37 protein-coding genes (2 of these 37 only partly in view) are annotated in these 57,671 nt (G+C 65.4%); 21 read left to right on the top strand and 16 right to left on the bottom strand.

Annotation, left to right across the window (positions count from 1 at the left end; translation table 11 throughout):
• The 3 genes from AC07M1_RS12060 to AC07M1_RS12050 form a co-directional block, all read right to left on the bottom strand.
• Positions 1-41, bottom strand: partial view of a FecR family protein gene (locus AC07M1_RS12060; protein ID WP_495162778.1) — the start only. Its footprint begins 928 nt before the window's first position; only the first 41 of its 969 coding nucleotides appear in the window; the start codon lies at positions 39-41; its stop codon lies off the left edge, out of view.
• A gap of 27 nt (positions 42-68) precedes the next feature.
• Positions 69-584, bottom strand: coding sequence for a sigma-70 family RNA polymerase sigma factor (locus tag AC07M1_RS12055; RefSeq protein ID WP_495162777.1), 516 nt, complete (start codon positions 582-584; stop codon positions 69-71).
• Positions 585-687: 103 nt separating this feature from the next.
• The gene (locus AC07M1_RS12050; protein WP_495162776.1) at positions 688-1,155 is read right to left on the bottom strand and encodes a M23 family metallopeptidase; all 468 of its coding nucleotides are present in this window, start codon (positions 1,153-1,155) and stop codon (positions 688-690) included.
• 336 nt (positions 1,156-1,491) lie between these two features.
• Here AC07M1_RS12050 and AC07M1_RS12045 point away from each other — a divergent pair, with 336 nt between their 5' ends.
• The 10 genes from AC07M1_RS12045 (at position 1,492) to AC07M1_RS12000 (ending at position 13,297) form a co-directional block, all read left to right on the top strand.
• A complete protein-coding gene (locus AC07M1_RS12045; protein ID WP_495162775.1) occupies positions 1,492-2,298 on the top strand; it encodes an aldolase/citrate lyase family protein in 807 nt (268 codons plus the stop codon).
• A 4-nt stretch (positions 2,299-2,302) separates the two neighbouring features.
• Positions 2,303-3,133, top strand: a complete 831-nt coding sequence (locus AC07M1_RS12040) for an inositol monophosphatase family protein (RefSeq protein WP_495162774.1) — start codon at positions 2,303-2,305, stop codon at positions 3,131-3,133.
• Positions 3,130-4,989, top strand: coding sequence for a polysaccharide biosynthesis/export family protein (locus AC07M1_RS12035; protein ID WP_495162773.1), 1,860 nt, complete (start codon positions 3,130-3,132; stop codon positions 4,987-4,989). Before AC07M1_RS12040 ends, AC07M1_RS12035 begins: the two co-directional genes overlap by 4 nt.
• The gene (locus tag AC07M1_RS12030; protein WP_495162772.1) at positions 4,989-6,092 is read left to right on the top strand and encodes a capsule biosynthesis protein; all 1,104 of its coding nucleotides are present in this window, start codon (positions 4,989-4,991) and stop codon (positions 6,090-6,092) included. The genes AC07M1_RS12035 and AC07M1_RS12030 overlap by 1 nt, the downstream gene beginning before the upstream one ends.
• Entirely contained in the window at positions 6,089-7,381 is a 1,293-nt protein-coding gene (locus tag AC07M1_RS12025) for a hypothetical protein (protein ID WP_495162771.1), read from the top strand. Before AC07M1_RS12030 ends, AC07M1_RS12025 begins: the two co-directional genes overlap by 4 nt.
• The gene (locus AC07M1_RS12020; RefSeq protein ID WP_495162770.1) at positions 7,378-8,391 is read left to right on the top strand and encodes an NAD-dependent epimerase/dehydratase family protein; all 1,014 of its coding nucleotides are present in this window, start codon (positions 7,378-7,380) and stop codon (positions 8,389-8,391) included. Before AC07M1_RS12025 ends, AC07M1_RS12020 begins: the two co-directional genes overlap by 4 nt.
• Entirely contained in the window at positions 8,388-10,211 is a 1,824-nt protein-coding gene (locus AC07M1_RS12015; RefSeq protein WP_495162769.1) for a thiamine pyrophosphate-binding protein, read from the top strand. Before AC07M1_RS12020 ends, AC07M1_RS12015 begins: the two co-directional genes overlap by 4 nt.
• Positions 10,208-10,612 (top strand): GtrA family protein, encoded by a 405-nt coding sequence (locus AC07M1_RS12010; protein WP_495162768.1) that lies wholly within the window; start codon positions 10,208-10,210, stop codon positions 10,610-10,612. Before AC07M1_RS12015 ends, AC07M1_RS12010 begins: the two co-directional genes overlap by 4 nt.
• Positions 10,612-11,559 (top strand): class I SAM-dependent methyltransferase, encoded by a 948-nt coding sequence (locus AC07M1_RS12005; RefSeq protein ID WP_495162767.1) that lies wholly within the window; start codon positions 10,612-10,614, stop codon positions 11,557-11,559. Before AC07M1_RS12010 ends, AC07M1_RS12005 begins: the two co-directional genes overlap by 1 nt.
• 61 nt (positions 11,560-11,620) lie before the next feature.
• Complete coding sequence (locus AC07M1_RS12000) at positions 11,621-13,297, top strand: ArnT family glycosyltransferase (protein WP_495162766.1); 1,677 nt, start codon at positions 11,621-11,623, stop codon at positions 13,295-13,297.
• Here the strand turns inward: AC07M1_RS12000 and AC07M1_RS11995 are convergent.
• The 6 genes from AC07M1_RS11995 to AC07M1_RS11970 all read right to left on the bottom strand — a co-directional run bounded on the left by AC07M1_RS11995 (position 13,287) and on the right by AC07M1_RS11970 (position 20,116).
• Complete coding sequence (locus AC07M1_RS11995; protein WP_495162765.1) at positions 13,287-13,409, bottom strand: DUF2474 domain-containing protein; 123 nt, start codon at positions 13,407-13,409, stop codon at positions 13,287-13,289. The two genes, AC07M1_RS12000 and AC07M1_RS11995, sit on opposite strands and share 11 nt — an antisense overlap.
• Positions 13,410-13,411: 2 nt before the next feature.
• The gene (cydB, locus tag AC07M1_RS11990; protein ID WP_495162764.1) at positions 13,412-14,422 is read right to left on the bottom strand and encodes a cytochrome d ubiquinol oxidase subunit II; all 1,011 of its coding nucleotides are present in this window, start codon (positions 14,420-14,422) and stop codon (positions 13,412-13,414) included.
• Positions 14,419-15,828 carry a cytochrome ubiquinol oxidase subunit I gene (locus AC07M1_RS11985; protein WP_495162860.1) on the bottom strand — a complete coding sequence of 470 codons (1,410 nt, stop codon included), beginning with the start codon at positions 15,826-15,828 and terminating at the stop codon, positions 14,419-14,421. The genes cydB and AC07M1_RS11985 overlap by 4 nt, the downstream gene beginning before the upstream one ends.
• A gap of 131 nt (positions 15,829-15,959) precedes the next feature.
• Complete coding sequence (gene treA, locus AC07M1_RS11980; protein WP_495162763.1) at positions 15,960-17,447, bottom strand: alpha,alpha-trehalase TreA; 1,488 nt, start codon at positions 17,445-17,447, stop codon at positions 15,960-15,962.
• Positions 17,444-18,709 (bottom strand): MFS transporter, encoded by a 1,266-nt coding sequence (locus tag AC07M1_RS11975; RefSeq protein ID WP_495162762.1) that lies wholly within the window; start codon positions 18,707-18,709, stop codon positions 17,444-17,446. Before AC07M1_RS11975 ends, treA begins: the two co-directional genes overlap by 4 nt.
• 375 nt (positions 18,710-19,084) lie before the next feature.
• Positions 19,085-20,116 (bottom strand): LacI family DNA-binding transcriptional regulator, encoded by a 1,032-nt coding sequence (locus tag AC07M1_RS11970; protein WP_495162761.1) that lies wholly within the window; start codon positions 20,114-20,116, stop codon positions 19,085-19,087.
• Positions 20,117-20,259: 143 nt separating this feature from the next.
• Between AC07M1_RS11970 and AC07M1_RS11965 the strand changes: the two genes are divergently transcribed.
• From AC07M1_RS11965 to AC07M1_RS11950, 4 genes are all read left to right on the top strand, one after another.
• Entirely contained in the window at positions 20,260-22,653 is a 2,394-nt protein-coding gene (locus AC07M1_RS11965) for a TonB-dependent receptor (RefSeq protein ID WP_495162760.1), read from the top strand.
• Between the two features lie 98 nt (positions 22,654-22,751).
• Positions 22,752-24,164 carry a sulfatase family protein gene (locus tag AC07M1_RS11960; protein ID WP_495162759.1) on the top strand — a complete coding sequence of 471 codons (1,413 nt, stop codon included), beginning with the start codon at positions 22,752-22,754 and terminating at the stop codon, positions 24,162-24,164.
• A gap of 10 nt (positions 24,165-24,174) precedes the next feature.
• Entirely contained in the window at positions 24,175-25,218 is a 1,044-nt protein-coding gene (locus tag AC07M1_RS11955) for an alpha/beta hydrolase (protein ID WP_495162758.1), read from the top strand.
• Entirely contained in the window at positions 25,215-26,753 is a 1,539-nt protein-coding gene (locus tag AC07M1_RS11950) for a sulfatase family protein (protein ID WP_495162757.1), read from the top strand. Before AC07M1_RS11955 ends, AC07M1_RS11950 begins: the two co-directional genes overlap by 4 nt.
• Before the next feature lie 3 nt (positions 26,754-26,756).
• Here the strand turns inward: AC07M1_RS11950 and AC07M1_RS11945 are convergent, their stop codons facing one another.
• On the bottom strand, positions 26,757-27,641 hold the full coding sequence (locus tag AC07M1_RS11945) for a helix-turn-helix transcriptional regulator (RefSeq protein ID WP_495162756.1): 885 nt from the start codon (positions 27,639-27,641) through the stop codon (positions 26,757-26,759).
• Positions 27,642-27,749: 108 nt separating this feature from the next.
• On the opposite strand from AC07M1_RS11945, the gene AC07M1_RS11940 reads away from it, so the two are divergent.
• A complete protein-coding gene (locus AC07M1_RS11940; RefSeq protein ID WP_495162755.1) occupies positions 27,750-28,496 on the top strand; it encodes a phytanoyl-CoA dioxygenase family protein in 747 nt (248 codons plus the stop codon).
• Here AC07M1_RS11940 and AC07M1_RS11935 read toward each other — a convergent pair whose 3' ends face one another.
• From AC07M1_RS11935 to AC07M1_RS11925, 3 genes are read right to left on the bottom strand one after another with little or no spacing between them, the layout of a single operon-like run.
• Positions 28,497-29,342 carry a LysR family transcriptional regulator gene (locus AC07M1_RS11935; RefSeq protein ID WP_495162859.1) on the bottom strand — a complete coding sequence of 282 codons (846 nt, stop codon included), beginning with the start codon at positions 29,340-29,342 and terminating at the stop codon, positions 28,497-28,499.
• Positions 29,343-29,372: 30 nt separating this feature from the next.
• A complete protein-coding gene (locus AC07M1_RS11930) occupies positions 29,373-31,751 on the bottom strand; it encodes a sodium:solute symporter (protein WP_495162754.1) in 2,379 nt (792 codons plus the stop codon).
• Complete coding sequence (locus tag AC07M1_RS11925) at positions 31,748-32,587, bottom strand: HpcH/HpaI aldolase/citrate lyase family protein (protein ID WP_495162753.1); 840 nt, start codon at positions 32,585-32,587, stop codon at positions 31,748-31,750. The genes AC07M1_RS11930 and AC07M1_RS11925 overlap by 4 nt, the downstream gene beginning before the upstream one ends.
• Before the next feature lie 228 nt (positions 32,588-32,815).
• On the opposite strand from AC07M1_RS11925, the gene AC07M1_RS11920 reads away from it, so the two are divergent.
• Genes AC07M1_RS11920 through AC07M1_RS11895 form a run of 6 tightly spaced genes read left to right on the top strand, consistent with a single transcriptional unit; the run spans position 32,816 to position 42,650 of the window.
• Positions 32,816-34,981, top strand: coding sequence for a TonB-dependent receptor (locus AC07M1_RS11920; protein ID WP_495162752.1), 2,166 nt, complete (start codon positions 32,816-32,818; stop codon positions 34,979-34,981).
• Positions 34,982-35,011: 30 nt separating this feature from the next.
• Entirely contained in the window at positions 35,012-35,959 is a 948-nt protein-coding gene (locus AC07M1_RS11915) for a ribokinase (protein ID WP_495162751.1), read from the top strand.
• A gap of 12 nt (positions 35,960-35,971) precedes the next feature.
• Positions 35,972-38,113 (top strand): formylglycine-generating enzyme family protein, encoded by a 2,142-nt coding sequence (locus AC07M1_RS11910; protein WP_495162750.1) that lies wholly within the window; start codon positions 35,972-35,974, stop codon positions 38,111-38,113.
• Entirely contained in the window at positions 38,097-39,935 is a 1,839-nt protein-coding gene (locus AC07M1_RS11905) for a glycoside hydrolase family 127 protein (RefSeq protein ID WP_495162749.1), read from the top strand. The genes AC07M1_RS11910 and AC07M1_RS11905 overlap by 17 nt, the downstream gene beginning before the upstream one ends.
• Positions 39,935-41,473, top strand: coding sequence for a carboxylesterase/lipase family protein (locus AC07M1_RS11900; RefSeq protein WP_495162748.1), 1,539 nt, complete (start codon positions 39,935-39,937; stop codon positions 41,471-41,473). The genes AC07M1_RS11905 and AC07M1_RS11900 overlap by 1 nt, the downstream gene beginning before the upstream one ends.
• A gap of 4 nt (positions 41,474-41,477) precedes the next feature.
• On the top strand, positions 41,478-42,650 hold the full coding sequence (locus AC07M1_RS11895; protein WP_495162747.1) for a CaiB/BaiF CoA transferase family protein: 1,173 nt from the start codon (positions 41,478-41,480) through the stop codon (positions 42,648-42,650).
• A 417-nt stretch (positions 42,651-43,067) separates the two neighbouring features.
• Here AC07M1_RS11895 and AC07M1_RS11890 read toward each other — a convergent pair whose 3' ends face one another.
• The 3 genes from AC07M1_RS11890 to AC07M1_RS11880 form a co-directional block, all read right to left on the bottom strand.
• Entirely contained in the window at positions 43,068-43,463 is a 396-nt protein-coding gene (locus AC07M1_RS11890; RefSeq protein ID WP_495162746.1) for a hypothetical protein, read from the bottom strand.
• Position 43,464: 1 nt separating this feature from the next.
• Positions 43,465-54,231 (bottom strand): LysM peptidoglycan-binding domain-containing protein, encoded by a 10,767-nt coding sequence (locus AC07M1_RS11885; RefSeq protein ID WP_495162745.1) that lies wholly within the window; start codon positions 54,229-54,231, stop codon positions 43,465-43,467.
• Positions 54,232-54,394: 163 nt separating this feature from the next.
• A protein-coding gene (locus AC07M1_RS11880; RefSeq protein ID WP_495162744.1) for a hydantoinase B/oxoprolinase family protein crosses the window boundary here: on the bottom strand, positions 54,395-57,671 show its 3' portion. The gene runs 332 nt beyond the window's last position; only the last 3,277 of its 3,609 coding nucleotides appear in the window; its start codon lies beyond the right edge, outside the window — the gene reads right to left on this strand; it ends in the stop codon at positions 54,395-54,397.

Raw genomic sequence — 57,671 nt, 5'->3', positions numbered from 1 at the left:
ACGATCTCCGGCGTCGGCAGGGCGTTCGATTCCATCGTCATATCGCCCTCATGACGGACTCGTGCCGCTCAGTCCGCATCGAACGTCGCCTTCAATTGCGCCAGCGCGCGATACGCCTTCTGCAGATCCTTCTCCACCGAACTCAGGCTGACCCCCAGTTCGCGCGCGATCACCGCCTGGCCGACCCCATCGAGCCGGTAGCGGCGAAACACCTGGTCGGCACGCGGACCCAGTTCGGCCAGCGCGGCTTCGACCCGGCGCAGCTGTTCGCGCGCGATCAGCGACCGCTCGCCCTTCGGCGCCTCGGTCTCGGGCACGCTCACCTCATGCCATTCCTGCTGGCGTCGCGCGCGGCTCACGCTTGATCGGCGGCGGTCGCGCATCAGATTTTCGGCGGCACGGAACAGATAGGACACCGAATCGGCGATCGGCTCGCTCGGCGCGGCGGCGACGCGCTGCCACAGGTCGTGCAGCACGTCCTCGGCCTCATCCCCAGCACCGCGCGCGGAAAGGAAGCGCAGCAGGCGACCGCGCTCGTTCAGGATCACCTGCTGGAGTCCGCTGACCGCTTCGTCCGGAATCATGGCCGTCCGGTAGCTCCGTTGCGCATGGAATGCGACCCCGTCCGCGCAGTCGCGGGCGGATTGTGGTTCGAGTAATGGGTCTTCGATGGACGCACGGGTGTCGTCAAGGCTCAGATCCGTGATCCTCTGGCTGGCGTGTCGCGCGGGCGAAGGCGGACCGGTGGGTCTGCTCCGGCGCGATGACGGGTGAAGGCGCGAATGCCACGGCCTCACCCAGATGCGGCAACGGATCGACCGCGCGGCCATCGGCGCGCAGCTCGAAATGAAGGTGGCTTCCCGTCGAGCGCCCGGTCGATCCCATCAGCGCGATCGTCTCGCCGCGCCCAACCGGCGTGCCCGCCGGGACCAGGATGCGTTCCAGATGGCCGTAGCGTGTGGTGAGGCCGTCGGCATGGACGATCTCGACCAGATTGCCATAACCGCCCGCGCGTCCGGCGAAGCGGACCACGCCCGTCTCCGCCGCCTGCACCGGGGTTCCCGCCCGGCCGGGAATATCGATGCCATAATGCATCCGCGCGGCGCGGTGGAACGGGTCGGCGCGGCGGCCGAACCGCGAGGAGATACGCGGCATCACCGCCGGCGCGCCTTTTTTGGGGGCCGACGCGCCGGCGGCTGGACCGGGGGCTAACCACGGCCGCGTTGCCACCCACGCGCGAAAGATTGGGCCGTTCGCGCGGGGCAGCTCAAGGATGTCCGGCCCGATGGCATCGGTGCTCGCTAGCAATGAGAGCGCCAAGGGCATCGCGGGGGTTAGAAAGCCGGGCATCGCCCGAAAGACGGAGCGGTTCGGCCAAACCCGCACGTCCTTTCGCGATCTTTTTTGTCCGCCGCGAAAATTGCGGAATGCGGACCCGCGTTCCGTCTCGGCAAGCATCAGTAATCGCTTCGCAGTTGAGGAGACTCGCCCATGAATTCCGCCGAACGCCGCATGCTCGACATGCTGAAAAAGGGCCGGGACGACTATGGCGTCGTCGCCGTCAAGGCCGAGTTCGAGGCCGAGGGTACGCGCCCCGACGAACTGCTTCGCCTGCTCGAACTCGCGCGCCGCGCCGACCTCAAGGTCGCGCTCAAGATCGGTGGGTGCGAGGCCGTGTCGGACCTGCTCGCCTCCAAACTCTATGGTGTCGATCACGTCATCGCCCCGATGATCGAGACCCGCTACGCGCTGTCCAAATATATCGACGCCAAGAGCAAGACCTATGGCGAGGACGCGGGCGGCACCCGCTTCCTGTTCAACCTCGAAACCGAAGCGACGCTCGGCAATCTCGAATTGATGCTCCCGCTTGCCGCGGACGGCGTCGACGGCATCGTCTTCGGCCGCGTCGACTTCACCCTCTCGCGCGGCCTTCCGCGCAAGGCGGTCAACACGCGTGAGATCACCGATGCCGTCCTGATCGTCGCCCAGGCGTGCGCCGACAATGATCTGGAGCTGGTCGTCGGCGGTTCGGTCTCGCCCGAGGCGGTTTCGGCGCTACGCGAGTTCCGTCGCATCCGTCTCGACCGGTTCGAAACGCGCAAGGTGGTGTTCGACGGCGCGGCTGCCGACGCCGCCGATATCGATGCCGGCATCGCCAATGCCGTCGCGTTCGAACTCGCCTGGCTTGAGAACAAGCGCGACTATTATCGCGCCGCCGCCGAGGAGGATTCGGCGCGCATCCGCATGATGCAGGAGCGGGCGGGCACCCCCGCCAAGCTGGCCAGCGTGGCGGCCTGAACCGATGCCGTTGAAGGACGAAGTCGCAACCCTGATGCGCCGCGTCGCCTCGATCGAGGTGATGCCGCGCTTCCGCGCGCTCGCGGCGGATGAGATTGTCGAGAAGAGCCCGGGCGAGGTGGTCACGACCGCGGACCGCGAATCCGAGCTGCGGTTGAGCGACGGCCTCGCCGCGCTCGGCCTCGGCGCACGCATCGTGGGGGAGGAGGCCGCGTCGCGCGACCCCTCGCTGCTCGACAAGGTTGGCGAGGGGCTGGTGTGGCTGGTCGACCCGCTCGACGGCACCGCCAATTTCGCCGCCGGGCACGGCCCGTTCGGGATGATGGTCGCGCTGGTTGAGGATGGCATTCCGGTCGCGGGCTGGATGCTCGATCCGCAGAGTGGGCGGCTATGCCATGCCGAACGCGGCAAGGGCGCGACCTGCGACGGCGTTCGCGTCCTTGCCCGCGCCAGCGGGAGCGGCCGCCCGGTCGCGGCGCTCGCGACCCAGTTCATGAGCGCTGCCCGCCGTGAGCGCGTCCACGCCTCCGCGCGTCGCCGCTTCGCGCAGGTGCCGATCCCGCGCTGTGCGGCTGAAAGCTATCCGCGCCTCGTTCTGGGCAGCAACGATGTGGCGCTGTTCCAGCGCATCCTGCCCTGGGATCACGCCGCGGGCGTGCTGTTCCTGACCGAGGCGGGCGGGCAGGCGACCCATTGGGATCGCGGCCCCTATCGCGTGGGCGGGCCGGGCACCGGCCTGCTCGCCGCCGCCGATGCATTTCACTGGCGGGCCGCGGCTGATCTGCTGCTCGTCCCGGGTGGCGCGCTCATCGACATGGAAACCCGTGCGGCATGAAGCTTCCCCCTAGATTGTTCGCCACGGCTTCGGTCGTGGGCCTGCTGCTGCCCGTGTCCGCGCTTGCCCAGCTTGCCTCACCGGTCGCCGGTGGCGGGCAGGGTGCGAGCTCCCAGTCCAGTGGGGTTCCGCAGATCGCGGTGCCTCCGGCGGAGATCGCGCCCTATCGCCCGCAGACGATCGACGCCGCACCGTCTGTCGACACCGCCGGTCCGTCCGAGCCGGACGCCAACTCACCGCGCCCCGCGCTGCGGCCGGCCAGCGAATATGAGCGCTTCGTTTCCGAGGTCGCGGGCAAGCCGCTGCGCCGCTTCGGCACCGAATTGCTGCTGCCCGAGGCAAAGGGCTTCGCGGTCCCGCCGGTCGCGGCGGTCCCGGCCGACTATCGCCTCAATCCCGGCGACGAGCTGCTGCTTGGCCTGACCGGTTCGGTTCAGGCTTCGGGCCTGCGCCTCACCATCGATCCCGAAGGCCGCATCTTCATCCCCCGCGTGGGCGCGATCCGCGTCGGCGGGGTGCGCTATGGCGACGTTCATGGCGTGATCGAGCGTCAGGTCGCGCGCCAGTATCGTGGCTTCACGCTCGAAATCGCGGTGGGCAAGCTGCGCGGCGTGACGGTCTATGTCACCGGCTTCGCGGCCAAGCCCGGCGCCTACAGCGTCGGCAGTCTCTCGACCCTGGTCAATGCAGTCCTCGCCGCGGGCGGTCCGTCGGAAGGCGGCAGCTTCCGCTCGGTCCAGCTGCGCCGCAACGGCAAGCTGGTCTCCGATTTCGACCTCTACGATCTGCTGCTGCGCGGCGACCGTACCGGCGACGCCGTGCTGCAGAATGGCGACGTCCTGTTCGTCGCGCCGGCGGGCGATCAGGTCGCGGTGATCGGCAGCGTCAATCGCGAGGCGATCTTCGAGATCGCACCCGGCGAAACCCTGTCGGACACGTTGCTCTATGCCGGCGGGATCAGCACGATCGCCGACGGCACGCGCCTGATGATGCTCGACTCGCTCGCCCGGTCGGCCACTGGCTGGACCGAGGTGAGCGCCGCCGACGCGCGGACCCGCAAGGCGCAGCGCGGCGACGTGCTGCGCGTCCTTTCCAACGTTGATCTCGCCCGCCCAATGGGACAGCAATCCGTGCTGGTGACGATCAGCGGCGAGGTCGGGAAGCCCGGCCGTTATTACTTCAAGCCGGGCACCAGCCTGAATGAAGTGGTCGCGGCGGCGGGTGGCCTGACTTCGCACGCCTTTCCCTATGCCAGCGTCATCACGCGGGAGAGCGTGAAGCAGCAGCAGCGCAAGAGCTTCGATCGCGCGATCGAGGATGTCGAACTGTTGCTCACCGCTCAACCGGTGACCTCGGTCAACCGTGCGGCGCTGGTTCAGCCGGCCAACCTCTCGCTGGTGAAGTCGGTGGTCGAACAGCTGCGCAAGCGCGAGCCGACCGGGCGGCTGGTGTTCAACCTGCCGGTCGATGCCCCGACATTGCCCGACGACCTGATCCTCGAGAACAACGATACGATCTTCGTGCCGCAACGGCCGGTGACGGTCGGCGTGTTCGGTGCGGTACCCAGCCCGGCGTCCTTCGCGTGGCGCTCCGGCGGGACGATCGGCGACTATGTGACCTCGGCGGGCGGCGTGCAGAAGCTCGGCGACAAGGGCGGCGTCTTCGTCGTCCGCGCCAACGGCACCGTGGTTGCCGACGGCAAGCGCGTGCTGCGTGCGCCGGCATTGCCCGGCGACCTGATCTACGTACCGATCGAGGCCAATCGCGGCGAGTTCTGGGCACGGCTGCGTGACATCACCGGCACGCTGTTCAGCGGGTTCGTCGGCGCCGCTTCGGCCAAGTCGATCTTCGACTGATGCGGATCCAGCAACTCTCGGCGTGGATCGGAAATCCACGCAATCGCCGCATCGCCTATGTCGTGCTCGCGCTCATCCTCGCCGTGCTGTGCGTCGTCCCGCGCCCTTATGTCGCGCGCGCGAAAGTCGTGCCGCAGGACAGCAGCACGATCGGTCTCGGCTCGATGACCAACGCCGTGGGCGGCCAGGCGCAGGGTTTCGCGGCCCTGCTCGGCGGGGCCAAGACGCCGGTCGATCTCTACCTCGCCATCGGGCGCGGCACCGAGGTGACCGACGGCGTGATCCAGCGCCTCGACCTCGTCGGGTCGGGCCAATACCCCTCGATCAAGAAGGCCCGGCTCGCGCTTGCCAAGCGGGTGGATATTCACTCGCTCACCGGCGGCATCGTCGAGGTCGAGGTACGCACCCACGACCCGGCCTTCGCCCAGCAGCTCACCCAGACCTATGTCCGCGCGATCAGCGACCGGCTGACCAGCCTCGGCGAGGATCGGGTGAAGCGCAAGCAGGCGGTGGTCCAGCGGCGCTTCAAGGAGGCGTCCGAGCGGGTCATCAAGGCGGAAGCCGCGCTCGGCGAGTTCCGCCGACGCAACAACCTCGCCGCGCCCGAAGCGCAGCTCGGCTCGGCATTGTCGTTGCGCGCGGGACTTGAGGCGCAGCTTCAGGCCAAGCTGGTCGAGCTCAGCACGCTCGAACAGTTCCAGGGACCCGAGAACCCACAGCTGATGGCGGTCCGTGCCGAGGTCGCGCAGCTGCGCACCCAGATCGCGCAGAGCGGTCGCCCCGGTACCGGCCCCGGCGGGCCGAATGTCGCGGGCCTCACCGAAGTCTCGGGCGAGTATCTCAACCTCTACCGCGACTATCGCTTCGCCCAGGCGCTGTACGAGGTCTACGCACGCTCGTCCGAAGAAGTGGCGGTGGAAACGCTTGCGGCTGAAACCGCGACCGACGTCCAGATCGTCGAAGCTCCGCGCCTGGACGACGACCGCAAGTTCAACGTCCCCGCCGTGGCGCTGCTCGTGCTGGTGATTGTGCTCGCGCTGTTCACCGAGGTCTATGCCCCCGCGACCGGCATTCGCCTGTGGTCGCGCCGGACGGCGCCGTGACCTCGCGGCTGCGCCTGCTCCCGGAAGTGCTGCTCGCGGCCGCGGTGGTGGCGAGCCTGCTGGCGACGGTGCTGTTCTTCCAGCGCACCGGATATCTACCCCAGCCCTTCGTGTTCGATACCAACGACACCTTCATGGATTGGTTCAACACCGCCTATTGGGCGAACAATCCCGGCGCGTACGACGTCTGGCGGTCGATCTATCCGCCCTTGTCCTTCGTCTTTCTCGACGCGTTCAGCCTGCCGGGCTGCTACCTTCAGTCGCCCTTCCATGCGCGCGACTGCGACTGGCTCGGCCGCACGACGATCTACGGCTTCTATTTCATCAACGTCGTGCTCGTCTGGCTCAGTTTGCGCAAAATCGACCGCGCCACCGCACCGATGCGCACCATCGCCCTCTCGCTTGGCTTACCCCTCCTCTTCACGATCGAACGCGGCAACCTCATCCTCCCGGGTTTTGCCTGCTTCGTCCTCGCATATGGCCCGCTGCTGAAGCAGGGGTGGGGCACGGCGCTGGCCGCTGCCGCGACGATCAACTTCAAGCCCTATCTCCTACTCCCTGTCCTCGCCCATGCAGTGAAGCGCGAATGGCGAATGCTGGAGATCGCGGGAATCGTCGCGGTCCTGCTCTACCTCGTCACCCTCGCGCTGGTCGGCAGCGGCACACCGGGCGAAATCGTCTCCAACACCGCTAATTGGGTCATTTTCCAGAGCGGGCAGGTGTGGAACGAGATCAACTATTCGACCAGCTACGCCCCGCTGATGCTGGTGCAGAAGGCGCCGATCCCGTTGCTACAGTTCGTCCCGTCCGACACCGTAGACACGATCATCCTCGTCGCCTCGACCGTGATCCGCTCCACCCAGGCCATCACGCTCGTTGCCCTGCTCGCTGCCTGGGTTCAGCCCGGCGTGGTCGTGCGTGAGCGGATCGCCGCGCTCCTCCTCGGCGCCTATCTCGTCACCCAGTCGCCCGGCGGGTACACTCAAGTGTTCCTGATCTTCCTCGTCTTCCTCGAGCCGTGGCACCGTCCGGGGCCGATTGTCGCGCTCGTCTGCGCCTATCTGCTCAGCCTTGTCGGCGACGTTCCGCTCTCGACCATCCTTGAGCTGTCGACGCCCAGCTGGCTCAGCGGCCGCCCGGTCGCACCGGAATTCGGCCTCACCATGGGTCATTTCGTCCGCCCCGGCGTGATCGCGCTGCTCGTCTGGGCGCTCGCGCTCGACACGATCGCGCAGAGCGTCCGTGCCCATCGCGTCCACCGCCCTGTTCTCGGACTCGCTCCCGCATGATCCTTGACCAAGACCTTGAAGCGGTAAACGCCGCGCTTGCCCCACTCTGGCCGCGCCTGTCGGGCGCGCGCATCTTCATGACCGGCGGGACCGGCTTCATCGGCCGTTGGATGCTCGAAGCGCTTGCCCGCGCGGATATCGATGCGGAGGTCGTGGTGCTGACCCGCGACCCCGCCACCTTTGCCGAGCGCGCGCCGCGCCTCGCCGCACGCCTCACCTTGCTGCCCGGCGACGTGATGAATTTCGAGCCGCCCAAGGGCGCGTTCACCCACATCATTCACGCCGCCACCGACGCTAGCGCCGCGCTCAACGCGCGCGATCCGCTGCGCATGTTCGACACCATCGTCACCGGCACGCGCCGTACACTCGACTTCGCGCGCACCAGCGGGGCGGGGCGGGTGCTCTATTTGAGTTCCGGCGCAGTCTATGGCGCCCAGCCGCCAGCGGTAACCCATGTCGCGGAGGACTGGCATGGCGGCCCCGATCCTAGCGATCCTCGCTCGGCCTATGGCGAGGGCAAGCGGGCCGCCGAAATGCTCTGCGCGATCTACGCCCGCCAGTTTGGGGTTCAGGTGGTGAACGCCCGCATCTTTGCGCTGCTCGGTCCCTTGCTCTCGCTAGACATCCATTTCGCCGCCGGCAATTTCATCCGCGATGCGATGGCCGGTGCGATGATCCGGGTCGAGGGATCGGGCCAGGCGGTGCGCTCCTACCTCTACACCACCGACCTAACCGCATGGCTCTGGACCCTGCTACTCAACGGCAAGTCGGGCGAAACCTATAATCTCGGTTCGGAAGAGGCCGTCTCGATCGCCGATCTCGCGCGCCGCACCGCCGCGATCCTGCGTGGTCCCGGTGTCGAGATCCTCGGTCGCCCCGATCCCGGCTGGAACCCGGGCCGCTACGTTCCCTCGACCGCAAAGGTCCGCCGCGACCTCGGCCTCGCCCCCACCGTCGATCTCGACGAAGCGATCCGCCGCACCGCGCTTCACAACGGATGGACTCCATGACTCTCGTAAAGCTTTCCGACTGGGTCGCCGCCACGCTCGTTCAGCACGGTATACGCGACGTCTTCATGCTGACCGGGGGCGGGGCGATGCACCTCAACCACTCGCTCGGCACGCATCCGTCATTGAAGACGACCTTCACCCATCACGAGCAGGCGCTGGCCATGGCGGCGGAAGCCTATTACCGCCTCACCAACCGGCTCGCGGTGGTCAACGTCACCTCCGGCCCCGGCGGCACCAATGCGATCACCGGCGTCTATGGCGCCTATGTCGACTCGATCGGCATGCTGGTCATCTCGGGCCAGGTGAAGACCGAGACCACCGTGCGCCACACCGGCCTGAAGCTGCGCCAGTTCGGTGACCAGGAGCTGGACATCGAGGAGCTGGTCCGCCCGGTCACCAAATACGCGGCGATGGTCACCGACCCGCGCTCGATCCGCTACCACCTGGAGAAGGCGATCCACCTCGCCACCACCGGCCGTCCCGGTCCGGTGTGGCTCGACATCCCGCTCGATGTTCAGGCGATGAAGATCGATCCCGACGACCTGCTTCCGGGCTTCGACCAGGCCGAGCTCGATCAACCTTGGCAGGCCGCCGATCTCGGCGCGACGGCGGACGCGATCCTGGCGAAGCTCGCCGCCGCGCAGCGCCCGGTGGTGTTCGCGGGCGGCGGTGTGCGGCTTTCAGGCGCCTATGCCGATTTCCTGAAGTTGATCGAAAAGCTCGGCATTCCTGTCGTCACTGGCTGGAACGCGCATGACGTGCTGTGGAATGATCACCCGCTCTATTGCGGACGCCCCGGTACCGTCGGCGATCGCGGCGGCAATATGGTGACGCAAAGCGCCGACATGCTGCTGATCCTCGGCAGCCGCCTCAACATCCGTCAGGTCAGCTACAACTGGAAGAGTTTCGCGCGCGAAGCGTACAAGATCTGGGTCGAGATCGATCCGGTCGAGCTGGCCAAGCCAACCGTCACGCCTGATATGCCGGTGGTTGCCGACCTCGGCGATCTCATTCCCGCGATGCTGACTCGTCCCTATGCCGGACCGACAGCGGCGCATGACGAATGGCTGGAATGGTCGCGGGAGCGCGTGTTCAACTTCCCGGCGGTGCTTCCCGAATATCGCCACCATGGCCCAAGCATCCATCCCTATGTCGCGATGGATGAGCTGTTCGCGCAGCTCAACGAAGAGGATGTGGTGGTCACCGGAAATGGCAGCGCCTGCGTCGTCAGTTTCCAGACAGCGAAGTTGAAGCAGGGCCAGCGGCTTTGGACCAATTCGGGCTGCGCGACGATGGGCTATGATCTTCCCGCCGCGATCGGCGTGTGGGCTGCGACCAATGGCGAAAAGCGCATCATCGCCGTTGCCGGCGACGGCAGCATCATGATGAACATCCAGGAGCTGCAGACCATCGCGGGCTACAACATGCCGGTGAAGGTCTTCCTGGTGAACAACAGCGGTTACGTCTCGATCTTCCAGACGCATCGCAACTTCTTCAACGGGGTCGAGGTCGGCGGCGGACCTAAGAGCAACGTCACCTTTCCCGACTTCGGAAAGGTCGCAACAGCGTTCGGCTTCCAATATTTCCGTGCTGAATCGCACAACGATCTGCCCGGCACGATCGCGGCGGCGCTCACCGCCGACGGCCCGGTGCTGTGCGAGCTGATCATCGACGAGCATGTCGGCTTCGCGCCCAAACTCGGCGCCAAGGCGCATCCGGATGGCCGGATCACCTCGCCCGCACTGGAAGACCTGTCGCCCTTCCTCCCGCGCGACGTGCTCGCGGCTAACATGCGGATTCCGCTGATGGAGGAGTCGTGATCGGGGCAAGGGCGGAACGCCCGTTGCGCTTCGCCGCGGCGGGGGCGGCGAACACCGTGTTCGGGCTCGGCATCTACCCGCTACTGCTGTGGGCGGTGCCGGTGTTCCAGACGCATTATCTGCTCGCGCTCGGCATGGCGCAGGCGGTCAGCCTGTGCTTCGCCTTCGCCACCTACAAGCTTGGCGTGTTCCGCACGCGCGGCAATCTTGCCCGCGAGTTCGGCGCTTTCGCCAGCTTCTACCTCGTCAACTATGCGGCCAACTGGATCATCCTGCCGATCCTGGTCGAGATTGGCGGTGTGCCGCCGGTGATCGCCCAGCTCGGTTTCGCGTTACTCATCATCGTGACGAGCTGGTTCTGGCACAGCCGCGTCACCTTCCGCACCGCGGAGAGACCCTGATGCCCCAATATCTGCACCGCGATTGCCCTGCCTGCGGTTCCTCCGACGCGCGCCGCGAGGTGCGCGCGGGCAAGGCGGCCGAAGCGATGACGCTCGACGCGCTGCGCCCGTTCTGGGCCGGGCTGTTCAAGGAGAAATGCTTCTTCTCCTATTACCGCTGCCGCGACTGCGGGCAGCTCTACAACCCGGTGTTCTTCACCGGCGAGCAGCTTGGCGAACTCTACGCCCGCATGGCGCCCAACATGGATGCTGTCGGCGACGCCGCGATCGTCGCGACGCAGCAGGGCTATTTCGCGCGCGCCGTCGAGCAGGGCGGAGTAGGCGGCGGTTATATCGAGATCGGTCCCGATGTCGGCCATATCGTCCGAGCTGCAGCGCTGCACGGCGGGTTCAACCGCTTCTGGTTATTCGAGCCCAATGAGGCGATCCACAGCACGCTGCGCGCCGCCGCCGGCGGTCTTCCCGCTACGCTCTCGACCGGGATGGAGGACCTCTCGCCCGTCCCCGACGGATCGATCGGCCTCGCGGTGATGGTGCATGTGCTCGACCATCTGCTCGATCCGCTGGCGATGCTGACCCAGATCCGCGCCAAGCTGCGCCCGGGCGGCACGTTGATGATCGTCACTCATGACGAAAGCTCGTTGCTGCGGCATGTCATGGGCAAGCGCTGGCCCCCCTTCTGCCTCCAGCACCCGGAGCTTTACCGCCCCGCGACGATGACGGCGCTGCTTGGCCGCGCCGGCTTCGACAATGTCGTGGTCGAGGGCAGCCGCAACGTCTTCCCGCTCGACTTTCTCGTGCGGCAGGCGGCATGGGCGGCCGGGATCCGGGTCAGGCGCGTGCCGCTGCCCCCGGTTCCGGTCGGATTGAAGCTCGGCAATATCTTGACGCTGGCGACCGCGCCTGCGCAGGCGGTACGCTCGCCGATGCTCGAAGCCGCGGAATAACCAGCGATCCGGGCCTGGATTACGGTTCGTACCGTCACTCCACGTCATTGCATTCGACACCATGACGGATACGAACCTCCCGCCTCATAATCGCGATCGCTGGACGGAACGCGCCGCGCTTCTGCTGATCCTCGTCGTTGCCGCCGCGATCCGCGTTCACGGCGTCGCGTTCGGGCTGCCCGCGCTTAATGATCCCGACGAGCCGCTGTTCATGATGACCGCGCTCGACATGCTGCGCAGCGGCAACCTAAATCCGGGCTGGTTCGGGCATCCGGCGACACTGACCTTCTATGCCATTGCGCTGGTGATGGTCGCTGTCTCGGGGATCGGCATCCTCACCGGCCGCTTTGCCGATGGCGACGCATTCGTCGCCGCGGCCTATGCCGATCCGTCGATTCTGTTCCTGCCCGCGCGGCTGTTCTTCGTGGCGTGCGGGGTGCTCTGCGTCTGGCTGACCTTCCGGCTGGGCAAGCGGCTGGGCGGAGCAGGACTGGGGCTGGTTGCGGCAGCTTTGCTTGCGGTCAATTCGGTGCACGTCGCCTATTCGCAGCTGATCCGCACCGATGTGCAGATGACTGTCCTTGTCCTGCTTGCGACACTGGCAGCGTTGAACATCCTCGAACGCGGGCGGTGGCGCGATCACGCCCTGGCGGGCCTTTTTCTAGGTCTTGGCGTGGCTACCAAATGGCCAGCGGCGCTGTTCGCGATGAGTCCGGTCGCTGCGGCTCTTGCTTGCGGAAAGGGCTGGGGCAGATGGCGGAATGTCGCGATCGTCGGCGCCATGGCTGCGGCAACACTGTTCGTCGCCTCGCCCTTTCTTCTGCTCGACTATGCGACGGTGGTGCAGAACCTCACCGGAGAGGCGCGACCGGCGCATCCCGGAGCGACGGGTGGCGGCCTTCTCGCCAATATCGGCTGGTATGTGCGCGGCCCGCTGCTCGGCGGGTTCGGGGCAGCAGGGCTCGCGGCGGTCGCGATCGGCAGCGTCCTGGCGTTGCGCGACCGGCGTGTCCGTATTGCGGTGTTGCCCGGCGTTGCGGCGCTCGCCCTCATCATCTGTGCGCAGGCGCTGGTCTGGGAGCGCTGGATGGTACCGCTGCTGCCCTTCCTTGCGCTCGCGGCTGCAGCTGCAGTCTGTTCGGTTGCACGCCTTCTGAGGGCAAGGCTCGAGCGTCGGCTGGTCGGGTTCGAGGTTGCCGCCACTGTGCTGCTGATCGCGCCGATGGTCGCGACGACCATCGCGGCACAGACCGAGCGCGCGAACGATACGCGCCAGGCTGCCACCGCCTGGATCATGGCCAACGCATCACCCGGGAGCACGATCCTGGTCGAGCACGCGGCGTTCGATCTGTTGCAGAAGGGATGGCCGATCCGCTTCCCGTTGGGGTCGGCTGGATGCGTCGATGCCGCCGCTCTGCTTGCCGGGCGCATCCCCTATTCCCGCGTCGAAACGCTGCGTGCAGGAAGCGCGGTGGTCGATATCGGGCACCTCGATCCCAGTCAGGTGGCCGGTTGTGTGGCAGGATTTGCGGTCTTCACCCACGACGAGGTCTATCGCGAAGACCCGGCGCGATATCGAGCTCAGCTGGACATGTATCGAGCGATTTCCGCGGGCGGTCGCCTGCGCGCAGTGATCAAGCCCGAGCGGGGCGTACGCGGTGGGCCGGTCGTTCATATCTTCGAGCTCGCCGCGAAACCCGAGATACAGCAACCCATGGGACGCGCGCTCAGGCCTTGAGCCAGAAGCGGATGATGAAGGCGACGGCGCCCAGCACCGCGAGGCTCATCGCCCAGATCGCCACCAGCCAGGCGATCCGTTTCCACCACGGCCCCGCATTCTCGCCGTCCATGGTCAATGATACCCCTCTGCGGTCACCTTCCCGCGGAACACCCAGTAGGAAAAGGCGGTGTAGCCCAGGATAATCGGGATCAGCACGACCGCACCGACGAGCATGAACCATTGGCTGGATGCCGGGGCTGCGGCCTCCCAGATCGTGAGGTGATCGGGCACGATATAGGGGTACATGCTGATGCCGAGGCCGATGAAGCTCATCAGGAACAGCGCCAGCGCGAGGAAGAAGGGGCGTGTCTCGCGTCGTTTGCGGATCGAGCGATAGAAGGCGAAGGCGATGATCGCGGTCAGCAGCGGGACCTGTGCGGTCAGCAGCACGGCCGGATAGCCGAGCCATTTTTCGCGATAGGCATAGTCGAGGTTGAGCGTCGCCAGGCTGACCAGGCCGATCACCAACAGCGTGGCGATGCCGGCGGGCTTGGCGAGCTGGAACGCGCGATCCTGGATGCTGCCTTCGGTCTTCCAGATCAACCAGGTCGCGCCGAGCAGCGCATAGCCGCACACCACGCCGACGCCGGTCAACAGGCTGAATGGGGTGAGCCAGTCTAGCCAGCCGCCCGCATAGATGCGGTTCTCGATCGCTATCCCCTGAAGCATCGCGCCGAGCGTGACGCCCTGACAGAAGGACGCGACGATCGAGCCGCCGGCAAAGGCGATATCCCACCAGCGCCGGTGATCGGGATCACGCCAGCGCGCCTCGAACGCGACGCCGCGGAACACCAGTCCCAGCACCATCGCGATAATCGGCGGGTAGAGCGCAGTCATCACTACGCCATAGGCCAGCGGGAACGCCGCCATCAGCCCGCCGCCGCCCAGCACCAGCCAGGTTTCGTTGCCGTCCCAGACCGGCGCGATCGAATTCATCGCGGTGTCGCGCTCCTCCCCGACCTTGAAGGTCGGGAAGAGGATGCCGATCCCGAGATCGAACCCGTCCATGACGATATAGGCGAAGACCGCAAAGGCGATGATGAAGGCCCACACCGTCGCGAGGTCGAAATCGACGGCGCTCATTTCTTGCCCTCCGGATGCTGTGCGGGTCCGGGCATGATGCCGGCGGTACGGATCGGCGCGTCGATATCGATATGGTCCTCGCCGCGATGCGCGCCCTTAGCCATCAGCTGCACTATGTACCAGGTGCCGAAGCCGAACACCGCGAAATAAACCACGACAAAGGCGATCAGCGATGCCCCGACTGCAGGCGCCTCCAATGGCGACGCGCTATGCGCGGTACGCAGGAAGCCGTAGACGGTGAAGGGCTGTCGTCCGACCTCGGTCGTCACCCATCCCGCCAGCACCGCGACGAAGCCCGACGGACCCATCACCAGCGCAGCCCTGTGCAACAACGGCCAGTCGTAGAGCCGCTTGCGGAAACGCGCGAACAGGCTCCACAGCCCGATGCCGAGCATTGCCATGCCCATGCCGACCATGATGCGGAACGACCAGAAGACGATGCCGACCGGCGGCTGATCCTTCGGGTCGATCGTGTCGAGTCCGGCGAGCGGGGCGTCCGTGTCATGCTTCAGGATCAGCGACGAAGCCTTGGGGATCTCGATCGCGTAGTCCACGCGCTTTTCGGCGGAGTTGGGGATACCGAACAGGATCAGCGGCGCACCGTCCGGGTGGCTCTGATAATGCCCCTCCATCGCCATCACCTTGGCTGGCTGATGCTCCAGCGTGTTGAGGCCGTGCATGTCACCCGCGACGATCTGAATCGGTGCGACGATCGCCGCCATCCACATCGCCATCGAGAACATCTTCCGCGCGTGCGGATCGGTGCGGTCCTTGAGCAGATGCCATGCGCCGACTGCACCCACCACGAACGCGGTGGTGAGATAGGCGGCGATCACCGTGTGGGTGAGGCGGTAAGGGAAGCTGGGGTTGAACACGATCGTCCACCAGCTACCCGACGGGACGAACTGGCCCGCAGCATTGATCTCAAACCCCACCGGCGTGTGCATCCAACTGTTCGCCGACAGGATCCAGGTGGCGGAGATCAGCGTGCCGACCGCGACCGCCAGGGTCGATGCGAAGTGCAGCCCCTTGCCGACCTTGTTCATCCCGAACAGCATCACGCCGAGGAAGCCCGCTTCGAGGAAGAAGGCGGTGAGCACTTCATAGGCCATCAGTGGCCCGATGATCGGTCCGGCCTTGTCGGAGAAGACCGCCCAGTTGGTCCCGAACTGGTAGGACATCACGATCCCGGAGACGACGCCCATCGCGAACGCCACCGCGAAGATCTTCACCCAGAACTTAAACAGGTCGAGATAGAGTTGCTTGCCGGTCTTGAGCCACAACCCCTCAAGCACGGCGAGATAGCTCGCCAGCCCGATCGAGAAGGCGGGAAAGACGAAATGGAAGCTGACGGTGAACGCAAACTGGATCCGCGCCAGCAGGATCGGGTCAAAGCCCTCGAACATGAAATCCAACCTCATGCCCTTGCTCGGCATAGAATGCGCCGAGCTTCGGGTGTCGGTCAATCACTGGCTCGAGTTGGGCCACGATCCCATTGGGCAAATTGTCTTGGACAAATTGTCCATGCCGGCGAGGTTCAGGCTGGATCGGGCAGCAGCGCCAACGTGACGCCGTTGGTCCAGCCAAAGCCGATCTCGGTGCCATATTCGCCGCCGCCGCCCGCGCTGCATTGCTCGACATCGTATTTTTCGAGCAGCTGGCCGGTGGTGGCATAATGACCCTCGACCATCGCCAGCCAGCGCTGGGCGATGGTTTTGGCGAGGTCGTCCTGGCCATGCGCACGCAGCCCCTCGATCGCAACCCAGTGCAGCGGCGCCCAGCCATTCGGTGAGTCCCATTGCTGATCGGTGCGATTGCCCGTGGTGAGCAGGCCGCCCGCACGCAGCAGGCCGCGAAGCGACTCCGCGACCAGCGGAGCGCGTTCGGCAAGGGCCGCGCCGGTGAACAATGCGAAGCCCTGTGCCGTCGTTGCCTGATCGCGCACGCCGCCAAGATCGAGATCATGGTCGGCGAAGCAACCGGCCCGTTCGTTCCACAGGTGCCGGTCGATCGCATCGCGTCGGGCGGTGGCGCGTCGGGCGAAGGCGGCGGCGGTCGCGGGATCGCCGAGCACGCCGGCTTCCCTCGATATGGTGATTTCAAGCCCGTAGAGCAGGGCGTTGAGATCGATCGGGAGCAGACGGGTCGTACGGATCGTCTCGAGAGACTTACCGTCGCCCAGCCAGCGCGAGCTGAAGTCCCAGCCGCTTTCGGCTGCGGCACGTATATCGCGCCATAATTCGCCCGCGTCCCGATCCGGCGCACGCTGCGCCAGCTCGACATCCTCGCGCCAGCTTTCGTCGCGCGGGGCTGCGCGGTCGTCCCAATAGCGGTTGAGCAATGCCCCGTCCGTGAGCCGCACGACACGGCGATGTTCTTGCCCCGGGTCGAGGCTTTCCTCTCCTGCCATCCAGAAGTCGTGCTCGGCACGCATCCAGCGCAGCCGCTGTTCACGCGCACCGGCAGACGCGTCCTGCGAAAGCGTGGCCATCAGGTAGAAGACCGGCGGATGCGAGCGGCTGAGATAATAGCTGCGCGTACCGTTGGGGATGTGGCCATAGCGGTCGATCAGGCTGCCGAAGACGGCGATCATGTCCTCGACCAGATCCTGCCGGTCCGAGCGGACCAGCCCCAGCATCGTGAAATAGCTGTCCCAATAATAGAGCTCGCGGAAGCGCCCGCCGGGCACGACATGGCGGCGCGGCAGCGCAAGGAGCGAGGAACCGGGGGGCGGGGTTTCAGGTTCGCGGGTCAAGACCGGCCACAGGCTCGTGATATGCTCGCGCAGGGGTCGCGCATCGGGGGCATCGCAATCCGCCTCCTGCGGGAGGATGAAGTTCGCCTCGACGAATGCCAGCAGCGCGGCGTCATCGGTTTGCGTCTGCGCGGACCAGTCGTGCAGGATCGCTGCGGGCGTACGGCGCGGGATCGCATCGGCGAAGGTCTTGGAATCGGCGAACAAGCCGCGTTCCTGTACCGCCACGAACAGATCGCCGAAAATGTCGGAGGGTTGGGGCATGTTCATGCCGAAGCCGCCTGGCGCTTTCGGATCACAGGCAGGGCGATGGCGATCAGCGCGATCGGCGCCAGCGTGAAGTAGAAGGCGAGCGCGCCGGGAAGACGCTGGAACAGCAAGCCGGTGATGAACGAACCCAAGGTACCTCCAAGTGCCGAGAAGATGACGATCAGCCCCATCATCGCCGCGTGGCGGTGGCGGGGGAGAGCGCTTAGGGCGACCGAGCAGAGCGTAGGGTAGATTGGCGCCAGGAAGACACCGAGCAGCGGGAATAGATAGGCGGCAATCGGCGCATCGAACCAGCCGGTGTCGGGTCGAGGAGTGATGCCGCTGGCCAGCGGGAGTGATACGACGATCAATACCGCGATACAGCCAAGGCAACCGAGCAAGGCGGGCAGCCACGCCACCCGGCGCAGCACCACGCCCGAGGCAAGGCGACCGACCGCGAGCGCGCCGACGAAGATGCTGGTCATCTGCACGCTCATCGCCGCGGGCAGATGCAGCACTTCATTGTTGAAGGTGGGCAGCCAGGTGCCGACGCTCTGCTCGACCAGCACATAGAGGAACAGCCCAGCAAGCACCGCGACACTGGCGGGCAATGCGGCGAGGCGGAGCATTTCGCCCCAATGCGCGGTCTTGGCTTCGTCGGGCGCGACCGCACCGCGCTCGTCGAGCGGCGTGGCGAACCACAGCAATGCCAAGGCGAGGCAGGCACCGCCGAGTACCCAATAGACATGGAGCCAGGCGCTGCCGGTGGTATCCGCGCCGACGAACCAGCCGAACAGCCAGACGCCGACCAGCAGCCCGACCATGAATACCCCCTCGACCAGACCCGTGATGCTGGCATGATCGGCAGGGTCGCGCGCGAGCAGGCCGATCGAGGAATAGGTCGCGACCTTGGCGATGCCGAAGCTGAGGCCCGTGGCCACGAACAGCGCCTGCATCGCGACAAAGCCGTTGGCCAAGGAGGCGAGCAGGCAGGCGATGCCGATCAGCGTCATTACCCCGATCAGCGCGCGACGATAGCCGAAGGCGGGGACGCGGGTCGCGAGCAGGAACGAGGCGGCGACCACCGAGAGATCCTTGCACGCCTCCAGCGTTGAACCCATCGGCTTGGTCGCGTCGAAATGGCGGATCGACTGAAGGATCACCACGCCGACACTGTTCATCAGAATGCCGAGCACGGCGTAGGTGAGCGCGAGCGCGATGATGACGCGGATGCGGTTCAGCGCGGCGTCCCTTGGAAGGTCGCTCCTCAAGCCTTCGGTCATCACGCACCTCCCCGTGGAGCAGGCCCGGCGGCCCGTCGTTTCGATGCACAGGCCTATAAAGTTATGAAATGCATTTCAAGGGTGTTGCTGAGCGTTGGCTGTGTTTGTCTTCAGTCGCGGTTGTGAAAGTTCGCCGTCACCCGGCCCCGTGCCGGGATCCACGGTGCCGCGCGCGGTGGGCTGGAGCGGGCAGGGGATTGTTCGCCGCCCGGTGGACCCCGGCAGAAGGCCGGGGTGACGGCGAGGGTGTGGTTACGGTGAAGGTTAGGGTGCGGCCACGATGACGGTTTGGGGTATGGCGGCCAACTTAATGGGATCGATCGCCGGTGTGGCCGGCAGGCGCGCGCTTATGCCGCACGGGCGGCGCAATCGCGCTCAGGTTTCGCGGATCACCATCTGGGTCGGCAGCAGGGTCGATCGGGCGCGCGCGCCGTCGATCTGCTGCATCAGCTTCTCCACCAGCAGCGCACCCGCGACATCGGTCTTCTGATCGATCGTGGTGATGCTGGGGTTGAAATGCCCGGCGGGCGGGATGTTGTTGTAGCCGACCAGCGAATAATCCTGTGGCGCGGTCAGGCCGCGATCGCGGAAGGCGCCGATCGCCGCCATCGCCGCGGTGTCGGAAAAGGCGAAGACCGCATCGGGGCGCGCGCCGCCGGCAAGATAGGAGGCGACCGTTTCCGCCGTGGTGGTGAAGGCCATCGAGACGATGGGGAGATAGTCGACCGTCACCTCGGGGTGGCGCGCCGCTTCCTGGCACAGCCCCTCATAGCGCAGCCGCAATTCCTCATGCCGGATATCGCCGACAAACAGCCATTTGGTGCGTCCGCGAGCATGGAAATACTCGCCCGCCAGTCGCCCGCCGAGCAGATTGTCGCTGCCCACCGCGCAATAGCCCGCGTCCTTGGATACCGCGCCCCACACCGCCATCGGCACGCCCCGTCTGGCAAGACCGCGCAGCATCGCGTCGCGCGTGCCCTGGCCCAGGATGATGAAGCCGTCGGCGGCGCGGGCGCGGTGGAAATCCTCGAACGCGCGTGCGTCGTCGAGGCCTGGTGGGGAGAGCAGCAGCTCCTGGTTGCGGATCGACAATGCCTCCGAGACGCCGGCGAGCAGTTCGAAGATGAAGGGGTCGCCGATCGCGCCATGACGGTGTGACGCGAAATCGAGCATCACCGCGATCGTTCCGGTGCGTGCCTGGCGCAACTTCTTGGCGTTGCGGTTGACGGCATAGCCGTTCGCTTGCGCCACTTCGAGCACGCGGGCCCGCGTCTCGCCGGTCACCAAGGGACTGTCGTTGAGCACGCGCGATACGGTGGGCATCGACACGTTCGCGAGCCGCGCAATGTCTCGCATCGTCGGGCGGCCGCCGCGCGGCTTCTCTGATTCTGGTGGCTTCTCGCTCATCGACACAAACCGTAGGCGGGCAAAGGGTGTGCATCAAGCGTTGCGCAGCCGCTTTGCAAACTATCTTGAAAAGCATTTCATAATTGCATAGCATCCCTTCCCGAAGGGCAAATGTGCCCGGTCATATTCGAAGGGGAGGAAACATGCTTCGAAGTGCAATTCTTTTGCTGGGCACCGCGCCGCTGGCGCTGATCGCCAGCACCGCGCATGCGCAGACCACCGATTCGCAGGCCGCGCCTGAGCCCGCCGCCGAGGAAGAGATTGTCGTCGTCGGCACCGCAGGCGGCGGTACGCGCCGCCAGGATGCGGCCTTCGCCGTAACCACGTTGAGCGAGGACGCGATCGACCGCGCCGCTCCCACCAGCACCGCCGACATCCTGCGCACCGTGCCGGGCGTGATGGCCGAAAGCTCGGGCGGCCAGAATGGCGCCAACATTTTCGTGCGCGGCTATCCTTCGGGTGGCGACGCGCAGTTTGTGACCTTCCAGATGGGCGGCGTGCCGATCTATCCGCCCGCGACGCTGTCCTTCCTCGAAAACTCGCAGCTCATCCGCCTCGACGAGACGGTGAAGCGCATCGAGGCGGTTCGCGGCGGCACCGGTTCGCTCTTTTCGAGCGGCCAGCCGGGCCTGACCGTCAACGTCGTGCCGCGCACCGGCGGGAGCCGGTTCGAGGCGTTCGGCAAGGTTAGCTACACGGACTATGGTGAGGTTCGCGGCGACGCCTGGGTTTCCGGCCCGCTCGGCGAGAATACCGGCTTTATGATCGGCGGCTATTATGCCCAGGGCAATGGCGTTCGCGATCCGCAATTCCGTGCCGAGAAGGGCGGCCAGATCACAGCCAACATTCGCCACGAGTTCGACAATCGCGGCTCGGTCGAGATCTATGCCCGCTATCTGAATGACCGGGGCCAGTGGTTGCTGCCGATCCCGATCGTTTCGAACAATGGCGAGATCAGCGCCTATCCCGGCTTCGATGCGGGCACCGGCACGTTGCCCGGCCGCGAGACGCGGGTGACGACCAATATCGTCGGCCGCACGCTGGACCTCGCGCAGGGCCGCGGCGCTGACGTGATCAACACGGGTCTCTCCTTCGAATATGAGGTTGCCGACGGGCTGCGGCTGCGCGAGCGGTTGAGCTACCTTGGCGGCAATGCCGATACCGTCGGCATGGTTCCCGCCGGTGCGCCGGTCGCGGCGTCGGCGATGGCGATGGCGACCACGCTGGGCGGCGCGGGATCGACCGTGTCGAGCCTGACCTATGCCAATGGCGGCCAGGCCGTTACCGGCGGCGCCAATGCGCAAGTGATGCGCGCCGGCCTGTGGGAAGTGCGCAAGAAGATCTCGTCCTTCGTGTCGGATACGGCGTTCGAATGGACGGCGGGCAGCAACAAGCTGACCGGTGGCTTCTACTTCGCGGACTACACCTCGCGCGACAAATGGGTGCTGGGCAACCAGGTGCTGCTGACCGCCGAGCCCAATGCGCGACTGCTCAACATGACGCTGAACGGCGGCCGCACCGCGACGCTTAATGGCTTCACCAGCGGTCCCGGTTTTCAGGTCGACGCCTTCTACAAGGGCACCGATTACTCCTTCTACGCGGTCGACGAATTCCAGATCACGCCCGAGCTGCGGATCGACGGCGGGATCCGCTGGCAGCGCCATGTCGTCGACGCGACGCTGCGCACGCCGCAGGCGGCGACGGTCAACCTGGATGGTAACCCGAACACGCTGTACGACAATGCCGTCAACGTGCTGGGTGGGCCACGCCAGCTTCGCTATGCCGACTCGGCATGGTCGTGGACGGCGGGCATCAACTACGACATCACCAGTCAGATCGGCGTGTTCGCCCGCTACAGCCGCGGCAACAGCTTCCCGATGTTCGACAATCTGCGCGAGGGCCTCACGCAGATAGCGGAAGTCGACACCTATGAGGGTGGCCTCAAGATCTCGACCCCGATGGTCAGCCTCTATGCCACCCTGTTCCACAATAAGTTCGACGGGCTGGCGACAACGGCGCTCATCAACAATGTGCCGCTCAGCGCGGTCGGCGGCGCCAAGGCGACCGGCGTCGAGCTGGAAGGCGCGATCCGGCCATTCCAGGGGTTCAGCATCACCGCGTCGGGCACCTGGCTCGACGCGAGCTATGTCGACTTCTTCTCGGGTGGCGGCACGATCAACAACACCGGCAACCAGGTGCAGCGCCAGCCGAAATGGGCGTGGCGCGTAACCCCGGCCTATGAGGTCGATCTGGGCGGCGTGAAGCCGTCGCTGTTCGCGACGCTGCAATATACCGGCGACCGCTTCTCCGACCCTGAGAATCTACAGGTCCTGCCCAGTTTCTACCAGCTCGATGCCGGCATCTCGGTCGAGGTGGCGGAGCGGGTGACGCTGGCGGTGACAGGCAACAATTTGACCAACGAGATCGGCCTGACCGAGGGCAACCCGCGCATCATCGGCGGGCAGGGCTCGGGTACGATCCTGGCACGACCCATCCTCGGCCGTTCGTTCCGCTTCAGCGCCGCGCTGAAGTTCTGACGGCCACCTTCCTCCCCGGGCCAAACCCTCTCCCTCCTTTTTGGCCCGGGGATTTTCTATCCTGAGCCGTTGTCCGTAGCGTAACCGGAGACCTGCCCATGCGCCGCCGCAATTTGCTCAAGGGAATGGCGGGGGCGGTGGCGGTTTCCGCGACAGCCTCGACTGCTGCGCGCGTGGTGGGACGTCAGCGCAATGTGTTGTTGCTGATCTCCGACGACCAGGGGCTGGACCTTGGCTGCTACGGCACGCCGATCGCGACCCCTAGGCTCGACCGGCTGGCGGGAGCGGGGACGCGGTTCAGTCATGCCTTTGCGGCAGTATCCTCATGCAGTCCGAGCCGGGCGGTGATCCATACCGGACTCTATGGGCACCAGAACGGCATGTACGGGCTGCAGCACGATGTTCACCACCAGTCACTGCTCGACGGGATCGAGACCTTGCCGTCGATGCTGCGCCGGGCGGGCTATGCGACGGCGCTGGTGGGAAAGAAGCATATCGGGCCGGACAAGGCATTTCCGTTCGAGGCCGAGCTGGTGCCCGAGCGGTCGGGCATCCGCGACGTGCGCGAGATGGCGGTCGCGGCGGCGAGCTTTATCCGGTCGACCAATGACCGTCCGTTCTTCGTCACCGTCGCCTATAGCGATCCACATCGCGCTGCGACCGACTATGGCAACGACCGCACCTGGCCGGGGGTGGCACCGATCAGCTATGATCCGGCCAAGGTGCGCATCCCAACGCATCTGCCCGACCTGCCCGAGGTGCGGCGCGACCTTGCCGAATATTATGAGTCGCTGAGCCGGCTCGATAGCGGCGTCGGGATGCTGCTCGATCTGCTCGCCGAGAGCGGGCGGGCGGAGGATACGCTGGTCGTGTTCCTCAGCGACAATGGCCGGCCGTTTCCGGGGGCGAAGACCAACCTCTACGCGCCGGGACTCCACCTGCCGCTGATTGTACGTGCGCCGGGCAGCGGGGCGTCGGTCAATGATGCGATGGTGAGCTGGACCGATATCGCGCCGACGATCCTCGATTGGGCGGGCGTGGCGCCGCCGGACTACGCGCTGTCAGGCACATCGCTGATGCCGATCCTGGGCAAGTCGGGCGATCCCGCGCGCGACGCGGTGTTCGCGAGCCACGAATTCCACGAGATCAATCAATATTATCCGATGCGTGGTCTGCGTACGCGGACGCATAGCTACATCCAGAACCTCGCTCATCCGCTCGACTATCCGATTGCGGGCGATGTCGCGGGGTCACCGAGCTGGAAGGCGATCGGCGCGGATCGCTCGATCCGCCTCGGCAAGCGTACGCAGGCCGCCTATCTCAAACGGCCGGCGGAGGAACTGTACGACCTGACGCGCGATCCGGACGAGGTGGTGAATGTCGTGGGGGATCGCGCCTATGCCGGGGTGCTGGCCGACCTGCGCACGCGGATGCTCAAGATGCGCACCGCCACGCGCGATCCGTGGCTGGCGGGGCAGACGGACCCGTATGCACATCTGAAACAGAGTTGAGGACGGCGATATGATGAAGGCCTTTGGCGCGTTGCTCGCCTTGTTCGCGACGGCTCCGGCGTTGGCGGGGCAGGAGTCCGCCGCAGTCGAGATACCGGCCTTCACCCTGCCGCCATCGGATCAGCTCAGCGAAGAGGCCAAGGCGGTGCTGCTGCGGATGCGCGCGGCGCGGGCGCCCGATCTGAAGGGAGACATCGCGAAGCAGCGGGCCTTCTACCAGCAATACAATGACGACCGGCTGGCGGAGATGCGGCGACATTTCCGGACGCGCGAGGAGCGGTTGGAACTCGGTGGCGTGACGGTGGATATCGTCACACCCGGCGCGGGTATTGATCGGCGCAACAAGGATCGCGTGCTGATCAATGTGCATGGCGGCGCGTTCATGTGGGGATCGGGGAGCGGCGCACTGGTCGAGGCGATCCCGATCGCCGCGACCATGCGGGTCAAGGTGGTGACGGTCGACTATCGCCTGACCCCCGAGCATCGCTATCCGGCGGCGTCGGAGGACGTAACCGCGGTGTATCGCGCACTGCTCAAGCAATATCGGCCGGAGAATATCGGCATCTATGGCTGCTCGGCGGGTGGGGTGATCACCGCCCAGTCGGTGGCGTGGATCCGCAAACAGGGGCTGCCGCGTCCGGGCGCGATCGGCACCTTTTGTGGAACCGCGGCTGGGTTCAGCGGTGACAGTCCCTATCTTGCCGGACCGATCGCCGAGGGCAGCGCGCCGCCGGCCGGGCCGCTGCCGAAACTGCTGCCGACGGCCTATATGGCGGGGGTCGCGGGCGAGGATGCGGCGGCCTATCCGCTGCTCTCCGACGCAGAGATCAAGGCGTTCCCGCCGACGCTGCTGCTGGCGGGGAGTCGCGACTTCGCCGCAAGCGCGCTGACGCTGGCGCATCGCCGGCTGGCGGCGGCTGGGGTACCGAGCGAGCTGTTCCTGTTCGACGGATTGCCCCATGCCTTTTTCGTGTGGCCCGACATGCCCGAATCGATGGAGGCATATCGCGTCGTCGCACGCTTCTTCGGCACGCATTTGGGCAGACGGAAATGAGCAACAAGATCGACCGGCGCGGCGTGCTTCTGGCGGGGAGTGGCGGCGCATTTGGCCTGTATAGCTGGGCGGCGGAAGCATCGCCGGCCGCGCCGGCGCCGCAGAAGAACCTGCTGCTCAAGCGCATCCCGCGCACCCGGCCGCGCAACATCCTAGTGGTGCTGACCGATGATCATCGCTTCGACGCGATGGGGTTCATGAAGACGCAGGATTTCGGCGAGACCCCGACGCTCGACCGGCTGGCGCGTGAGGGCGTGCATTTCCGCAACGCTTTCGTCACCACCGCGCTCTGCTCGCCCTCGCGCGCGTCGATCTTCACGGGCCTCTATGCGCATCAGCACCGCGTCGTGGACAACAATCACCCGATCCCGCCGGGCCTGACCTATTATCCCGAATATCTCCAGCGCGCGGGCTACGAGACTGCGTTCATCGGCAAGTGGCATATGGGTGCGGAGACCGATCGTCCGCAGCCCGGTTTCGACCATTGGGTGAGCTTTAAAGGGCAGGGCCATTACATGCCGCACCCCGACGGACTGAATGTGGATGGGCGCAAGGTGCCGCAGAAGGGATACATCACCGACGAGCTGATCGAATACGCGCTCGACTGGATCGGCAAGCGCGATCGCAAGCGGCCATGGATGATGCACCTCGCGCACAAGGCGGTACATTCCGAATTCATTCCTGCGCCGCGCCATGCTGGGCAATACAAGGACGCCAAGTTCCGTTACCCGGAGAATATGAAGCCCGGCATGCCCGGCCGGCCGATGTGGGTGGAGAACCAGCGCAACAGCTGGCACGGCGTCGACTTTCCCTATCATTCCACGCTCGACATCGCCGATTACTACAAGGCCTATATGGAGACGCTGCTCGCGGTCGACGAAGGCCTCGCGAAGATCATGGACCTGCTGGCGCAGCGCGGCGAACTGGACGACACGCTGATCCTCTACATGGGCGACAATGGCTTCATGTTCGGCGAGCACGGCTTGATCGACAAACGCGCGGCGTATGAGGAGTCGATGCGCGTGCCGATGATCGCGCGCTGCCCGGCATTGTTCGGGCCGGGCACGGTCGATCAGGTGGTCGCCAATATCGATGTGGCGCCGACGATGCTGGCCGCCGCCGGGCTGGCTGCGCCGGATGGCATGGCGGGCGCGAACATGCTTCCGCTCGCGCGCGGCGAGGCCCTGCCGTGGCGCAAGGAACTGGTCTACGAATATTATTGGGAGCGGAACTTCCCGCAAACCCCGACCGTCCACGCGCTGCGCGAGGATCGCTACAAGTATATTCGTTTCCACGGCATTTGGGACCTAGACGAGCTGTACGACCTGGAGGCTGATCCGCACGAGAATGACAATCTGCTCGCCCGGCCAGGGCATGAAGCGCTGGCGAAGCACATGAGCGCGAAGCTGTTCAAGCTGCTCGACGAGACTAACGGGATGCAGATCCCGCTGAGCGCAGATTCGGATGGTCGCAACGTGCTGCGCAGCGCGAAGGGACCGAAGGGAGCGCCATTCCCGCCGCAGTTCGTGCGCTAGGGGCTATCCGCCCGATACCCGGCGATAGCCCTGGGGCGAGACGCCGATCTCGCGCCGGAACGCGCGCGAGAAATTGTGGACGGTGCTGAAGCCCAGCTGATCCGCGATTTCGGTGATGCTCCAATTTGAATGCAGCACAAGTTCGGCCGCCTTCTGCATCAGTGCGCGGGTCTGCATCGCGCGCGGGCTCTCGCCATGGGTTTCGCGGAACAGCTTGCGGAAATGGGACTGGCTGAGCCGCGCGCCGGCGGCGAGCGCCTTGAGATCGAGCGGTGCCTCGGGCGTTGCTACGATCCGCTCCGCCGCGCGGCGGAGCGCTGGCCAACGGGTACCGGCGCTCGCTGCCGGCGCCGACAGACCGGTGGCGATCTCCGCGAAGATCTCCAGCATCAGGCCGGAAACGCGCAGCGGCCGCCGCGCGCCGCGATGCTCGGCAATCGTTTGGCGCATCAGCGCATGGACGGCGGGGCCGTTGACGACCGGGAGCAGGCCGTTCCAGCCTGCGATAGGCTGTTGGTTCCACGCTGGATGCATGTCGGGGTGAGGGCCCTGCGGGTAGCGAGCGCCGCTGCGGACACGTGGACTGCGTTCAGCATCGTGCACCAGATCGAAATGAAGATAGGCAACGAGCATCGTCGGGGATACGCCGCGCATTTCGTGCAGCACGCCGGGCGGAATCCAGATCAGATCGCCAGGACCGACATCGAAGGCATCGTCGCCGACCGAGAAATGCCCCGTGCCCGAGACGATATAGACAAGCAGATAGTCGAGAACGACCCAGCGCTTGATATGCCAGGGCCCGCGCCAATGCTCGAGCGCGCCGCGCACATAGGGTGAGAGCATCGCGGCGATGGCATAGGTTGCCGAACTGCATTCTGCGCCGCTCATTCGAAGGACATAATCGTTTGGGATATGGATTGCACGCCTCAGGTAAAGACGCGGCTCTCTGCTCGGTTAGGTTGGAAATCAGTCGAAACCATCAGCCGGGAGAGGGGCATGTACTATCCGGAGCCGAGCGCGGACGAGATTGCGCGCTTCAACGCGGACGGGTTCCTGGTCGTTCGCGACGCGATCGACCCTGAGGAGCTACAGGCGCTCGTGGACATGGGGGCGGAGATGATCGGGCGCCCGGCCGACTGGGGGAAGGATTGGGACTGGCGTCGCGGTGAACCGCTCGACCAGCGCGAATTCCGTATCGTTCAGAGCGGGGTCGACCGGCACTTCCCCTGGCTGCCCGCTTCGCGCTTTCGGCACTGGTCCGCCCGCTTTGGCGGCACGCTGATGGGGCAGGGGATGGCGTTTTGGTACGAGCAGTTCCTGGCCAAGCCGCCCGGCACCGGCGCGCCGACGCCCTGGCATCAGGACGAGGCCTATTGGGGACGGACGCTACGCAATCGCGGTGTGACCTGCTGGACCGCGTTTCATGCGGTGGGTACCGACAATGGCTGTATGCATTTCGTGCGGGGCGGACATCGGACGGTGCTGGAGCATCGCAATCCGCCGGAAATGGCGAGCGACCTGCTAGTATGCGATATCGCGGACGGGAGCGACATCGTAGCGTGTCCGATCGAGGCAGGTAGCGTGACCTTTCATCACAGCGCGACTCCACACATGACCACCGGCAATTCGACGCCGCGCTGGCGGCAGTCGCTGACCCAGCATTTCCGCGCGCCCGATTGTGCGCAGCAAGAGCCGGAACATTATCCTTGGCGAGTCCGCGTCAGCCAGCGCGGTGAGGGATGATCAGCGGTCGATCTCGTCGAGCAGAACCTCGACCAGCCGCAGGCGGACCGTGGCGCGCGACCAGACGATGCCGATGCGGCGGCCGACCGGCGCGCCGGGCAAGGGCAGGCGAGACAGGTTCAGCCCCTCCGGCCAGGGCGGCATCCAGTCGGGGACGAGCGACACGCCAAGGCCGCGGTCGACCATCACCGCGATCGCGTTCAACGCGTTGAGTTCGAACCGTTCGTGCGGGACGATGCCCGACGCGCGCAGATATTCGTCGGCCCGTCGTCCGCCCCACTGATTGCGGTCGTATCGGATCAGCGGCTCTTCGCGCAGCAGGGCGAGCGGATCGCGATCCGCCAGCGCGGGCGGGGCGAGCACGATCAGGGGCTCTTCGCGCAATACTTGCCATTCGCAGGTCTTGGGCAGCGCATGCGGCGCTTCAAGCACGAAGGCGGCGTCGAGGTTTCCAGCTTCCACTTCCGCATAGAGCTGGGCCGAGTGGCTCGAGCGGATATGGACGTTGATCTGCGGGAACTTGGCGCTGACCCGCGCGAGGATTTCGGGCAGCATCCCGATCAGCGGGGTGGTGCAGGCACCCAGCCGCAATTCGCCGCTGAGATCGCCGTCGCGCGCCAGACTGCGCAGATCGGCGACGTCGCGCAGCAGCTGTCGGGCTTGGGCGAGGATACGGTCGCCCTGTTCAGTCATTCGCACAGTTCGTCCGACGCGCACGATCAGCGGGGCGCCGAGTTCACGCTCCAGTGCGTGTAGTTGTTGCGCGACGGCGGATGGGCTGAGCGTCAGCGCGCGCGCCGCAGCCGCCATCGATCCGTGTTCGACCACCGCCACGAAGGTCCGCAGGAAGTTGATGTCGATGGTGTTGCTCTCCGTTCAGGCCGCCGTCTTACGCTGTTTGTCGTAGATGGTCAGGCCCTCCAGCGAATGGCTTGGCGGCGGGAAGAACAGGCTGGCGAGATAGCCGATCACGATCGACGCCATGATTGCGAGCGCCAGATACCAATACGGGTGGATCAGCCCGAAGATCCACACCACCAAGGTCAACAGTGAGGCGCCGACGATCCCGATCGCGACCCCCTGCCAGTTCGCCCGGCGGGTGAACATGCCGAGCGTGTAGGCGCCAGCGCAGCTGCCGCCGAGCAGGCCGAACAGCTCGATGGTGAGGTCAAGCAGTGAGTGGATGTCCATCCGGGACAGGATGATGGCAATGCCGATTCCGATCAGGCCGACGACGACGCTCATCCATTCGGCAAAGCGGACGGTCTGCTCCTGAGTGGGGTTGCGGAACTTGCCATAGAAATCGACCGATAACAGGGTCGCGACCGAGTTGATGATACCAGACAGCGTGCCCATCGCGGCGGCGAACAGACCGGCGATGATCAGGCCTGTGATCCCGGCGGGCAGCTCCGTGCCGATAAAGGCCGGGAACACCGCGTCGATCGGGAGCATCGGGTTCAGTTGCGCCGGGTTCTCCCGGTAATATGCGAACAACACGGTGCCGATGATGTAGAACATGAAGGCGCTGGGTAGCAGCACGACCGCGAACACCCAGACCGACCGGCTCGCTTCCTTCTCCGACGGTGTGGCCAGCACGCGCTGCATCAGCACCTGATCCTTGGGGAAGGTGAGCACGACGTCGAACAGCACCAGAATGAGGAAGCCCCACAGGGTCGGTTGGGTGACGTCGAAGCTCAAATTGACCATGTCGGTCTTCTCGAACGCGCGCGCGGTATCGACGATCGGCATCAGGCCGAGCTGATAGACGATGTAGCCGATCGCGAAGCACGCGCCGCCGGTCAGCACCATCACCTGGAAGACGTCCGTCCACACCACCGCCTTCATGCCGCCCAATGCGGTATAGATGATCGTGAAGACGCCGACGATGATGATGCACGCGACGATGTTGGTGTCCGTGATGGTGCCGATCGCCATCGCGGGCAGGAACAGGACGATGCCCATCCGTCCGCCGATCTGCATCAGCATCCACAGCGCACTCGACAGCAGCCGGATCGAGGGGTGGAAGCGGGTCTCGAGATAGTTGAACACCGACACCAGGTTGAGGCGGCGGAACAGCGGAACGATCCAGATCGCGACGAAGATCAGGCCGACGATCGTCGACATCTTCGACATGATGTACTGCCAGTTGGTCTCATACGCCTTGGCCGGGATGGCGAGGTAGCTGATCGAACTGATGCTGCCCGCGAACATGCTGATCCCCGCCGCCCATGCCGGGATCGACCGACTGCCGAGGAAGAATTCGCTGGACGATCCGTTCTTGGCGCCGCGGTAGAAGTAGAAGCCGACGCCCAGCATCCCGAACATGTAGACGGCGATGATCAGCCAATCGAAAATCGCCAGCGACTGGCGTTCGCTGACCAGTTCGGTCGCGGCGAAGTCGAGACCGTTGCTGCCGGCGCGCGCGACCAACAGGCCGTCGCCATAGCTGGTCGCCGCAAACGCTGTGCTGGGTTGCGGGTTGCCGAGCGCCGCCCAGGCATCGGTGATCGCGCTGTAGCTGTAGAGCCGAGTCGCGCCGTCCGCAGTGGTGCCAAGATAGAGGAGATAGGCCTGACCGATCGCGCGGGCTGACCCGGGCAGGATGGTCGCGGGTGCCTTAGCGCCCGCACGCCAGCCCTTTTCCGGGAACCAGCGCCATTGCGCGCCATCGGCCAGGGTTACGAACGCGCCTTTGTTCTGCGCGCCCAGCGCGACCGGCAAGCCGGTACCGGGCCAGGCGGGTTGCGTGGTCCAACGACCGGGCGCGGACAGCGATAGTCTGAAGAGGCGGTTGCTGCCGTCGGTAGCGATGCCGGCCACCCACAGATTATCGCCCGCGATGGCGGCCTGGGCCGACCGTAGCGGGGTCGGCAGTGCGGCCAAATGGAGGACGGCGAGTCGGTCGTGCACGAGTCCGATCCGGGCGACCCGCTCCGCAAGACTGTCGCTCCCGACCAGAAGGGCGGCGCGGTTGCCGTCGCTAGCCGTCCCGCTGATGATACCGAGCTTGATGATGGCCGCGGTGTTCAGCGCCTTCCAGTCGCGCTTGTCGGCGGTCAGCGCGAAGGCGCGCGCTGCATCCAGCGCAATGGGCCTGCCGTCGATGCCGACCAGGCGAACGGTTTCCATGACACCAGGCAAAGCGGGAAGGGCGGTCACCTTGCTCGATACCGGCGACCCCGCATTGGCGATGCCGGGCATCAGGCAGAGCGCCAGCGAAGCCAGCAGCCAGGATAGAGCGAGACGGACGATCATGCTGCGCCTCCAGTGCGAGCGAGCAGGGCCTGGGCCTCCGCGATCATGGGCTGATCGACCATTCGTCCTTCGAACATAAATGCGCCGCGTCCGGCTGCCGCAGCCGTGCGCGCTGCGGCAACAAGTCGGCGCGCGATGGCGAGATCACGATCGCGTTCGAATATCTCGTTGGCGGCGGCGATCTGACTGGGGTGGATACAGGTCTTTCCCGCATAGCCGAGTGCGCGGGCCATTTCCGCCTCGGCCCTGAACCCGGGTTCGTCGCGCAGGTCGGGCCAGGCACCGTCATAGGCGAAGACACCTGTCTCGGCGGCGGCCAGCCGGACCTGCCATAGTGCTGCATGAACGTTGCGCGGATCGCGCCGGTCGGCACCGAAGGCGGCAAACAGATCGTTGAGACCCACCTGAAGTCCCACGACGTTCGGGACGGCGCGAGCGATGTCGGCGGCGTGCGCCAGACCGCGCGGCGTTTCGATATTCATCAGCAGATTGACCTTGCCGGCACCAACTTCCGCAATGGCGCGGGCGGCGGCGACCGCACCCGCCGGATCGTCGATCTTGGGCAAGTTCAGAATGTCGACGCGGCGGTCGCTGAGCGCTTTCAGGTCCGCCGTGAAATCCAGACCGCGGGGATCGTTGACGCGAACGATGATCTGCTTGGCGGTCTCACGGGCGGCATCGCTGTCGAGAAAGGCCGCGAGCCGATCGCGGGCGGACGCCTTGCCGTCCGCCGGGACCGAATCCTCAAGGTCGAAGGAGAGCGCATCCGCGGCGCTCGCCAGCGCCTTGTCGAAGAACTCGGGACGCGAGCATGGCACGAACAGCTTGCTGCGCATCGATACAGATCCTCCCCGCCGGGTGTATCCCGGTCGACGCCATCGATAGCCGCGTGTGGAGCAAATTGATGCTGGTTTCACACCGCACATTTTATGAGGTCTCGTGATTTACTCCAATTTCGGACCGCACAAAATGTCCGGTATGAACGCAGCACAACCCCGGTTTTATCGTGCAGTGTGGGGAATAGGATGCGCGCAGATAAGCAAATATGAGTTGGGAGGGGAGTGATGAGGAAATTTGCGCGCGCTACGGTTGGAGCGTTGATGCTCGGCGGAATAGCGATGCCGGCCTGGGCGCAGTCCGACGCCGAGCCTGCGGCTGCTCAGGACGGTGCCGACGAGAACGCCAAGGACGTGATCGTTACGGGCAGCCGTACGCCCAAGGCCGTCGACAAGATCCCTGGCGCCATCACCGTCATCTCACCGGCTGAGCTGTCGCGGTCGCTGACGCTGACCGAGGACAATACCGCGGTGCTGGCCAAGACCGTGCCGGGCTATTCGGAATCGAACCAGACGCTGAACACGCTTGGCGAGACGATGCGCGGCCGCACTGCACTCTATCTGTTCGACGGCGTGCCGCAATCGACCCCGCTGCGCGACGGTAGCCGCAACGCGACCTTCACCGACATGTCGACCGTGGAGAAGATCGAGGTCATCGGCGGCGCTTCCGCAGCCGAGGGCATCGGCGCGGCCGGCGGCGTCATCAACTACATTTCCCGCCGCGCGACCCGCGACGGCTTCCACGCCAATATCGGTGGACGGTTCGGCAGCCAGTTTCGCGACGACAGTGAGACCTGGGGCATCAAGGGCGACGTCGCCTACAAGGGTGGCTCGTTCGATGTGTTCGCCGCCGCCGCTTATGTCGATCGCGGCATGACCTATGACGCAAAGGGTCGCCGTATCGGCCTGTCGGCGTCTAGCTCGCTGGCGGATTCGACCCAGCGCAATTTCTTCCTCAAGGTCGGCACTGATTTCGGAAGCGCCGGCGTACAGCGGCTGGAAGCGACCGGTAGCTATTTCAAGCTCGCGAGCAAGGGGGGCTATCACTATGTCGCCGGCAACCGCGCGCTCGGTCTCCCGGATACCGCCGAACCCGGCCCACTGCTGGTCAATGGTCGCGATGTGCTGCGCGAGGAGTTCAACGAGTTCATCCAAGGCGCGCTGACCTACACGCATAACGATCTGTTCGGCGGCAACCTCATCGTGACCGGCTACTATGCGAAGCAGGCGATGCGCTTCGGCGGAGAGAACAGCACCGATCGTCAGGATCCGCTGATCGCGCCGATCGGTACACTGGTCGATCAGTCGGAGATCCGATCCGAGAAATACGGTCTGCGCACCTCCTATTCGCGTCCCGATTTCCTTATCGAAGGCCTCGAAGTGCGCGTCGGCATCGACGCGGTGCATGACGAGACCGAGCAGCGCTTGGCGCTGACCAACCGGGTCTGGGTGCCTCCGATGAAGTATACGAGCTTCGGCCCGTTCGCTCAGCTTTCCTGGGACATCGGCCCGGTCACCTTCTCGGGCGGCGTCCGGCATGAAAGCGGCAAGATCAAGGTCGACGACTATACGACCACCTTCTTCCGTGGCCGTCAGGCTGTGAAGGGCGGCGAGCTCGAGTATAAGAATACCCTTCTCAATGGCGGCGTGGTCGTGCGGCTTGGCCATGGCTTCTCGGCTTTCGCGTCGTACAGCGAAGGCTTCACCCTGCCGAATGTGGGCATCCCGCTGCGCAACGTGAGCACGCCTGGCCAGTCGGTCGCGAGCATCTTTGACGAACTGCAGGCGGTGGTGTTCGAAAACAAGGAAGTCGGCGTGAACTGGCGCGGCAGCTGGGGTAGCTTCGGCATCTCGCGCTACAATTCCTATTCGAAGCTCGGCTCGACCTATGGCGTCGATCCAGTCACGCTGGATTTCGTGCTCAATCGGCGCCCGATCCGGATCAAGGGCTGGGATATGACCGCCGAGGTGCGTCCGATCTCTCAGCTGCGCTTCAATGCGGTCTACAGCTCGCTTGAAGGTTATACGAGCCCGGCCAACTTCCAGAACCGGCCGCTCAACGTTCAGCTCGGCATCACCAATATCGCGCCGGACAAGCTGAACGTCAGCGCGACCTGGACGCCGACCGATGCCGTCTCGCTCTCGTTCGGGATGGACAAGACGTTCGACCGGACCGTCCGGACCGGCCAGACTGTCACCGAGCGGACCACGGGCCGCACGCTGTTCGACCTGACCGCCAAGTACAAGATGAAGGACGTCGGAACCGTCTCGCTGGGCGTCGAGAATTTGTTCAACAAATACTACTTCCTGGCTTTCTCGCAGATCGACTTCTTCCAGAACTATTTCGCGGGCCGTGGACGGACCGTGTCGCTGACGCTCAGAAGCGATTTCTGAGCACGCGCCACGTTTGATAGAAGGACCGATATGACCGGGACCACACCCGGCGGCCGGGTGCTGGTCGCCGGATCCGCAAACGTCGATTTCGTCGTCCGCGCGCCACACATCCCGGCGCCCGGGGAGACGGTGCTGGGCGGCGACCTTTTGGTCGTGCCGGGCGGGAAGGGCGCCAACCAGGCGGTTGCCGCCGCTCGCGCCGGCGGCGCGGACACGGCGATGCTGCTCGCGCTCGGCAATGACCCTTCGGCCGGCGTGCTGGAGGAGTCGCTGCGTGCGGCCGAAGTCGAGCTCCATCTCGTGCGCGCTACACGCCCGACGGGGGCGGCGCTGATCACCGTATCGGACGGGGCGGAGAATGCGATCACCGTCGCCCAGGGGGCGAATGGGGAGCTGGCGCCCGAGCATTTGCCTCCGCTCGACGGGGTGTCCTGGCTGCTGCTCCAGCTCGAAACTCCGCTCGCGACCGTCATCGCCTATGCGCGCGCGGCGACGGTCGCGGGCGTCGGGGTGATGCTCAACGCGGCACCTGCACAACCGCTTCCTGCCGAGCTGCTGGCGTTGATCGATGTGTTGGTGGTGAATGAGGAAGAGCTGGCAGCGATCGTCGGCAAGCAAGGCAGCATCGCCGATCGCCTGACGCGGACCGGCGTCGCCACCACCGTGGTGACGTTGGGCGAGCGCGGCTGCTGCGCGGTCGATCATGGCACGCTGATCTCGCAGGCCGCCTTCTCCATCGTCGCGACCGACACGACGGCGGCTGGCGACACCTTCTGCGGCGTGCTGGGAGCCGCTTTGGCGGGCGGCACCGACCTGCTCGGCGCGTTGCGGCACGCAGCGGCGGCTGCGGCATTGTCGGCGACCCGTAGCGGTGCCCAGACCAGCATCCCGACGGCGGCGGAAGTCGCGGCCTTCCTGGCCGATGCAGCCGAAGCCGATGCGCGTACCCTGGCCGCCTATTGCGGCATTAGCGAGTAGATCACGAACCCGATGACCGACCACCCGATTCGCACCACCAGCGACTACAAGTTCAGCCACGCGCTGACCGGCCCCTATCTGCCTACCCCGGGCAAGGCGCTGGGCTGGCCGTTCCAGGAAATGGGCCGCTGGCGGATGGACGCCGATGGCGATGCGGACGAATGGGTCCGGGGCCTGATCGAATGGCGGCGCGAGCATCTGCTCCGCATCGGCTTCGACGACAGCCTCTACCGCCACCCCGACCTCGTCTGGGCGCAGGGCAATTTCGTCCATGCGCTACTGATGGTCGAGGATCGCTATTTCTACGATCCCGATACCGGCCGCTACACGGTCGACCGCTATCTCGACGATCTCGAGGCGCGGTTCGGCGGGATCGACAGCGTGCTGCCCTGGTACATCTATCCCAATATCGGGATCGACGACCGCAGTCAGTTCGACCTGGCTGACGCGCTGCCGGGTGGGGTCGAGGCGCTCAAACAGGTGGTGGCCGATTTCCACCGCCGCGGGGTCAAGGTGTTCCTGCCGACGATGCCGTGGGACAATGGCACGCGTGAGGGCGACCGGCCCGATTGGGAGCGGATGGCCGATCTGGTCGCCGCGACCGGCGCAGACGGGATCAACGGCGACACCTATTCGGGTGTGCCGCGCGCTTTCCATGTCGCGTGCGAGGCGCGCGGGCGGCCGGTGATCCTTCAGCCCGAATCCACCGCACAGGCGGGCGACCACCATCTTTCGTGGAACCTGCAGAGCTGGACCAAGCGGGTGCCAGACGAAAGCATCCCGACCGTCATCAAGCTCAAATGGCTCGAGCCGCGCCACATCATCAACATCGAGAACCGCTGGAGCCGGAACCGGACCAACGACCTGCAGCACGCCTTCTTCAACGGCATCGGCTATGTCGCCTGGGAGAATGTCTTCGGCTTCGTCAATCTGATCACCGATCGCGATGCCGAGACGCTGCGGCGCGTGGCGATGGTCCAGCGCCAGTTCGGGCCCCTGTTCGTGAGCCAGGACTGGCGCCCGTACGAGCGCACCTTGCAGTTCGGCATCTTCGCCAGTCGTTTCCCCGGTGAGGGGCGGATGCTGTGGACGTTGATCAACCGCAGCGAGTTCGCGGTGACGGGCGAGCAGCTCGACGTCCCGCACGTTGCGGGAACGCGCTATTACGACGTCTGGAACGGCACCGAGCTGTCACCACGGATCACGGACGATCGTGCGATCATCGAGCTGGCGATCGACGGGCGAGGTTTCGGTGCGGTGCTGGCGACGAGCGGCGAGGAGCCGGGCCTCTCTGATTTCCTGAAGGCGATGGCCGCGCGCGCCACCACGCCGCTATCGTCCTTCTCGTCGGCTTGGCATGCTGCGCCGCAGGAGTTGGTCGAGGTCGAAGCAACCGCGCCCTATGGCGTTGCGCCGGCCGGGATGGTCGCCATTCCTGCTGCCGATTTCGACTTCAAGGTGCGCGGCGTGGTGATCGAGGGCTACGCCACCGCAGGCGTGGATATGCAGTATCCTTGGGAGCCCGACCCGCGCCGCACACATCGCCACCGGGTGAACATCCCGGCCTTCGCGATCGATAGATTCCCCGTCACCAACATCATGTTCAAGCGTTTCCTGGACGCGAGCGGCTATGCCCCGAGGGACAGGCAGAACTTCCTCGCCCACTGGGTCGATGGCGCGCCGCCCGCCGGGTGGGACAACAAGCCTGTCACCTGGGTGGGGATCGAGGATGCGCGTGCCTATGCCGCCTGGGCGGGCAAGCGCCTCTGCCGCGAATGGGAATGGCAATATGCCGCGCAGGGTGATGACGGCCGCCTCTACCCCTGGGGCAATGACTGGAACCCGGGCGCGGTGCCTGAACCGTGCCTCGACCGTTCCATGCCCGATCCCGCCGACGTCGATGCACATCCGGCGGGCGCAAGCCCGTTCGGGGTGATGGATCTGGTCGGCAATGTCTGGGAATGGACCGACGAGTATCGTGATCGCCATGTCCGTGGCGCCGTGCTGCGCGGCGGCAGCGCCTATCAGCCGCAGACCAGCCACTGGTATTTCCCCCAGGCCTATCGCCTCGACGAGCACGGCAAATATCTGCTGATGGCACCGGCCAAGGATCGTTCGGCCGGAATCGGGTTCCGTTGTGCCGTCGATCTCTGAACCCGCCCAATATCTCGCGCCACCCGGCGCGGTGGCGCTGGACGGCGTGCTGGGTGAAGCTCTGGCCGCCAATCATCATGGTCGGCTGAGCCATTTCATCACCGACGAGACCAGCCCCGCCATCGCGATCTTCGCGCCTGAAGCAGTGGCGGCGAACGAGGGTGGCGACTGGTATGGCGAACATGCCGGCAAGTGGCTGGCGGCAGCGGCACGTGCGGCTGCACGCAGCGGCGACAAGAGCTTGCTCGGTCGTGTCCGCCGGGTCGCTGACTGGCTGATCGGACATCAGTCCACGGACGGTTATCTCGGCAATTATCCGCCGCCGCGCCGCTTCACCACGAAGCACCCGGAAAAGCCGGTCAGCTGGAATGGCGAGCCGAGCCTGCGCACCTGGGACATCTGGACCCATGCCTATCTGACGCTGGGCCTGGTCGAATTGTGGCGGATGACGGGTGAGGGCAGCTACCTCATTGCTGCGCGGAAAATCGGCGATCTGGTATGGCGGACGCTGACCGAAAGCGGGCTGGATATCACCGATATGGGTAACCATTTCGGCCTGTCGGCGACGGTGATGCTCGATCCTGCGCTGGAGCTGTATTTCGCGAGCGGCGAACAACGCTATCTCGACCTCGCGATCAGGATCGTCGAGCAGATCGAGGGCGAACCGAATAACCGGCTGCTCAGCCAGGCACTGGCGGGCGCCGATCCGTCGGAGATCGCGACCGGCAAGGCCTATCAGCTTCTCTGGAACCTAGTCGGCCTCGCCAAGCTGCATCGCGCGACCGGTGAGGAGAAGTATCTCACTGCCGTGCGCAACCTGTGGACCGCGGTGCGCGACAATCACCTGACTTTGGGCGGCGGGCCGTGGGGTGGAGTCGCGCATCGCTCGCGCGAGGTGTTCAATCCCCCCGCGGTGTTCGACCCCGACGGCTATGTCGAAACCTGCTCGACCATGGCGTGGATCCAGCTCAACCGCGAACTGCTCGCCATTCTTGGCGAGGCGCGGTTCGCGCAGGAGATCGAGCGCAGCGCCTATAATGACCTGATCGGTGCGCAGGCGCCGGATGGGGAGGACTGGTGCTATTACTGCTTCCCCAATGGTCGCCGCGTTCACACCACCTATTGGCGCTGCTGCAAGTCGAGCGGCGCGATGGCGATCGAGGAACTGCCCGCCATCGCCTATGCGACGACTGCGGACGGCGGCATCGCGGTCAATCTGCTCGGGCCGGGCGAGGCGCGACTGAAGCTGCCGGGTGGTGGCACGGTGCGGGTACGACAGGAGACCGGCTACCCGTTCGACGGCAGGATCGACATCACGGTCGAGATCGACCGCTCGCAGGGGTTTCCGCTCCACGTCCGTATCCCGGACTGGGCGGAGGACGCGCAGGTGGCGGTTGCCGGCAAGACCCTGTCGGTACCGGCGGGCGACTATGTGCGCCTCGATCGGCACTGGCAGTCCGGCGATCGCGTCACGTTGACCTTGCCGATACACCCGGTCGTTCATCGCGCCGTCCAACGCAACGTGCAGGAGTCACTCGCGCCCGACGGGTCTCCGGTGGCGCAGCAGGTGATGCGCTACGACTATCTCGCGATCACCCGCGGGCCGCTGGTGCAGGCGACCGGACTGATCGACGGCTACAAGTTGAGTGAAAGCCTGCGCTTCGACGGGGAGCCGGAGATCGAGGAGAAGGGCGGCACCTTGCTCCTCAAGCCGCTTGGCCGCGCACCGATTCCGTTCGAACCCTGGTTCAGCGCTGGCAAGCGCCGTGACGGCATCTGGCGGCTGACATGGATGCCGCTCGCGCCGGAGGACATCGGCTGATGTTCGCCCGCCGTACCTTTCTCGCCGGACCGGCGATGCTGCTTTCCGGTCGGGCCTATGCCCGGGCATCGGGCGAGACGGAGGTGACGTGCCCCGCCGGCCGTTTCGTCGGCGAGCGGGTCGGTGGTATCTCGCGGTTCCGCGGCATCCGCTACGGTCGCGCCGAGCGCTTTCGCCGCGCTGCCGCGACCCCGACCTCGCGCGATCCAGTCCGTGCCACCGCCTTTGGCCCGGCCTGTCCGCAGCGCGGCAAGTACCGCCCGCAATCCGAGGACTGCCTGTTCCTCAACATCTGGACTCCGCAGGCCGACGCACGCGCGAAACTGCCGGTGATGGTCTATGTCCATGGCGGCGCCTACGCGACCGGCAGCGTCACCGATCCCGAGAATGACGGCGCGTCTCTGGCGGGCGGGGGCGTGGTGCTGGTCACGGTCAACCACCGGCTCAACGCGCTCGGCTATCTCTATCTTGCCCCGTTCGACCCGCGCTTTGCGGACAGCGGCAACAATGGCCAGCTCGACCTGATCCTGGCATTGCAATGGGTGCGCGCGAACATCGCGGCATTCGGCGGCGACCCCGCGCGGGTGACGATGTTCGGCCAGTCAGGCGGCGGCGCCAAGATCGCGACGCTCACGGCCATGCCGCAAGCGCGCGGCCTGTTCCACCGTGCCGCGACCATGAGCGGGCAGCAGGTGGCGGTGACCGGTCCCGAGCGCTCGACCGAGCGCGCGCGGGCCTATCTCTCCGCGCTGGAGCTCTCGCCGCAAGACCTATCACCGCTGCTGGCCCTCCCGGTCGAACGACTGCTGGAAGCACTCGCGACCCGCGATCCGTTCGAGGATTCCCCCGTCTATATGGGGCCGGTGCTCGATCGCCGGAACGTGACGCGGCACCCGTTCAGTCCCGATGCCGCGCCCGCCGCGCGCGACCTTGCCTGGATGCTCGGCGGAACCCGTGACGAGACCCGCGCCTATTTCGATCCGGAAGGCGCCGAGATGCGCACCCTCGACTGGGACGCCGTTGGCGCGAAGATCGCCGCCGAGCTGCCGGTGAAGGCGCCGGTAGAGACGATCGTCGCGGAGTATCGCCGCCACCGTCCGTCAGCATCGCCCGCCGACATCTTCTTCGCCGCGACCAGCGACGGGCGCAGCTGGCGCCCGATGCTGGAGGAGGCCGAGGCACTCGCCCGTGCCGGGCATCCGGCCTTCGTCTATCAGTTCGACTTCGCGTCTCCGGTGGAGCCGGCGCGCGGCGCCTTCCATGCGCTCGACATCCCCTTCGTCTTCGGGACGTTGGCGGGGTCGCCGGCCGGAACCGGTGCCGAGGCGCGCGCGGTCAGCGCGGCGATGCAGGAGCGTTTCGTCGCCTTTGCCCGCACCGGCTCGCCCAATGCGCCGGGCCTTCCCGCCTGGCCGGCCTATCGGCTGCGCGATCGCGCGACGATGATCTTCGACGAACGTCGGCGGGTGGTCCGCGATCCGCGTGGCTGGCAGCGGCGGCTGTTCGCACCCTATCCCTATACCCAGCCCGGAACCTGACTCGATGAGCGGCTCTTCTCCTTTCGCCAGTCCCGACCGCGTCGGTCCGTCCGGACCGCTCAGCGGGATCAAGGTGCTTGACCTCAGCGCCTATATCGCCGGGCCCTATGGCTGCAGCCTGCTTGCCGATCAGGGCGCCGACATCATCAAGGTCGAGCCGCCCGGGGGCGATAATCTGCGCCAATATCCTTCGACGCTGGCGGGGGAGAACCGCGCCTTTCTGGGTGTCAATCGCAGCAAGCAGGGGGTTGTGCTCGACCTCAAGCAGGATGGCGACCATGCAATTCTGCTCGACCTCGCCGATCAGGCCGATGTGCTGGTCCACAATTTCCGGCCGGGCGTGCCCGAGCGGCTCGGGATCGATCATGCGACGCTCTCCGCCCGCAACCCGCGGCTGATCTATTGCGCGGTGACCGGCTATGGCGAGGAGGGGCCGCTGCGGACCAAGGCGGGCTATGATCAGGTGCTGCAGGCGATGACCGGCATGTGCGTGCTGCAGGGGCCGCCGGGCACGCCGGAGATCACCTATGGCTCGCCGGTCGACTATTACGCCGCCGCGCTGGTCGCGGCGGGAGTCGCCTCGGCGCTCTACGAACGTGAGCGGAGCGGGGCGGGGCAATATGTCGGCGTTTCGTTGCTGCGCAGCGCGCTGACGATGCAATCGGCGCGGCTGATCCGCGCGGAGGGGGAGGACCCCGGCATCTCGCGCGACATGCGCTCGGGCGGGATCACCGGACTGCACCCGACCGCCGCCGGCCATCTCTATCTATCGGCCAATACGCCGCGCTTCTGGCGGGCCTTGTGCGAGCGGACCGGCCTTGCCGACCTGCTCGACGATACGCGACTCGACACGGTCAAGGGCCGCGCGGCGCATGCCGACGAGATCATTCCCCGCCTGCGCGCGGCGTTGATGGCGAAGACGGCCAGGCAATGGGAAGCGCTGCTTGGCGACGCGGTCCCGTGCTCGGTGGCGCGATCGATCGACGACATGTTCGACGACCCCCAGGTCGAGGCGGAAGCGATGCTCGGCGACATCCCGCATCCCGTGCTGGGCAGCTATCGCGGTGTCACCCGCGCCATCAAATTCGGCCGCACACCCGGCCCCGACCCGTTCCGCGCGCCGCTGCTGGATCAGGATAGCGCGCGGCTGCGGCGAGGCGATACCGGGACCGAGTAGCGGCGTGACGGGGCGAGCGGCTCGATCGACATCGCGCTCGCAAGAAGAGACCAGAAAGGCGTGGAAAGTCCCAAAAGTCACACTCCTACGCGTGCGCGAGAGGCGGGCGACGCTGACGGCGTGACACGGAGCGCGGGCGATCGTGTCAACTTCGGTTGACGAAGTTGACACATCTGGCCGGTTTTTCGCGCGGGTGTCAGGCGGCGCGGATCGACGGGGTCAAAGAGCGGCCGGGCGATGCCCCGGCGGCTCGAGTGGAGCAGGCGAAATCCTACATTGCAAGGGAGGGTGGTTTGGAGCTTTAGTAAGCTATCCCGGTAGTCCCGTAATTCGTCACCCTAGTTCCAAGGCGCCTTCGAGCTGAGTGCCGGGGCGGGACCGCACCAGTTGCTCTCTCTGCGGCAGCAGATCGATCGATTACACAGATATTGCTCTGGGCCTTTCAATCTCACTATCCAGTATACTTGATATATCCCGGTCTTCAGTCACCGTTACGTCACCACTTACTGGGTCAACTAAGGCGGAGAATAGGGTTATATGCTTCGGCACGTCCCGCGAGATTATTATTTTCGCTTCTCCAGAGATCGGGTCGATCTCTTGGATGGCCAGCCCATGATCAATTTTCACCCAACTCTGATTCGATCTCAGGGGCAACGCAGGTTGCGCATAGTACCGAATCTGTATTTTTCGATCATGGGTAACTGTGTCCTGGCGGAAGGCTCCGTTCTCAAACCATTCGGGAAGAGTATCGACCGGGTGGGCTGAGCGGAATGCTTCCAACGCTCGATCAATTGCTTCATCGTAGCTCAGCATCTCAATAATTCCCATAGAGCCTAGCCATTCTAGCTCGATTGATCTGCGACTGGATTATCGCATCGTCACCAGCGGTTCGACCGAAAACTTGATAACCGCCATCGCCCCATACCGCACTTCTACTCTGCCCAAGGGTCGTGAGGAAGTCTCTATCACCGACGCTTGGGGAGATATCGTAACCGGGCGGATGGGTGTGTCCCGAGTATTTTCCATACCTGCCCGCCAAGATGTCGCCATACATGTCGGCGGAAACGCTCACCGAGTTACCCGATCCGCGAACAATTAGCCGCTGGCCGCCGTTGGTGAACATATTGTATTCGTCCCCGGTAGCTTGGCCAATAGCGCGCAAGTCGCTCATCGATGCGCCTCGCTTAGGTAGAAGAGTGTAAGAACCAGATTCAGGCAAAAGTGCGTGTATTGATGCTTGTCGAGAGGATAGCGACGAGAGAGGGGCCAGAGCGCCAGCGCCTCCTAGGTCGGCGGCCGCAATCGGGACGCCTTCTGCGGCAATTATAGCGCTTCGCGTTCCCACGAACTTTGAGCCCGGGATAAACTTCGTCGGAATGACCCCGCCGATCAGTTGGGACGTAGCGCCACGGAAGTTATCGTTGGCGATCACATCGCCAAACGCCACTAGAGGCGCTGTCGCAATGTCATACAATATTCCCCCGACACCACGCTGCTGAAGCGCATTCATCCGGACGGAATTCCTCTGAGCTGCAGCATTATTGAACGGAGATAGAGCGAAATCTTTCGCCGCGACGACGGCGCCATAAGCACCAGTAACCACATCTTTGCCGCCACCGATCAGGTCTCCGCCGAATCTCAGGGCAATATTGCCAGCACGCCTCCATTCATTGACTGGCGGAGAGTAGCGACGTTGAGCAGCAACGTATGCAGAGTCGGATAGTCTAACCTGTGGTCGGAAATTAATTCTATTCGTAATACTATCACCAAGAAGAGATCGGGCCAAATACCCAAGTTCATCCGTAACCCCCCACGGTTTTCCGGTTACTACAACCTCTCCACGCTCCGCGTTTGGATCCGAGGCAGTGGCCGGCCTTGCCTGCGAACTGCTGGGCGAGAAGCTTGCGCCGTCATGCCATTGAATGTTGCTCGGAAACCTCCGATGTGCGGCTGCAAATTCGATCATTCCCGCTCGGGTGACCGGGTCCAGTTTGTCGGCAGCTGGCGCTGAAGTGCCCTTCACTGCGCCCGCGACGGCATTGCCGATAGTGGAACCGATCACATCGGGCAGCGCCGCCAGTACGTTGTCACCGAAGCTGGTACCGGTGAGCAGGCTACGCGCTGCCGAACCTACGATGGCGCCGGCGGTACCGGCGAGCAATTGCTTGCCCATATTGGCGGCGTCGAACCCGCCACCCCAATCGACCCCTAGCGTCTTGTCGAGGCCACCGACCACACCGCCGACCGCCGCACCGACCGCGACGCCCGCGAAGTCAAACTTGCTCTGAAGGCGGGTAGCAATCGCAACACCCTGAGTCAGTGCGTTGCCTAGCGCTCCGCGAACCGCGCCAGTAAGGAATGGGCTGCCTGCAATATCCTTCAGCGCGGAAATTGTCCCCAGTCCGCTGCCGATCCCGGCGCCGATCGCAGCCAGTCCAACGCCCTTCCAGTTGAATCCGCCCTGCTGGATGCCCGTCGCCAGGCCAAATGCCTGGCTGGCCACGCTGCCGGCAACAGCCGCACCGACCGTGCCCGCGATACCGGCCGCGCTCGCTGCGCCAATCGAAGCGCCGGCTCCTGCTGTAGCCATTGCCGCGCTGCCGGTCCCGACCGCAGAACCAAAGCCGAGGTTGGCGAATAACTTGGCCGCCGGAACACGCAATGCGACTGTCACTGCCACGGCGATTGCCACCATCAGGATCATCCCGACGATGCCGCACTTGTTGCCCTTCTTGGGCGCTTGTGGGGTTGGCGTTGTCGGGCTGGTGTCGCCGAGGGTTTCGGCGGGGTTGTAGGGGGTGAAGGTCGAGGCGTTGTGCTGCGAGCGCATGACGCCGGCGGGGATGCGGAGCGTCTGGCCGGCGGTTAGCGAGCCGCCGCCCGTCATGCCATTGGCCTCAGCCAGCTTGTACCACAGGCTGGAGTCGCCCCAGAGCTGCGAGGCGAGGCCCTCGAGCGTCTCGCCGCCGCGCACGGTGTAGGTGCCGCCCGCGCCGCCCTGACTATGGCTGGTGATGCCCTCGTAGAACTGGTCGAAGTCGGCGTAGGAGCCGCCGTAGCTCGCCCCGTTGCGGAACGCGCCGCTGCCCTGGGTCAGCTCGCGCCCATCGACCGATGACTGATAGTCGGTGTTGAGCGTGCCGTTGTTCCCGACATAGCCCATCTGCTTGCCGTTGAAGCGGTACCAGATCTCCTGCGGGTCGCCGTTGGCGCCGAGGTCCTGCTCGTTGCGGCGCAGTACCTGGCCGTTGACGTCGTTGTGGAACGTCACCTTGCGCTGGCGGCCGTCATAGATATTGGCTTCTTCGAGCACCCCGGAGCGGTTGTGGTTGTAATAGGTGGTGCCGGTGTTGGTGCCGGTGAGCGTAGTCGAGGTGAGCACCGCACCGTCGCGCCAGCCATAGCTGTTGCTGACGCTGGAGGTGGAGTACGGGACGTCGCTGCGCCACACGCCGGTCGTGCTGCGGACGACCGCGCCCAGCGCATAGTCGCCGGTGGTCAGCGCGTTATCATCGCTGTCATAATAGTTGGTGGTGTAGGTGAACTGGGTGATCCCGCCATCGCGCTGGACCGTGTTGTCCAAGCGGACCTGGCCCTGCGCGTTATATTCGAGCGCGCGGTCGTAGATGGCGTGGTTGACGTCGATGACCTGCGACCAGTCGATCTGGCGCGTCATCCGGCCGAGCGTGTCGTACCAATAGGTCGCCTTGAGCGCGCCGAGCCCCGCGGGCGGCGGCGTGATCGTGATCGTGCCGTCCTGATTGTCGTAATAACCGGTCTCGGCGACATACACCTGATTGAGTTCGCCGGTGTTGTAATAGGTATAGCTCTCGCGAACCTCCGCCTCGTAGGGGACGGTGATCGGATAGAAGACCGGCTCCCAATAGGGTTCGCGATATTCCATGTAAGTGGCGTCTGCCATGCGCTGCGCCGTGATGGTGGTCTGCGTGCGCTGGCCCGCGGCATTGTAGAGGATATCGACGCCGGCGCCGCCGCGCACGATGCCGCTTCCGGTCTGCACGCCCTTGGCGGTGACCACGCGGTTCATGCTGTCGTAGCGATACCAATGATCGGTGGTGGTGACGGTGCCATAGGGCGCGCCGTGGGTGTCGAGGTGCCGGAAGCTGGCGGTGGTGCGGCGGATATTGCCGTTGGCGTCATAGGCGTGCGCGGTGCTCGCCTCCGCCGCGGTGGTGGTTCCGGCCTCGACCCAGTTGGTCAGGCGGTTGAGCGCGTCATAGGTCGCGGTGGCGTTCTGGAGCGTCTGGGAGGTGTTCGAATAGCGGTAGACGCTCCAGCCGTGCTCGGAATCATACTGCCAGTCCCAGCTGCCAGCCTCCTTGTGCGACACCTCACTGACCTTGTTGCCATTGGCGTCATAGGCCGAGGTCTGGAGCGTGAGTGCATAGGCTTCGCCCGAATTGTAGGGCGCGGTGACCGGATTGCCGAAGCCGGTCTGGATCGTCCCGACCAGGCCGGTGTTGAGCCAACCATAGCTGGTGGTCTGGCCGCCATAGACGCGGGTGGCGATACGCCCGGCCTTGTCGAAGGTCATGTTCGCGACCGTGCCGCCCATGTCGGTGGTTTGGACGGTGTGGCCGAACATGTCGGCGCTCTCGATGCTGGTCCTGCCGTTGTGATAGGTGGTGGTCTGGATCCAGCCGCCGAACGTGCCGAGGCCCGAGGTGGCGAGCGTGTAGCTCCACTGATAGCTGGTGGTGGTGGTGTCGCCCCCGATCGCGACGGATGAGGTGACGCGACCCTGGGTGTCGTAGTCGGTCAGCGCCTTGTTGCTCGAGGTCTGGAATGAGTTCCATTGCTGGGTTTGCTGGCCGAGGCCGTCATAGGCGAGATATTCGGTGAGCTGGCCCCAGCCGGGATTGTCGCGGCGGACGATCGTGGTGACGCGGCCCATGCCGTCATAGTCGCGCCGCTCGTCCAGGCCGAGCTCGTTGCGCTGGATGCGCGCGTCGCCGAACGCATCGTAGACGGTCTGGAGTATGCCGCCATCGGCGTGGAATTCCTTGGCCGCCAGCGCTTCGCTGCCGCCATGGCCGGTGCCGGCGAGGAGCAGGCGGGCGGTGAGATTGCCATTGGCGTCGATCGCGCCGATCAGGCGGCCGGAGATATCGTAGCGGTAATGCTCGGTCGGGTTGACCGTGGTGACCGCTCCGCTCTCGCTGGTGACGCTGACCTGCGGCGACACCTTGGTCAGCAGGCGACCCATGTTGTTGTAGGTAAAGCTGGTGGTGTAACCGCGCGCGTCGGTCTCGGAGAGCACCTCGCCGAACGCGTTGTAGGTACGGCCACGGGTGAGGGTGACCGGGTTGCCGCCCGCCGAGAGCTGGCGGCCGGGGTCGCGGGTCTGGGTGACCATGCCGCGCTTGTCGTAGACGGTCAGCGTCGCGGCGATGCCGGCGATGCTGGTGTCGGCGTTGCCGTCGATCGAATCGATCAGGTCGGTATAGTTGATCGCGGTGAGATCGACCGCGCCTTCGGAGACCAGCGCGAGCGTCTGGTTGCCGGCCTTGTCATAGGCGAAATATTTGACGACGCCGTCGCCGGCATTGCTGCGCAGCACGCGGCCGCTGGCGTCATAGTCGTAGCTTTCCTGATAGGCCGCCGCCGCCCACGGCCCCGCGGTGATGCCGCGGCCGGTGAGCTCGCCATGCGCGTTGTAGCGCATCCGGGTGGCGTCGTAATATTGTCCGCTCGTATCGGTGTGGACCCAGTTGGCGCCGTCCCAGCGCGCGAAGCTCTGGGTGATCACCCGGCCGGCGGCGTCGTGGACGTAGAAGATCGCTTCCCTGACGGTGGTCTCGTTCGACAGCTTGCGATCATAGCTTTCCGCGACCAGGCGACCCATCGAGTCATAGTGATAGTTGCGCGTGAAGCCCGACGCGTCGGTGGTCGAGGTCAGGCGTCCGTCGAGATAGGTGTTCGAGGTCGCGCGATTGGTGACCAGCGCCGAATAGCCGGGCTGGTAGGTACGGACGAGCTGGTCGAGGCCGTTATAATAATAGCGCAGCTCGGGCGTGGCGTCACCGCCACCGAACTGGGCGTATGACGCGCGCGTCTCCCGGATCAGGCGGCCGGCGGTGTCGTATTCATAGGTGGTGGTGTCGCCGAGGTAGCTGGTTGCGGTATCGCTATTGGCCTCGGTCTTGGTCAGCACCTGGCCGAGCGCGTTGTAGGTATAGCTGATCGTCGCGTTGCGGTTGTCCGTGTTCAGCACGCCGGTTCCGGCACTGATCGACCAAGCCTCGACCCCGTGGCGGGTCTCGGTGAGGCGGCGGCCGAGCTTGTCATAGGTGAAGCTTGTGACGCGGTCGGAGGCGGTCTCGCCGATCACCGGCGGGGCGGCGGTGGTCGGCGTGTTGCCCTGGATGATGTAGCGACGTTCGTCGAGGACATTGCCCTCGGCGTCATATTGCCACTTGGTCAGGAAGTTCTCGCGATCGACCTCGTGCGTCTTGCGGCCGAGCTTGTCGTAATAGGAGAAGGTCGTGGCGCCGTTGGGATCGGTGGTCTTGATGACGTTCCCGGCCGCGTCATATTCGTAGTAGGTGATGGCGGGGCCGGTCTGGGTGACGAACACCGATCCGTTCCAATAGCCCGTGCGCCCGGCATCCTTGTAGCTCGACGTCAGGCGATTGAGGTTGTCGTAGTTGTAGAAGGTGTCGCGCGCGGTGCCGCCGGGCAGCGTGACGGTGCCACCCGGCGTCGCCGGCAGAGAGACCAGCGTGTCGAAGGCGCGGGTCTGTTTGAGGTTGCCGGCGGCGTCGTAGATATACTGGACCACCGCGCCGGTCGCGTCGATCTGCGCCACCTTCCGGCCGAGATCGTCGTAATAATAATAGAATAGCGGGCGACCATTGGTCGCATCCTTGGTCTGGATCAGGTTGCCGCGCGCGTCATAGGCATAGGTCTCCACCGGGGTATTCATGATCCCCGACAGACCGACTTTGACATCACCCCCTGTCTTCGAGATCAGCCGGTCCGCCTTGTCATAGGCAAAGAAGGTGTCGCGCTGTTCAGGCTGCCCCCATGCCTCGATCAGATGAGCGAGGTTGCCGCGTGAATCATATAAACGTACATTATAGGATTGGGCGGCGACCTGATTGCCCAAGCTGTCATAAACCGGCGCATAGGTTGTTTGCCAACGCTGAAGCCCGCGCCGGTCATAGCTGTACTGGATGATCCCGCCGAGCTTGTTCTGGGTCTGGCTGAGGTTGCCGAACGCGTCGTACCAGCGATACTCGGTCTTGTTGTCCGCATCGGTGGTGGCGGTGACACGGCCGAGCTTGTCATAGGCGAAGCGGGTGGTGGCGTCGGCTGCATGAGGCGCCGAGGTCGGGCGCACGTCGATCGAGACCGGATCACTGGTCGCCGCTCCGCGCCGGGTGACGGTCTCGATCTCGCCGAACGCGGTGTAGCTGGTTTCAGTCAGATAGTTTTCAGCGTCGCGCGAGGCGACTACGCGGCCGTAGCTGTCATAATAGTTGTAAGTCGAGTTGCCGCGCTGATCGGTGGTGCGCACGACTTCACCGAACGCGTTGTACTGGTAGCTGATCGTGCCCGATGCTGCATCGGTCTGCGTCAGGACGCGGCCGAGGCTGTCATGGGTGTACGTCGTGGCCCGGTTGAGCGGGTCGCTGGTCCAGAAAAGGTTGCCCAGGCCGTCATAGGCATATTGGGTCAGCGCCTGTTCGGGCGTATCATAGGCAGCGTAGTGATGCGTCTTCCGGCCGGCGGCATCATAAACGTGAATCGTCCAGCTCTGATCCGAGGTGCCGTAGCCTCGGTATTCATAAGCGAGCTTTCCGGTCGCATAATAGACATAGGCGGTGCGCTCGCCTGCGCCATTCTGCGTTTCGCTAAGCTGGCCCACGGCATTGTAAGAGAAAGAAGAGCTCGTGTGGGTGCCGCTCAATGCGCCAAAGGCCTCGGCGATCGTCCAGCTATCGGTGGGCGATACAGAGGTGTCGTAGCGATAGGTTGCGGACACCCGGCCTTCGGCGTCATAGTCGCTGCGGGTGACATAGTTTTCGGGATCGATGGTCAGGCGCAGCTGGCCCATCGCGTCGTAATAATAGCGCGTCGTGCGGTCGGTCGCGGCGGGGTTAGCCGAGGCCCATGCGTTCATATCCGCCTGGGTCGGCAGCGAGGTGGTCGCGCGCAAATTGGCGTACGCAACCTTCTTCGTCACCCGGCCGCTGGTGTCGTAGCTGAAGCCGGTGACCGCGCCGCCGGCATCGATCGCATAGGCGACCCGGCCGGCGGTATCATAGACCGCCCAGCTCGTGCGGTTGGCCGCATTGCTGGCTGCCCCCGACGACGCGATCGCCGCCTTGACCGCCGCGAAGGTCAGACCCGAAGGGAAGCTGATCGCGGTCGCATAGGTCGTGACCTTGCGCACCAGCCCGATCGAGCCCCAGGCGACATCGGATTCATAGCCATATTCAGTGACCTGGCCGAGCCCATCGATCTGGTACCGCAGCAAGCCCTGGCCGTCATAGACATAGTTCATCTGACGGTTGGCGGGATTGGGATTGGGGTTGGTGCTGTCGGTCAGCTGCTGGAAGGTGCCGCTTGCGCGCAGCGCAGGATCGGTCGCCTTGGCGTAAGCGACCTCCTTCACCTTGCGGCCGGCCCGATCATAGGCGATGCGGCTGAGATAACCCGCGCCGTCGAGCGCGCCGATGCTGCGCCCGTCCTTGTCGTAGAAGACTCGCGCGATCGCGTCCCTGGTATCTGCCGTGGGCAGCACGACACCGGTCGGCGCGGCCAGCTTGAAGGCGGCGATCTGGGCGGCGGTCAGCTTGTTGAAATAGCCGGTCGTCCGGATCAGTTGACCCGAAGCGTCATAGTCGTAGCTGGTGGTTGAACCATCACCATCGATCGCCTGCAGCACCCGGCCTTCGGCATCGTACACCTGCCAGGTCCAGACGTCCCAGGCGTGTCCGGCGGGCCGGATCGTCGCGACGTCGATGCTCGAATTGGCATCGGCGAGCGCCGCGAGGTGCGCAGGGTTCGTGATCCGCAGCGCAAAGCGCGCGGTCGCGGCGAGACGGTTGCGCGCATCGTAGCGATACTCGAGCAGGTCGCCGGATTCATTGACCTCGGCGGTCTTCCGGCCAACCGCGTCGTAGAGATAGTAATGCGTAACGCCGGTGGCGTCGGTCGTGGAGCGCAGCCGCCCGTTCTTGTCATAGACGTTGCTGGCGGTACCGCCGACGGTATAGGCGCCGCTCTCGGTGACGCTGAGCAGGTCGCCCGCCTTGCTGTAAGTCGAGGTCTGAACCAGCCCGCCCGCCAGCGTCACCGTGGTCTGGGTCGCGGCGTCGTTGAAATAGATGCTGGTGACGCCGCCGTTGATGTCGGTCGATGCCGTCAACCGCCCGAGGCCATCATAGGCGAAATGCTCGGTGTTCTGCGTCGACTTGTAGCGGCTCAGCAGCTGTCCGGCCTGATCGTAGGAGGAGTAGGCGTGCTGATAGCCGTCGGTATCGGTGATCGATCCGGCGCCATTGTTGCTGCCGCCCTGGATTTGAACCGCGACATTTCCGCGTAGATCATAGCCGATATGGCGGATGTTGAATTGCGAGGTGCCGCCCGCGGTCGCTTCGAGATTGCTGTACCAACTGTCGAGCTGCGTCTGCGACAGCGCGGTCGACGGCGCCAGCGCGCTGACGTCGTAGAGGTGGGCAGGGAACTCGTAGACCCAGGTGTTCAGGCCTTCGCTGCTGTAGAGATACCGGGTGACATGGCCTTCGGCGCTGACCGTGTAGATCAGCCGGTTGCCGGCATCATAGACATAGCGGTTGGTTTGGCTCGCATTGGCCGAATTGCGGTCGGACGCCATGCGCGTCTCGGTGACGACCTGATTTGCCGCATTGTAGGTGCGGGTGACGACGTTGAACGATTCCTCGATCGAGGTCGGGGTCAACGAGACGTCTGCGCGCGCGTTGGGAGCATAGAGGGCCGCGTCGAAATAATAGGTGCCGTTGGCGCCGGAGACGGTGCGCAGCGAGCCTGCGGCCTTGGCCGCTTCGAGGGTGGCGCCCTTGTAATAGTTTATCGTGCCGCCAGTGCGCACCATCCACAGATTGTCGCCGGCATTGTAGGTCGTCAGCGCCGCTCCGCTGCCATTCTCGTAATAATAGATGTAGCCGTTAGCCGCGGTCTCGATCGCAAAGTTGAGGTTGGCGTAGCTGGTCGAGGCATTGGGGTTCTGCGACACGCCCGCCATCAGATAATCGTTGTTCTGTGACGGGCGGATTCGGAACACGAAATCGCCCGATATCCCCTGCGATGACTGGACCTGTGCGTCGTAGCTGCCGTAGCCGCTCGTCTTGCCGATGCGATAGGTGCCGTCGGGCTGAAGCGTGGCGATCGCGTTGATGCCATTCTGAATCGCGACGCTGACCGCGTCGCTGCGGGTCAGAAGATTGCCCCAGCCGTCATAGGTATAGCTGGTAACCGTGCCCCCCGCATCGACCGAGCGGATCAGATCGCCGATCGCACTATAGGCGAAGTGAACCGTTTGCGCAGGCGCACCGGCGGTCGCGGGTGGCGCGGTGATCTGCGTGAGCTGACCCGCGCCGTCATAGTGGAGCGTGGTGGCCTGCCCCATCGGGTCGGTGACGGTGGTGCTGCCCGAACCATAGGCGATGCCGGTGGTGCGGGTAACGCCGCTGGACACGGTCTCTGCGATCGAGGTGACGCGGTTCGCCCCGTCATAGCCGAACGCGACATAGGAGCCGTCGGTCTGGCTGATTGTCGCGACCAGCTTGGACGTGCCGTGATAGGTATAGGTGGTGGTGTAGACATTGCCGTCGCCGATGGTCGTATCGTTCGGGGTAAGATCGACCGTGACGGTCGAGAGGCGGTTATCCCCGTCATAGCTGTAGCGCGTGCGGGTAAGGCCGGTGCCGTGACTGTAGGTATAAAGCGCGTAGATGTTGCTGCCCGACCAGTTGATCTCGGTGTAACCGCCATCGGCGGTCGTGACCCGGGTCAGTTTGTCGCCGGTATAGCTGAAGGTCAGGCTGTTGCCGCTGGTGTTGGTCTGCGAGGCAATCCGCCACTCTGAGCCATAGGCCGAATAGACTTCGGTGACCCGGCTATCGCCATCGGTCCAGGTCCAGTTGGTCCCGTTATACTCGAGGGTGTCGTACGCGCCCGAGCCTTCGTAACCGACATAGTAAGTGCCGCTCGCGTTCACCGAGTAAAGGGTCTCCGAGCCATCGGCCCCGATCCGCTTGACCACGCTGCCGGGCGCGTTGACGGTGCCGGTTTGCATGACCAACCGCCGGTCCATGCTCTGGCGCCAGTTGTCGCCATTGTCGTCGCTGAAATTGCCGAGGCTGTTGTAGGTGCGGGTGATGCCGACGTCCGGCCCGCGCCCCGACAGAAACTCGTCCTGCCGGCTGATCAGCAAATTGCCGTTGGCGGCATTGAGGAAGATGTTGTCGCCACCGCGCCCCTGCGCCGCCGAGCCCAGCAGCCCGCCACCGCCGAGGACGTTCCCCGATCCACGCTCGAAACCCGTCCCGACCCCGGTGAAAATGGCAACCATCGGAAATCCCTCAACTCCACCGGCCGTAAAGCCGGCCTGTCAGAAGAGAGATCGAAGCAAATCGGGATCTGTTTAGGGAAATTTCGAGATCGACGGGGTCTCTCTACGCTGCATCGCGCGATGCCACGTCATTTGGTCGCCAAAGCACCCGAATCTCGCTCCTTCAGCCCGCACGCCGACGCTTCGGATTCCGCGCGGGCACACCGAAACCGCCCCCGCCTGGGGTCAGGATGACGAACCGGTCGCCGGGCCGCAGCTCGACCTCGTCGCATCCCTGCAGGTCCCGGTGTTCGCCGTCCTCGGCCTCGACATATTGCCTTCCGACCGCACCGGCTTCGCCCCCTGCAAGTCCGAAGGGCGCGACGGTCCTGCGCGACGCGACGATCGTGGCGGTGAGCGGCTCGAGCGCAATGATCGCCCGCTCGGCGCCATCGCCACCCGGATACCCGCCGGCGCCGCCCGAACCGCGGCGGATGGCAAAGCGATCGAGCCGGACCGGATAGCGCATCTCCAGAATCTCGGGATCGGTAATGCGCGTGTTGGTCATATGGGTGTGGACCGCGGATGCACCGGAGAAGGAGGGGCCGGCCCCCGCGCCGCCGCAGATCGTCTCGTAATATTGGTGATGGGCATTGCCGAACAGGAAGTTGTTCATCGTGCCCTGCGACGCGGCGGCCGCGCCGAGCGCGCCCAGCAGCGCGTTGCACACCGCCTGGCTGACCTCGGTATTGCCCGCGACCACCGCGCTGCCGCGCGGCGGCGCCAGGAAACTGTTTTCGGGCAGTTGGATGGTGAGCGGTGCCAGGCACCCTTCGTTGAGCGGAAGATCCTCGCCGACCAGGCAACGAAAGGCATAGAGTACGGTCGCGCGGGTCACCGCTGGCGGGGCGTTGAAATTGCCCGCGCTGGCCGGACCGGTGCCGGTGAAATCGATCGCCGCCGCGCGTGCCGTACGGTCGATCCTCACCGCGACCTTCAGCGGCGTGCCGTCGTCCATGACATAGTCGAACGCGCCGTCGGACAGGCGCGTGACGACGCGCCGGATGCTTTCCTCGGCATGCGCCATGACATGACCCATATAGGCCGCGACCATCGGCCAGCCGCGCGCCTCGACCAGTGCGCCCAGCTCGGCGATGCCGGTTTCGTTGGCGGCGAGCTGCGCCTTGATGTCGGCGACATTGACGTCGGGATTGCGGGCCGGAAACCGCGCGCTCGCCAACAGATCGCGGAACGCGGCCTCACGGAATTCGCCGCCATCGACCAGTAGGAAGTCGTCGATCACCACGCCTTCCTCTTCGAGCGTGCTGGAGGCGGGCGGGGTCGAGCCAGGCGTCAGGCCGCCGATATCGGCATGATGCGCGCGATTGGCGATGAAGAAACGGATCGCCTTGCCTTCGGGGTCGAACATCGGGGAAATCACGGTCACATCGGGAAGATGCGTGCCGCCGTTGAACGGGTTGTTGAGCACGATCGCGTCGCCGGGCTTGAGCGACGCGCCGCGACTGGCGATCACCGTCCGTACGCTCTCGCCCATCGCGCCCAGATGGACGGGGACGTGCGGCGCGTTGGCGATCAGCCGCCCCTCGGCGTCGAACAGCGCGCAGGAGAAGTCCAGGCGCTCCTTCATGTTGACGCTGGTCGATGTGTTGCGCAGCACCACGCCCATCCGGTCGGCGATGCCCATGAACTGGGTGTTGAACAGCTCGAGCTGGACCGGATCGGCAACCGACAGGTCATACTCGGTCCGAACCGCCGCGCCGACATGCCGCAGCACCAGCTCGCCCTGGTCGCCGACCGTCAGCTGCCAGCCCGGCTCGACCATGGTGGTGGCGATCGCCTCACGGATCAGCGCCGGGCCATCGATCCGGTCACCCGGGCGCAGCGCCTCGCGGTCATGCACCGGGGCGTGGTGCTCGGCATCGCCGGTCCAGAGCGCGACGGTGTCGATCGGGGCAGGGGCCTTTCCGACGCGCGGGGCGAGCGGCGGCAGTCCGGCCGTCGGTCCCGCCAGAACCGCCTCGACCACCACGCTTTCGACGGTGATTCCGCGATCGGGGGTGAGGAAGCCGTAGCGCCCGCGATGCGCATGCTCGAACCCCGCCCGCATCGCGGCTTCGTCGCCGAAGGAGACGGGCAGGGCGGTATCGGTTCCGGTGTAGCGGAGATGGACCTGGATGTTCCGCTCGATCGGGCCGTCGCCCAGCTCGGCGGCGGCGGCATCGCCCAATGCCGTGGCGAGTTCTCCGATCTGCCTGACCGCCTCGCGATCGAGCGGCCGCTCGAGCGATTGCTGGCGCATCGCGGTGCGGTCGGCCAATCCCATGCCATAGGCGGACAGCACCCCGGCAAGCGGGTGGATCAGCACCGTGCGCATCCCAAGCGCCTCGGCGACCCGGCAGGCATGCTGGCCGCCGGCGCCGCCAAAGCATTGCAGCGCAAAGCGTGTGACGTCCTCGCCGCGTTCGAGCGCGACGCGCTTGATCGCGGCGGCCATGTTCGCGACGGCGATGACCAGAAATCCTTCCGCGACGGCGCGCGGATCCTGCGGCTTGCCGGTGGCGGTGGCGATGCGCGTCGCCAACTCGGCAAAGCCCGCCTCGACCGCGTCGCGGTCGAGCGGCTGGTCGCCCCCGCGGCCGAAGATCGCCGGGAAATGGCCGGGCTGAAGCTTGCCGACCAGCAGGTTGGCGTCGGTCACGGTCAGCGGTCCGCCACGGCGATAACAGGCGGGCCCGGGATTGGCGCCCGCGCTCTCCGGCCCGGCCCGGTAACGGCTTCCGTCGAACTGCAGGATCGATCCGCCACCGGCGGCCACAGTCTCGATCGCCATCATCGGCACGCGCATCTCGACCCCGGCGACCTCGGCATCGAACACGCGTTCGAAGGTGCCGGCATAGAGGGCGACGTCGGTCGAGGTGCCGCCCATGTCGAATCCGATCACCTTGTCGAAACCCGCCGTCTCGGCGGTTCGCGCCGCCGCGACCACGCCGCCGGCGGGGCCAGAGAGGATCGCATCCTTGCCCTGGAATTGCCGCGCCTCGGCGAGGCCGCCATTGGACTGCATGAAATGGAGCGGCGTCGATCCCAGCGCTCCGGCGACCTGATCGACATAGCGGCGCAGCACGGGTGAGAGATAGGCATCGACCACCGTCGTGCGGCCACGCGCAACCAGGCCGGTCAGCGGGCTGACGGCATGGCTGGCGGAGACCTGCGCGAACCCGGCTTCACGGGCGAGCGCTGCGACGCGCTGTTCGGTTTCGGGATGGGCCCAGGCATGGGCAAGCGCGATCGCGACCGCGTCATACCCCTCGGCTCGGCGCGCCGCGAGCATGGCATGCGTGGCCGCCTCGTCGAGCGGGGTGATGACCACGCCCGCCGCATCGATCCTGCCGCCGACCTCTTCGACGCCGTCATAGAGCGGCTCGGGCAGGTGGATGGCG

The sequence above is a fragment of the Sphingomonas sp. GW821-FHT10C01 genome (assembly GCF_059415525.1).
Note: the sequence above shows the minus strand (reverse complement) of the source record. Positions and strands in the feature narration are given on the sequence as shown.

Excerpts from the sequence above, each read along its gene's own strand:
- AC07M1_RS12055 (WP_495162777.1), bottom strand. The coding sequence starts at position 584 with ATGATTCCGGACGAAGCGGTCAGCGGACTCCAGCAGGTGATCCTGAAC.
- AC07M1_RS12050 (WP_495162776.1), bottom strand. The coding sequence starts at position 1,155 with ATGCCGCGTATCTCCTCGCGGTTCGGCCGCCGCGCCGACCCGTTCCAC.
- AC07M1_RS12045 (WP_495162775.1), top strand. The coding sequence starts at position 1,492 with ATGAATTCCGCCGAACGCCGCATGCTCGACATGCTGAAAAAGGGCCGG.
- AC07M1_RS12040 (WP_495162774.1), top strand. The coding sequence starts at position 2,303 with ATGCCGTTGAAGGACGAAGTCGCAACCCTGATGCGCCGCGTCGCCTCG.
- AC07M1_RS12035 (WP_495162773.1), top strand. The coding sequence starts at position 3,130 with ATGAAGCTTCCCCCTAGATTGTTCGCCACGGCTTCGGTCGTGGGCCTG.
- AC07M1_RS12030 (WP_495162772.1), top strand. The coding sequence starts at position 4,989 with ATGCGGATCCAGCAACTCTCGGCGTGGATCGGAAATCCACGCAATCGC.
- AC07M1_RS12020 (WP_495162770.1), top strand. The coding sequence starts at position 7,378 with ATGATCCTTGACCAAGACCTTGAAGCGGTAAACGCCGCGCTTGCCCCA.
- AC07M1_RS12015 (WP_495162769.1), top strand. The coding sequence starts at position 8,388 with ATGACTCTCGTAAAGCTTTCCGACTGGGTCGCCGCCACGCTCGTTCAG.
- AC07M1_RS12005 (WP_495162767.1), top strand. The coding sequence starts at position 10,612 with ATGCCCCAATATCTGCACCGCGATTGCCCTGCCTGCGGTTCCTCCGAC.
- AC07M1_RS12000 (WP_495162766.1), top strand. The coding sequence starts at position 11,621 with ATGACGGATACGAACCTCCCGCCTCATAATCGCGATCGCTGGACGGAA.
- AC07M1_RS11995 (WP_495162765.1), bottom strand. The coding sequence starts at position 13,409 with ATGGACGGCGAGAATGCGGGGCCGTGGTGGAAACGGATCGCCTGGCTG.
- cydB (WP_495162764.1), bottom strand. The coding sequence starts at position 14,422 with ATGAGCGCCGTCGATTTCGACCTCGCGACGGTGTGGGCCTTCATCATC.
- AC07M1_RS11985 (WP_495162860.1), bottom strand. The coding sequence starts at position 15,828 with ATGTTCGAGGGCTTTGACCCGATCCTGCTGGCGCGGATCCAGTTTGCG.
- treA (WP_495162763.1), bottom strand. The coding sequence starts at position 17,447 with ATGAACATGCCCCAACCCTCCGACATTTTCGGCGATCTGTTCGTGGCG.
- AC07M1_RS11975 (WP_495162762.1), bottom strand. The coding sequence starts at position 18,709 with ATGACCGAAGGCTTGAGGAGCGACCTTCCAAGGGACGCCGCGCTGAAC.
- AC07M1_RS11970 (WP_495162761.1), bottom strand. The coding sequence starts at position 20,116 with ATGAGCGAGAAGCCACCAGAATCAGAGAAGCCGCGCGGCGGCCGCCCG.
- AC07M1_RS11965 (WP_495162760.1), top strand. The coding sequence starts at position 20,260 with ATGCTTCGAAGTGCAATTCTTTTGCTGGGCACCGCGCCGCTGGCGCTG.
- AC07M1_RS11960 (WP_495162759.1), top strand. The coding sequence starts at position 22,752 with ATGCGCCGCCGCAATTTGCTCAAGGGAATGGCGGGGGCGGTGGCGGTT.
- AC07M1_RS11955 (WP_495162758.1), top strand. The coding sequence starts at position 24,175 with ATGATGAAGGCCTTTGGCGCGTTGCTCGCCTTGTTCGCGACGGCTCCG.
- AC07M1_RS11950 (WP_495162757.1), top strand. The coding sequence starts at position 25,215 with ATGAGCAACAAGATCGACCGGCGCGGCGTGCTTCTGGCGGGGAGTGGC.
- AC07M1_RS11945 (WP_495162756.1), bottom strand. The coding sequence starts at position 27,641 with ATGAGCGGCGCAGAATGCAGTTCGGCAACCTATGCCATCGCCGCGATG.
- AC07M1_RS11940 (WP_495162755.1), top strand. The coding sequence starts at position 27,750 with ATGTACTATCCGGAGCCGAGCGCGGACGAGATTGCGCGCTTCAACGCG.
- AC07M1_RS11930 (WP_495162754.1), bottom strand. The coding sequence starts at position 31,751 with ATGATCGTCCGTCTCGCTCTATCCTGGCTGCTGGCTTCGCTGGCGCTC.
- AC07M1_RS11925 (WP_495162753.1), bottom strand. The coding sequence starts at position 32,587 with ATGCGCAGCAAGCTGTTCGTGCCATGCTCGCGTCCCGAGTTCTTCGAC.
- AC07M1_RS11920 (WP_495162752.1), top strand. The coding sequence starts at position 32,816 with ATGAGGAAATTTGCGCGCGCTACGGTTGGAGCGTTGATGCTCGGCGGA.
- AC07M1_RS11915 (WP_495162751.1), top strand. The coding sequence starts at position 35,012 with ATGACCGGGACCACACCCGGCGGCCGGGTGCTGGTCGCCGGATCCGCA.
- AC07M1_RS11910 (WP_495162750.1), top strand. The coding sequence starts at position 35,972 with ATGACCGACCACCCGATTCGCACCACCAGCGACTACAAGTTCAGCCAC.
- AC07M1_RS11900 (WP_495162748.1), top strand. The coding sequence starts at position 39,935 with ATGTTCGCCCGCCGTACCTTTCTCGCCGGACCGGCGATGCTGCTTTCC.
- AC07M1_RS11895 (WP_495162747.1), top strand. The coding sequence starts at position 41,478 with ATGAGCGGCTCTTCTCCTTTCGCCAGTCCCGACCGCGTCGGTCCGTCC.
- AC07M1_RS11890 (WP_495162746.1), bottom strand. The coding sequence starts at position 43,463 with ATGCTGAGCTACGATGAAGCAATTGATCGAGCGTTGGAAGCATTCCGC.
- AC07M1_RS11885 (WP_495162745.1), bottom strand. The coding sequence starts at position 54,231 with ATGGTTGCCATTTTCACCGGGGTCGGGACGGGTTTCGAGCGTGGATCG.